The organism is Bathymodiolus thermophilus thioautotrophic gill symbiont (genome assembly GCF_003711265.1).
Classification (GTDB): domain Bacteria; phylum Pseudomonadota; class Gammaproteobacteria; order PS1; family Pseudothioglobaceae; genus Thiodubiliella.
The window spans coordinates 1,787,817-1,845,487 of sequence record NZ_CP024634.1; the positions used below are offsets into that span (position 1 = coordinate 1,787,817).

At 36.9% G+C, this 57,671-nt stretch carries 43 protein-coding genes, 2 tRNA genes and 1 pseudogene (2 of these 46 cut by a window edge); 16 read left to right on the plus strand and 30 right to left on the minus strand.

The features are described 5' to 3' along the window. A protein-coding gene (locus MS2017_RS06265; protein WP_084032287.1) for a methyltransferase family protein crosses the window boundary here: on the plus strand, positions 1 to 152 show its end. Its footprint begins 301 nt before the window's first position; 152 of the gene's 453 nt are visible here — the last part of the coding sequence; its start codon lies off the left edge, out of view; the stop codon is at positions 150 to 152. A gap of 201 nt (positions 153 to 353) precedes the next feature. Beyond that, positions 354 to 563 carry a hypothetical protein gene (locus MS2017_RS06270; RefSeq protein WP_241156911.1) on the plus strand — a complete coding sequence of 70 codons (210 nt, stop codon included), beginning with the start codon at positions 354 to 356 and terminating at the stop codon, positions 561 to 563. Between the two features lie 296 nt (positions 564 to 859). Here MS2017_RS06270 and MS2017_RS06275 read toward each other — a convergent pair whose 3' ends face one another. The 4 genes from MS2017_RS06275 to pyrF all read right to left on the minus strand — a co-directional run bounded on the left by MS2017_RS06275 (position 860) and on the right by pyrF (position 11,548). Then, a complete protein-coding gene (locus MS2017_RS06275) occupies positions 860 to 4,594 on the minus strand; it encodes a cadherin repeat domain-containing protein (protein ID WP_122951630.1) in 3,735 nt (1,244 codons plus the stop codon). A gap of 556 nt (positions 4,595 to 5,150) precedes the next feature. Then, a complete protein-coding gene (locus tag MS2017_RS06280; RefSeq protein WP_122951631.1) occupies positions 5,151 to 10,412 on the minus strand; it encodes a beta strand repeat-containing protein in 5,262 nt (1,753 codons plus the stop codon). A 330-nt stretch (positions 10,413 to 10,742) separates the two neighbouring features. Continuing rightward, positions 10,743 to 10,819: transfer RNA gene (locus MS2017_RS06285), tRNA-Val, on the minus strand. Positions 10,820 to 10,852: 33 nt separating this feature from the next. After that, entirely contained in the window at positions 10,853 to 11,548 is a 696-nt protein-coding gene (pyrF, locus tag MS2017_RS06290; protein ID WP_122951632.1) for an orotidine-5'-phosphate decarboxylase, read from the minus strand. Between the two features lie 79 nt (positions 11,549 to 11,627). Between pyrF and MS2017_RS06295 the strand changes: the two genes are divergently transcribed. The 7 genes from MS2017_RS06295 (at position 11,628) to MS2017_RS11910 (ending at position 16,245) form a co-directional block, all read left to right on the plus strand. Further along, a tRNA-Arg gene (locus MS2017_RS06295) sits at positions 11,628 to 11,704 on the plus strand. A gap of 15 nt (positions 11,705 to 11,719) precedes the next feature. Beyond that, entirely contained in the window at positions 11,720 to 12,112 is a 393-nt protein-coding gene (locus tag MS2017_RS06300; protein ID WP_122951633.1) for a GFA family protein, read from the plus strand. Continuing rightward, positions 12,113 to 13,210, plus strand: coding sequence for a chorismate synthase (aroC, locus tag MS2017_RS06305; RefSeq protein WP_122951634.1), 1,098 nt, complete (start codon positions 12,113 to 12,115; stop codon positions 13,208 to 13,210). Positions 13,211 to 13,233: 23 nt separating this feature from the next. Then, entirely contained in the window at positions 13,234 to 14,757 is a 1,524-nt protein-coding gene (locus tag MS2017_RS06310; RefSeq protein WP_122951635.1) for a SulP family inorganic anion transporter, read from the plus strand. A gap of 229 nt (positions 14,758 to 14,986) precedes the next feature. After that, positions 14,987 to 15,472, plus strand: a complete 486-nt coding sequence (locus tag MS2017_RS06315; protein WP_158009527.1) for an Hsp20/alpha crystallin family protein — start codon at positions 14,987 to 14,989, stop codon at positions 15,470 to 15,472. Positions 15,473 to 15,638: 166 nt separating this feature from the next. Further along, positions 15,639 to 15,776, plus strand: a complete 138-nt coding sequence (locus MS2017_RS11315; protein ID WP_164707638.1) for a hypothetical protein — start codon at positions 15,639 to 15,641, stop codon at positions 15,774 to 15,776. 223 nt (positions 15,777 to 15,999) lie between these two features. Continuing rightward, positions 16,000 to 16,245, plus strand: coding sequence for a transposase (locus MS2017_RS11910; RefSeq protein WP_122951636.1), 246 nt, complete (start codon positions 16,000 to 16,002; stop codon positions 16,243 to 16,245). Between the two features lie 147 nt (positions 16,246 to 16,392). On the opposite strand, the gene MS2017_RS06325 is transcribed toward MS2017_RS11910, so the two are convergent. Together MS2017_RS06325 and MS2017_RS06330 are read right to left on the minus strand one after the other, a co-directional pair. Next, entirely contained in the window at positions 16,393 to 18,087 is a 1,695-nt protein-coding gene (locus MS2017_RS06325; RefSeq protein WP_122951637.1) for an Lnb N-terminal periplasmic domain-containing protein, read from the minus strand. Positions 18,088 to 18,143: 56 nt separating this feature from the next. Next, positions 18,144 to 18,587 (minus strand): DUF3015 family protein, encoded by a 444-nt coding sequence (locus tag MS2017_RS06330; RefSeq protein ID WP_122951638.1) that lies wholly within the window; start codon positions 18,585 to 18,587, stop codon positions 18,144 to 18,146. Between the two features lie 410 nt (positions 18,588 to 18,997). On the opposite strand from MS2017_RS06330, the gene MS2017_RS11915 reads away from it, so the two are divergent. Continuing rightward, the gene (locus MS2017_RS11915; RefSeq protein ID WP_122951639.1) at positions 18,998 to 19,123 is read left to right on the plus strand and encodes a hypothetical protein; all 126 of its coding nucleotides are present in this window, start codon (positions 18,998 to 19,000) and stop codon (positions 19,121 to 19,123) included. Between the two features lie 172 nt (positions 19,124 to 19,295). Here MS2017_RS11915 and queE read toward each other — a convergent pair whose 3' ends face one another. Next, positions 19,296 to 19,937, minus strand: coding sequence for a 7-carboxy-7-deazaguanine synthase QueE (queE, locus tag MS2017_RS06340; protein WP_122951640.1), 642 nt, complete (start codon positions 19,935 to 19,937; stop codon positions 19,296 to 19,298). A gap of 11 nt (positions 19,938 to 19,948) precedes the next feature. Beyond that, positions 19,949 to 21,943: an excinuclease ABC subunit UvrB gene (gene uvrB, locus MS2017_RS06345; protein WP_122951641.1), complete on the minus strand. Its 1,995-nt coding sequence runs from the start codon at positions 21,941 to 21,943 to the stop codon at positions 19,949 to 19,951. 53 nt (positions 21,944 to 21,996) lie between these two features. Between uvrB and MS2017_RS06350 the strand changes: the two genes are divergently transcribed. Continuing rightward, entirely contained in the window at positions 21,997 to 23,169 is a 1,173-nt protein-coding gene (locus MS2017_RS06350; protein WP_122951642.1) for a pyridoxal phosphate-dependent aminotransferase, read from the plus strand. A 292-nt stretch (positions 23,170 to 23,461) separates the two neighbouring features. Here the strand turns inward: MS2017_RS06350 and MS2017_RS06355 are convergent, their stop codons facing one another. The 18 genes and pseudogenes from MS2017_RS06355 to MS2017_RS11850 form a co-directional block, all read right to left on the minus strand. Next, positions 23,462 to 24,151 (minus strand): dual OB domain-containing protein, encoded by a 690-nt coding sequence (locus MS2017_RS06355; protein ID WP_122951643.1) that lies wholly within the window; start codon positions 24,149 to 24,151, stop codon positions 23,462 to 23,464. 11 nt (positions 24,152 to 24,162) lie between these two features. Continuing rightward, positions 24,163 to 24,594: a DUF488 domain-containing protein gene (locus MS2017_RS06360; protein ID WP_122951644.1), complete on the minus strand. Its 432-nt coding sequence runs from the start codon at positions 24,592 to 24,594 to the stop codon at positions 24,163 to 24,165. Next, entirely contained in the window at positions 24,594 to 25,208 is a 615-nt protein-coding gene (locus MS2017_RS06365) for a DUF488 domain-containing protein (RefSeq protein ID WP_071563940.1), read from the minus strand. Before MS2017_RS06365 ends, MS2017_RS06360 begins: the two co-directional genes overlap by 1 nt. Before the next feature lie 357 nt (positions 25,209 to 25,565). Beyond that, on the minus strand, positions 25,566 to 26,570 hold the full coding sequence (locus MS2017_RS06370) for an IS5 family transposase (protein WP_122950936.1): 1,005 nt from the start codon (positions 26,568 to 26,570) through the stop codon (positions 25,566 to 25,568). Positions 26,571 to 26,666: 96 nt separating this feature from the next. Further along, on the minus strand, positions 26,667 to 26,810 hold the full coding sequence (locus tag MS2017_RS11320; RefSeq protein ID WP_164707641.1) for an HP1242/YdcH family protein: 144 nt from the start codon (positions 26,808 to 26,810) through the stop codon (positions 26,667 to 26,669). Between the two features lies 1 nt (position 26,811). Beyond that, positions 26,812 to 28,713: a polysaccharide biosynthesis protein gene (locus MS2017_RS06375; protein WP_122951646.1), complete on the minus strand. Its 1,902-nt coding sequence runs from the start codon at positions 28,711 to 28,713 to the stop codon at positions 26,812 to 26,814. Between the two features lie 162 nt (positions 28,714 to 28,875). Continuing rightward, complete coding sequence (locus tag MS2017_RS06380; protein ID WP_122951647.1) at positions 28,876 to 30,144, minus strand: type II toxin-antitoxin system HipA family toxin; 1,269 nt, start codon at positions 30,142 to 30,144, stop codon at positions 28,876 to 28,878. Continuing rightward, a complete protein-coding gene (locus MS2017_RS06385; RefSeq protein ID WP_071563687.1) occupies positions 30,141 to 30,458 on the minus strand; it encodes a helix-turn-helix domain-containing protein in 318 nt (105 codons plus the stop codon). The genes MS2017_RS06380 and MS2017_RS06385 overlap by 4 nt, the downstream gene beginning before the upstream one ends. A 143-nt stretch (positions 30,459 to 30,601) precedes the next feature. Next, the gene (locus MS2017_RS06390) at positions 30,602 to 31,327 is read right to left on the minus strand and encodes a sugar transferase (protein WP_122951648.1); all 726 of its coding nucleotides are present in this window, start codon (positions 31,325 to 31,327) and stop codon (positions 30,602 to 30,604) included. Positions 31,328 to 31,331: 4 nt separating this feature from the next. Next, complete coding sequence (locus MS2017_RS06395) at positions 31,332 to 32,252, minus strand: transketolase family protein (RefSeq protein ID WP_071563574.1); 921 nt, start codon at positions 32,250 to 32,252, stop codon at positions 31,332 to 31,334. Beyond that, positions 32,245 to 33,048: a transketolase gene (locus MS2017_RS06400; protein WP_237732679.1), complete on the minus strand. Its 804-nt coding sequence runs from the start codon at positions 33,046 to 33,048 to the stop codon at positions 32,245 to 32,247. The genes MS2017_RS06395 and MS2017_RS06400 overlap by 8 nt, the downstream gene beginning before the upstream one ends. Continuing rightward, entirely contained in the window at positions 33,041 to 34,147 is a 1,107-nt protein-coding gene (locus tag MS2017_RS06405) for a DegT/DnrJ/EryC1/StrS family aminotransferase (protein WP_122951649.1), read from the minus strand. The genes MS2017_RS06400 and MS2017_RS06405 overlap by 8 nt, the downstream gene beginning before the upstream one ends. Continuing rightward, positions 34,144 to 34,884 (minus strand): class I SAM-dependent methyltransferase, encoded by a 741-nt coding sequence (locus tag MS2017_RS06410; protein ID WP_122951650.1) that lies wholly within the window; start codon positions 34,882 to 34,884, stop codon positions 34,144 to 34,146. Before MS2017_RS06410 ends, MS2017_RS06405 begins: the two co-directional genes overlap by 4 nt. Before the next feature lie 10 nt (positions 34,885 to 34,894). Continuing rightward, positions 34,895 to 35,713: a glycosyltransferase gene (locus tag MS2017_RS06415; protein WP_122951651.1), complete on the minus strand. Its 819-nt coding sequence runs from the start codon at positions 35,711 to 35,713 to the stop codon at positions 34,895 to 34,897. A 697-nt stretch (positions 35,714 to 36,410) separates the two neighbouring features. Beyond that, positions 36,411 to 37,409, minus strand: coding sequence for a LicD family protein (locus MS2017_RS06420; protein ID WP_122951652.1), 999 nt, complete (start codon positions 37,407 to 37,409; stop codon positions 36,411 to 36,413). A 36-nt stretch (positions 37,410 to 37,445) separates the two neighbouring features. Next, positions 37,446 to 38,144, minus strand: coding sequence for an acylneuraminate cytidylyltransferase family protein (locus MS2017_RS06425; protein WP_122951653.1), 699 nt, complete (start codon positions 38,142 to 38,144; stop codon positions 37,446 to 37,448). Between the two features lie 67 nt (positions 38,145 to 38,211). Then, a complete protein-coding gene (locus tag MS2017_RS06430) occupies positions 38,212 to 39,447 on the minus strand; it encodes a lipopolysaccharide biosynthesis protein (protein ID WP_122951654.1) in 1,236 nt (411 codons plus the stop codon). 374 nt (positions 39,448 to 39,821) lie between these two features. Next, positions 39,822 to 40,007, minus strand: a pseudogene (locus tag MS2017_RS11850) (SDR family NAD(P)-dependent oxidoreductase); the annotation flags it as partial. Positions 40,008 to 40,527: 520 nt separating this feature from the next. Between MS2017_RS11850 and waaC the strand changes: the two are divergent. Further along, complete coding sequence (gene waaC / locus MS2017_RS06440) at positions 40,528 to 41,547, plus strand: lipopolysaccharide heptosyltransferase I (RefSeq protein WP_122951656.1); 1,020 nt, start codon at positions 40,528 to 40,530, stop codon at positions 41,545 to 41,547. Here the strand turns inward: waaC and gmhB are convergent. After that, positions 41,504 to 42,022 (minus strand): D-glycero-beta-D-manno-heptose 1,7-bisphosphate 7-phosphatase, encoded by a 519-nt coding sequence (gene gmhB / locus MS2017_RS06445; protein WP_122951657.1) that lies wholly within the window; start codon positions 42,020 to 42,022, stop codon positions 41,504 to 41,506. The genes waaC and gmhB overlap by 44 nt on opposite strands. A gap of 310 nt (positions 42,023 to 42,332) precedes the next feature. Between gmhB and MS2017_RS06450 the strand changes: the two genes are divergently transcribed. Genes MS2017_RS06450 through MS2017_RS06460 form a run of 3 tightly spaced genes read left to right on the plus strand, consistent with a single transcriptional unit; the run spans position 42,333 to position 44,763 of the window. After that, positions 42,333 to 43,064, plus strand: coding sequence for a lipopolysaccharide kinase InaA family protein (locus tag MS2017_RS06450; RefSeq protein ID WP_122951658.1), 732 nt, complete (start codon positions 42,333 to 42,335; stop codon positions 43,062 to 43,064). After that, positions 43,061 to 43,807: a glycosyltransferase family 2 protein gene (locus MS2017_RS06455; protein WP_122951659.1), complete on the plus strand. Its 747-nt coding sequence runs from the start codon at positions 43,061 to 43,063 to the stop codon at positions 43,805 to 43,807. Before MS2017_RS06450 ends, MS2017_RS06455 begins: the two co-directional genes overlap by 4 nt. After that, positions 43,804 to 44,763, plus strand: a complete 960-nt coding sequence (locus tag MS2017_RS06460) for a glycosyltransferase family 9 protein (RefSeq protein ID WP_071563244.1) — start codon at positions 43,804 to 43,806, stop codon at positions 44,761 to 44,763. The genes MS2017_RS06455 and MS2017_RS06460 overlap by 4 nt, the downstream gene beginning before the upstream one ends. A gap of 131 nt (positions 44,764 to 44,894) precedes the next feature. On the opposite strand, the gene MS2017_RS06465 is transcribed toward MS2017_RS06460, so the two are convergent. From MS2017_RS06465 to MS2017_RS06470, 3 genes are read right to left on the minus strand one after another with little or no spacing between them, the layout of a single operon-like run. Continuing rightward, on the minus strand, positions 44,895 to 46,769 hold the full coding sequence (locus tag MS2017_RS06465; RefSeq protein WP_122951660.1) for an LTA synthase family protein: 1,875 nt from the start codon (positions 46,767 to 46,769) through the stop codon (positions 44,895 to 44,897). Positions 46,770 to 46,782: 13 nt separating this feature from the next. Continuing rightward, positions 46,783 to 46,935, minus strand: coding sequence for a hypothetical protein (locus tag MS2017_RS11615; RefSeq protein ID WP_202752608.1), 153 nt, complete (start codon positions 46,933 to 46,935; stop codon positions 46,783 to 46,785). Positions 46,936 to 46,937: 2 nt separating this feature from the next. Further along, positions 46,938 to 48,200, minus strand: coding sequence for an O-antigen ligase family protein (locus MS2017_RS06470; RefSeq protein WP_122951661.1), 1,263 nt, complete (start codon positions 48,198 to 48,200; stop codon positions 46,938 to 46,940). A 797-nt stretch (positions 48,201 to 48,997) separates the two neighbouring features. On the opposite strand from MS2017_RS06470, the gene MS2017_RS06475 reads away from it, so the two are divergent. Then, positions 48,998 to 57,671 carry the 5' portion of a beta strand repeat-containing protein gene (locus MS2017_RS06475; RefSeq protein WP_122951662.1) on the plus strand. Its footprint extends 6,395 nt past the window's final position, so 8,674 of the gene's 15,069 nt are visible here — the first part of the coding sequence; its start codon is at positions 48,998 to 49,000; its stop codon lies off the right edge, out of view.

Genomic DNA, 57,671 nt, shown 5'->3' on the forward strand with positions numbered 1-57,671 from the left:
GCAACAACCATCTATTCTCACAACTTGCCCTTTTGGCATTAACCGTCATTTTGATACTAAAGTCCAATTTAGAAGAAAAATTCCTTACCCAGCGCTTTTCTAATTATCAAGATTACAGAAAGAAAACTGGTTACTTCGTTCCTTTTTTATAAGCCACTCCTTATCAAGCAAGGCTTTATTTTCTCGTTCCCAAGTTCTGCTTAGGGATGTATGCCTGAGTTTGAAGGCAAAGATACAATAAAAAAACAACTGCTAATATTTTCTTTAATAAAGTTAATATTGTTGCTTGGCAGTGTATGCAGGGTAGTAAATGATCTTTAAAAAAACAAAACATGAAGATAAAAATGCCTACCATGACTGAATGTATCATGAATGGAAACACAATAAGTATAAACAAAGCGCTAACATTAAGAGATCAGGCGGACAATAGAGGTGTAAATAGAGAGGATTATTTATGCACTAAATGCCGTCAACTGGTTCGTGCTCACAAAAGTGGTGGTTCTGTAGGTGCACATTTTGAACATCATAAACGAAATCCAGATTGCCCATTCTTTAAGTCGTAAACAAAATACAAAAAAAATAGGACAAATCTTTGATGCTGACTGGCTTTACACGCCAAGTTACTCTGTATGAAAACGCATACTTGAGTTTAGAAGCAAAGATATAACAATAAAAAGCAACTGCCAATATTGTTGCTTGGCGGTGTTATGCATTCCCAAGCAGAACTTGGGGGCAGAACGGGATTTAACTACTTTTGCAAGGTTTGTTTTTAATATCGTCATACAGGGATAAACTAAAGCACAAATAATAAGGGCCGCTAAAATAGCGACCCTTATTGTTTTTTTATAGGCTAAAAAAATTAACGAATAAATCGGCGTCTCCTTCTAATTAAATAATAAGTGCCTAATGTCATCAATAGGATAAAGCCCATATCAAATCTAGCAGGGGCATTAGGATTATAAACACAACCACCGCCACTACTGCTACTGCTATCATCGTTATTACCGCCATTGTCATCAATGACAATAGGCGTTGCTATTGAAACGGTACTTTCAACCACGCCGTTGGCCTGATCGCTATCGGTATCGTTTGCACCGCCGTCTTTGATGGTTAATTTAAGACAAGTTGCATTTGTGATCAATCCAGTTTGCCAAGTAGCGCTATCATCGGTACAAGCATTGCCTGTGCTTATTTTAGATTGCACATTGTTGCCATTAACCACAAAATTACTCCAACCACTTGTTAATGAATATTTACGCAACTCTGCATCCTTAGGGATTGCGGTAGTGAGTTCGATAGTTACTTGAGTGGAGTCGCCAACGGCGCTTAAGCCTTCAACTACATAGTCATAGATATCGCCAGTGGTCAATGTATCGTTGGCGTTATTAGTCAAATTATTGGCTACTAGATATTGCCTTATTTGATCAGGGGTTAATTGCCCGGAATCTTCACCCATGGTACCTAGCAATATTTTAGTGTCTGCTGAACTGGTGATGGTTTTACCCTCACCTGCTCGGATTTTATTACTTTCAGCATTGGTGTCTTTGTTGTCGGGAATGCCATCACTGTCATTGTCATTGTTCTCGCTGTTGATATTTCCAGCAATCAGTTTAAGTTTTAAAACTCTTTCTGATAAATGGTTGTTGGTCTCAGCCTTTAATTTAATTGTCAGAATACCGGTGTCTATGCTACTGGGGTCAAAAGAGAAAATTGTATCGTTACTTGTGTCAGCGATATCAGAACTACTCCAATTATAAGTTTCTGCTGTTACTAAGGCATTAATGGCAACTGTTCCACCGGCTTTACTAATTATCCGACCGTTATTTTCACCTTGGGTTACGATGAATTGATTAATCACTGGAACAATGTCAGACTCAATGGTGGTTTTGGTAATGGTAAAGTCTTTTGTAGGGGGAAAGGCGTTGTCGCTGACGGTAATAGTAATGGTGGCTGGGAATGTGATTGCAGTAGCATCAACTTTGATTTTTAGCTGATTGCCCATAATTTCAAAATTGGTGGCATCATCCACATAGTAGGTCAAACTGTTATCGTCTGTATCTGTATCAGTTGCAGACAAGGTGCCTACGATTGCACCAGCAGTTGCATTGGATGCGATGTTTTTCCTGGTTAGGTCAATATTAGTGGGAGCGACATCATTAATGTCATTAATGGTGATGGTGATTTTGGCGGTTTTATATTCTGCGCTACTATTGCTAATTTTGACTGTAAGGAGGTAGGATTTTTTAGTTTCATAGTCTAGACCTATCTTTGCTACTTGGATTTGCCCTGTGTTGTTGATTGTGAAGAAGCCATCACTATTACCAGCGTCAATGGTAAAGGTTGTTACTTCTCCTGTGGTTACCAGGGGAGTGCCGACTGCGACATTGACAGATGAGTTTTCTTTAACAGCTCGGCTTTGGTCAGCAATAGTTAAATCGCCTTTTATGACATTTTCCACAGTAATGGTAATAGCCTTCAAGGTGGTAGAAACTGTGTCGTTGACTTTTAACACAAGATCGTAGATGTTGTTACTGTCATTGTCACTTGGTGCCTCGTAGTCGGGAGCAGTTTTAAAGGTAACGATGTTGCCATTTAGATTAAAAAGTCCTGCGTCTGTGCCTGAGATTTCATAAGTCAAGGTTTGATCGTTAGGCTCATTGGTGGCAGTGATAGTGAGGGCGGTAAGGGCGCTACCTTCATCACGCACCACATTGGTATTGGTAATGTTAGCGGGGTTTAAGTTAGCGGCAGCAACATTAAGGGTGAACGCTGTAACGGCAGAAGTATTTATGCCATCGTTAGCCGTTATGTTAATGCTGTAATTAGATTTAGTGGAATAAGTAACATCTTGTGCCATTTTTAATTGATTGCCGTTAATGCTGAAACTAGATGCATCATCGCCACTGAGAGTGTAAGTCAATGTACCAACGGTATCTACATCGGTGGCAGAAAGCAAAGCAATTATAGTGCCGCTTTTTGTGCCGTTATTGATAATAGTAGCGCTTAGGACTATGTTGTTAGGGGCAGTGTCATTGACATCGGTAATGGCAATGGTGAATGCCTTGTCAAAAAATAAGTTACCGTCTGTGGCTCGCACTTTAATACTGTATGAGGTTTTGCTTTCATAATCTGCTACTGCGTTTAAAGACAGTGTTGCGCCAGTAATGCTGAAACTGGCATTATCACCAAAACCTGAAATTAATGAATAAGTCTCTGTGCCTAGTGCGTCATCAGTATTGGTTAGTGTACCGACGGTGGTAGTGTTTTCTATCACGGTAACACTGGAAAGTGCGATATCGGTAGGGGCTTCGTTGACATCGGAGAGGCTAAAGGTGATGGTTTGTTCGGTGTTTCTAGTGCCAGCGCTGGCTTTAACCTTGACGGTATAAGAATTAGTGTTATTTTCAAAACTAAGGTTAGTGGCGTTAAAACTTAGGATTTGGTTATGGGAGCCACTAAGACTGAATAAGCCACTGCTATCGTCTTCAATACTGAAAGTGGCAGCAATGTCATTAGCAGTTAAAGTGTAATTAGTGCTTACACCTTCGTCAGCAGTAAAAATGTTACTGGATGTAATAGAAAGATAAGATATCACAGGTAATCTGAGATACTCAAATTGCTCATGAATTCCATCCTTTACAACTATAATCACTTTGTATATTTTAGGATTTTCTGGATCGCCACTAGAAATAGCGTCTTCCGTGATGCTGAATTTACCGTCTTTGGTCATTGCAAAGCTCGCAAAATCATCATTACGACCGTTTCCCTCTATGCCGGTTATTATGTAGTATTCTAGTATTTCGCTATCTGGATCGTAGGCACTGGCTGTGGCAATTTGTGTATTGGCAAGCGTGCCAGCCATGATAGTGTAAGTGTTAAGCACAAGGTTTGTTGGAGGGGTGTCGTTATCATTAATAATGTCAATGATAAATTCTTTTGAAAAAGTATGTCCAGCGCCATCTGTTACTTTAACCACAATTTTTATGTTTTTACTCTCAGAAGTTTCATAATCAATAAGGCTAACAGCTCTCAACTCTGTCCCATAAATTAAAAATACACCTGCGTCTTCTGTTAAAGAATAATGAAAAGTATCATTCGCATCAGCATCAATTGCACCGAAGTTTCCCACTAAGAAATGGTCAATGTCATGTACAGATTTTTCGGGATCAATGGAAACAATCCAATAATCAGATTCTTTGACCTTATTATCCGAAATGGTGATGTCGGTAGGCGTTTCGTCATTGACATCAATAATGGTAATGGTAATGGTCTGCTCGGCATTTCTGGCGATGGTAGTGCCAGTACTGGCTTTAACTTTGACAACATAAGACTTAATACCCTTATCAAAGTCAGTTTCAACACCTCTGAAATTTAGGGTTGCATTGTTATTGCCACTGAGACTGAACAAGTGATTACTTTCAATAATACTGAAAGTAGCATTGGCATTATTGGCGGTTAGAGTGTGGTATATATTTGTAGCTTCGTTTACAACCAAGGTGCTGGCAGAGGTAATGACAAGGGCTGGAGTTGAGAAAGCTTGAGCACTAAGCATTAGTAAACAAGTACTAACGATAAATCGATTAAAAACAGTCACAAGGAACTCCTGGCTAAGAAAATAAAATATTTTTCGATCTTAAACTCTGCTTGAAAACGAGTGTAAAAACCACAGATAAAACGGCTAAGCGTTTGCTGAATAAAAGTAAGGGTTATTTGATTTAGTTCAGTCATAATATATTATGATGACTTTTACATAAATATGAACGATGAGAAAAATTCAACTTTTGCCCACTTGGTGATTTTTTAAAACTTGTTCCAGTAGAGAATAAACGGTTAAAAATTGTTCCTTACGGCTGGAATTTACTCGCCTAAAGAACTGCTGGATGTCGCTAGAAGAATTGTCAAATGGGTAAAAATGGGTTCTTGATGATTATTCATATTTATGATAGAAATCTTATTACAATACTCACTTCTACAAAAATTAACATTATCCATAAAAAATAAGGTTCATGGGGACTAAATGGCAAAGATAATACTAAAGCCTAAAAAGATTAGAGGTAAGCCCTTTTTTATTACCTTTTTTCCTTGTTTTTTGGGCTGCTTAATCCATTTAGCACTGACAATAAACTATATGAGACCTTTCGGTTAAAAGCTTAACGAATAAGTCGGCGTTTTCTTCTGAGCAAATAATAAGCGCCTAATACCATTAACAGAATAAAGCCCATATCAAATCTAGCGGGTGCATTGGGGTTGTAAACACAACCACCGCCACCACTGCCGCTATCTCCACTGCCACCAATGTCACTGGGAGTCGGAATTACTATTGAAACGGTACTTTCAACTACGCCATTAACTTGGCCTTTGTTATTAACTTGGTTGCCATCGGTGTCGTTTTCGCCACCGTCTTTAATGGTGAGTTTAAGGCAAGTTGCACCTGTGAATAATCCAATTTCCCATGGACTATTATCGGTGCAAGTTTCACTTGTTTTGGATTTGATTGTATTGTCATCATTAGTCACAAAACCAGACCAACCATTTACCAGCGAATATTTGTATAACTCTGCCGCCGCAGGGATTGCAGTGCTGAGTTCGATAATCACTTCAGCGAAAGTAGTAGCGCCCAAACCTTCAACTACATAGTCATAAATATCACCAATAGTTGATGCGTTGTTGGCGTTATTAGTCAAATTGTTGGCTGCCAGGTAACCCTTTACTTGGTCAAGGGTTAATTGTCCAGAATATTCGCCCATGACGCCTAGCAATATTTTAGCGTCTGTTATTGTACTAATAATGGCTTTACCCTCGCCTGCTTGGATTTTATTATTGGCGTTACTGGTGTCTTTGTCATCGGGAATACCGTCACCATCGCTGTCGTTACTGGTGATGCTTTCTGCAATCAATTTAAGTTTCAGGATTCTTTCTGAGTAGTTACTGCTGGCCTCTACTTTTAATTTGATTGCATGGGTGCCACTATTTATATTTGTGGGGTCAAAAACAAAAGTTGTGCTGTCGCTACTATTTTTATTAGTAAGGCTACTAGAGTCCCAAGTGTAAGATAATGCACTCACGACGGCTTGCACAGTAACATCACCGCCATTTTTACTAATGAGGCGACCATTGTTACCATCTTGAGTTACGATGAATTGTTTGATTATCGGTGTACTGTTGTCGACTACGGCAATGGTAAAGGCTTGTGGGGTGGAAGTGTTAGTACCGTCACTGGCGGTAATGTTGAGGTTGAGTGTGGCTACTGTGCTGGGTGTGGTTTTGACTTTTAGTTGGTTGCCAGTAATTTCAAAATTAGTATTGTTGACGACGCTATAGGTTAAATCTTTAGTGTCTATATCAGTGTCTATATCAGTTGCGGACAAGGTGCCTATGATTGTGCCAATGGGTGCATTGAGTGTGATGTTATTGTGAGTTAGGATGATGTTGGTGGGGGCGATGTCGTCAACATCGGTGATTTCGATGTTGATTTGGGCGGTTTTATCTTCGGCGTCGGCGTCTTCAATTTTGACTGTGAGAGTGTAACTTTGTTTGGTTTCGTAGTCTAAGCCTGTTTTTGCGACTTGGATTTGCCCTATATTGTCAATTTTAAAGAAGTTTTTGTCGTTGCCAGCAGTAATGCTGAAGGTTGTTATTGTACCTGTAGTAATGAGGGGGGCGCCGATGTTGGTGTCAGTGATTGCGCTTTCTTCAACACTTCGGGTTTGATCAGCGATGGCAAGGGTGTTTTCTAGTAGGTTGTTAATGGTGATAGTGATTTGGGCGGTTTCATCTTTAGCATCATCGCCTTCAATTTTTACTGTGAGGGTGTAGCTTTGTTTGGTTTCGTAATCCAAGTCTGTTCTTGCAACTTGGATTCTCCCTGTATTGTTGATTTTAAAGAAGCCGTCGTCATTACCAGTGCTAATGGTGAAAGCTGTTACTGTGCCTGTGGTGACTAAGGTGCCGATGTTGTCATCTATGGATGCATTTTCGTCGACAGATAGGGCTTGGTCGTTAATGGCAATGGTGTTTTCAAATATATTGTTAAGGGTAACGATGATGGTTTGAATAGCGTTATCTTCGCCTGTTTTGCTGGCAGTAATTTCCACTTCATAAGTGTTGTCATCGGCTCTGGCTTCAAAGTCGGTAGCGACAAAGGTGAGTGTTGCGCCATTTAGAGTGAATTTGGCTTTATCTGCACCGCCTATGATGTTAAAAGTTGCGCCTATTCTATTGGCGGTAAGGTTAATGATTTTGTCGGTTTCTTCGGTGGCAGTGGCAGTGGCTGATGAGGTAATGGCAAAGTCTTGATTTACGCTAAGGGTAAAGTTCATAGCAACAGAAGTGTTCACACCATCAGAAGCAGTAATGCTAATGCTGTAATTGGATTTGGTGGCAAAAACAACATTCTGTGCCATTTTTAATTGACTGCCATTAATGCTGAAACTGTTTGCGTCAGTACCGCCGAGGGTGTAAACCATAGTCTCGCCTGTGGTATCTGTGTCAGTGGCTGTGATGATGGCAATGGTAGTGCCAGTTGTTGTGCTGTCGGCGATAGTGGTGGCGCTGAGTTGAATGTTACTGGGGGCAATGTCGTTAGCATCGGTAATGGCGAAGTCAAAGGTTTTGCTAAGTGAATGATTATTACCATCGGTTACTTTAACTGTGATATTGAGGGTTTTGGTGCTTTCGTAGTCTACTGTTTTGGCGAGTTTTAGTTTGTTGCCATCGATGGCAAAATAAGCTGCACTGTTGTTTTCTAGGGTGTAGGTAAAGGTATCCCCTGTATCGGCATCGGTGGTAGAGAGAGTGCCTAATTCGGCACCAGTAGCAGTGTTTTCAGTGATATTACTAGAGCCAGCGAAGTCAATATTGCTGGGGGTTTCATCGTTGAGGTCGGTTACAGTAACTATTAGTGTTTGAGTGGTGTCATTTTCGCCTATTTTGCTAGCGGTGATTTCAACTTCATAAGTGTTGTCGGCTCTGGCTTCAAAGTCGGTGGCGGCAAAGGTGAGTGTTGTGCCATTTAGGGTAAATTTGGCTTTATCTGCACCGTCTGTAATGGCAAAACTTGTGCCTATTCTATTGGCAACAAGGTTAATGGTTTTATCGGTATTTTCAATGGCAGTAGCAGTGGCTGATGAGGTGATAGCAAAATCTTGTTTTACGCTAAGGGTAAAGTTCGCAGCAACAGAAGTGTTCACACCATCAGAAGCAGTAATGCTAATGCTGTAATTGGATTTGGTGGCAAAAACAACATTCTGTGCCATTTTTAATTGACTGCCATTAATGCTGAAACTGTTTGCGTCAGTACCGCCGAGGGTGTAAACGATAGTCTCGCCTGTGGTATCTGTGTCGGTGGCTGTAATGGTGGCAATGGTGGTGCCAGTTGTTGTGTTGTCGGCGATAATGGTGGTGCTGAGTTGAATGTTACTGGGGGCAATGTCGTTAGCATCGGTAATGGCGAAGTCAAAGGTTTTGCTAAATGAATGATTATTGCCATCGGTTACTTTAACTGTGATATTGAGGGTTTTGGTGCTTTCGTAGTCTACTGTTTTGGCGAGTTTTAGTTTATTGCCATCGATGGCAAAATAAGCCGCACTGTTGTTTTCTAGGGTGTAGGTAAAGGTATCCCCTGTATCAGCATCGGTGGTAGAGAGAGTGCCTAATTCGGCACCAGTGGCAGTGTCTTCAGTGATATTACTAGAGCCAACGAAGTCAATATTGCTGGGGGTTTCATCGTTGAGGTCGGTTACAGTAACTATTAGTGTTTGAGCGGCATTGGTTTCACCTGTTTTACTGGCAGTGATTTCAACTTCATAGGTGTTGTCATCAGCTCTGGCTTCAAAGTCGGTGGCTGTAAAGGTGAGTTGTGTGCCGTTAAGGGTGAATTTGGTTTGATCTGTGCCGCCTGTGATGGCGAAAGTTGTGTTACTTTTATTGCTAGTAAGCGTAATAACTTTGTCGGTGTTTTCAATTACGGTGGCAATGGCTGGCGAGGTAATAGCAAGTCCTTTAATAACATTCAAAGTAAAATTTCTTGTTACTCTGCCAATTCCATCCTCAACAGAAATAGAAAGTTTATATTGTGCTTGAGTGGCAAAATTAACGGTTTCTTTAATGCTTAATTTACCGTCTGTGCTTAGGGTGAATTTGTTGTTATCAGCGTCAGCGCCATCATTGTCATTAAGATCATAAAGGGTAAAGATATGCGTGCCAACTGTATCTACATCTACGGCAGAAAAATAAGCAACTTGCATACCAGCAGAGGTGTTATTGGCAATATCAGTGGTATTGATGAGGATATTTGAGGGGGAATTGTCATCCATATCTTTAATTTCAAGTTTAAAGCTTTGGATAAATTCATGATTACCATCGTTGACTTTAATACTAAAAGAGAGTGATTTGTCAATATTAGTTTCATAGTCAACATCTACCCCATTAAGTTCTAATTTTGTACCATCCTCTGAAATTTTAAAAGTGTTTTTTTCATTATCAATCAATGTGTAAGTAAAGGTGTTGTTAGTATCAACATCAGCGGTAGTTAATGTGGCAACTGTGCCGGAGGAGGCTTTGTCATATACTTTTCTTTTGTTATCTTCAATAATACCTGTGTATAGATAGATATCGCCTGTTAGAGAAATTTCGGTAGGGGCGTTGTCGTTTACATCAACTAGGTTGACGGTAATGATTTGTTCTGCGTTTTCTGCGTTTCCATTTCCTGTGGTGGCTTTGATTTTGACAGCGTAGGATTTTGTAACTTCATAATCGGTGGTGGTGCCGTTGAAGGTTAGGGTTGCGTTGTTGGTACCGCTGAGGCTGAAAAAGCCGCTGGTGTTTTCGATAATGCTGAAAGTAGCAGCGGTATCGCTAGCGATGAGGGTGTGAGTGGTATTTCCCACCCCTTCATTGATAGAAAGTGTGTTGGTGGAGGTAATAGCGAGTACTCCACAGTCTTCCCAGCAGAGGTTAAGGGTTCTTTGGGGCATGTCATCGCTTAGTGCACCATTGATGCTTGCACCAGCAACTGCACCACCATCATATGTTTGGAGGGTGAATCTCTTGCCACCGTGTTCTCTCATTTTTTTAAGAGTCCAATAATCAATTATCAAATCCCAAACTTTATGCGTAGCAGTGGTATACTCAAAATTTTCGAATTTCATAGTTGAAATAACAGCAGCGTCAACACCAGTTTGATCAAGAACACTCGTGATAAGTATATTATTATTTTCGTCAAAGTATACTGTATCGGAAATGTCTAAATAAGAGAGTGCATAACCATCAAATGTAACTCGTATGGTGTCCTGCGTGTCACTAATAATGTAGTTTGTATCCTTAGTGGCCTGGGTGAAGTCAATGGCTAGCGCTTGTATTGATAAGACTAATAGGCAAAATGGGGTGACAATAAAGCGATTAAATGTGTTCATAATAAATCCTAAGTTGATATTAATGGTTATATTTCTGTGTATTTCCAAATAATGGCGAATGAAGGTAATATACAGGTGCCAACTGTATCATTGAGGACGGTGATGTTGCTAGATTTTTCTGTTTATTGATATTTTTTCGTAATTTCAATAAGAGGTGAATTATCCCATAAAAACGCATGTTTGTGTTTTTTTTGCATATCTGACTTTAAATACAAAAAATATTTGGCTGGTTACAATAGATTTTTTTTACTGTCAATACTTGTGAGAATGGGGGTTAAATTGCCACTTACTTAGAAAAAAACCCCGTAAAAACGAGGCTTTTTTATAATTTGGTAGTCGCGAGTGAATTCGAATCACCGACCCCTACCATGTCAAGGTAGTGCTCTAACCAACTGAGCTACGCGACTATTGGAGAATGGGGAATTATACCGAAAAGCTTGTTAGAAACAAGTTTTAATAATATTTTGAATTTCACTGGCAGCTTGATAAGGATTGTTGGCATTTTTAATGGGGCGGCCGACAACAATATAATCCGATCCAGATTTAAATGCTGTTGCCACATCAACGACGCGTTTTTGGTCATCATCATTGGCTACGGGACGAATGCCGGGGGTTACGGCAATCAGTTTGTTGTCAACATATTCACGCAAAAATGGGACTTCCAAACCTGAGGACACGACGCCATCACATCCTGCCTCAAAGGCGCGTTTAGCACGAGAAATAACCAAATCTTGCACATCGCATTTAAAGCCTAAATCATCCAAATCTCCTCTGTCTAGGCTAGTGAGTGCAGTTACTGCTAGGATTTTAAGGTCGCCTTTGTTTTCGGCGGCTTTTTCCATTAGCGCTTGATTGCCGTGGATGGTGGCAAAAGTGGCGCCATATTGGCTTAGTCGTTTAATCGTTCTGCCGACTGTTTCTGGCACATCAAAAAACTTTAAATCAACAAATACTTTTTTGTCTTTGGCGATTAGCCAGTCCATTAGTTGAAAATATTGCCCTGTCATTAACATTTCCATGCCGATTTTATAAAAGGTAACACTATCGTCAAGTTGGTTAACCAAATCTTTGGCTTGCCCTACTTCTGGCACATCTAAGGCAAAAATTAACCGGTCTTCAATCTTAATATTTTTCATGATATTTTTCTTATCTAATAAAATGCTTAAATTATACTGTGAGACTTTTGTGTAAATATTGTAAAATACGGATAATTTTGTCCTTGTGGCTCAGCTGGATAGAGCAGCCGCCTCCTAAGCGGCAGGTCAGTGGTTCGAATCCACTCAAGGACGCCAATTAAAGGAGTTAGAATGCACCAAGGTGAATGTTTATGTGGGAAGGTTAAATTCCAAATTACGCAAAAAATTACAGATATCATTATGTGTCATTGTAGCGAATGTCGCCGTGTACAGGGCACGGCATTTGCCACGAATGGCAATGTGGAGAGTAAGAATTTTAAGTTTTTAAGTGGGGAAAATAATTTGACTGAATTTAGAGAGAATGACAATAAGAGTCGCTTTTTTTGTCAATCTTGCGGTTCGCCGATTATGGCACAACTTAAAAACAATCCAGATTACACAAGGATTAGATTAGGTTTGATTACCAATGAGATTGAAGAAGCAATTGAGAAGCATATTTTTGTTGATTCAAAAGCGAATTGGGATGTGATTTGTGATGACATTCCCCAACACAAGGAGTGGTAAATGAGTGGTAATAGTATCGGTAAATTATTCACAATGACCACTGCTGGCGAATCGCATGGGGAGGCATTGGTTGGTATTGTGGATGGTTGCCCTCCAGGAATGGCGCTAAATGAGGCGGATTTACAAGGCGATTTAGACCTAAGAAAACCCGGCACTTCTCGCCACACAACGCAACGCCGTGAAGCGGATTTGGTTAAAATTTTATCAGGCACTTTTGAGGGTAAAACCACAGGTACGCCGATTGCGCTCATTATCCAAAATACCGATCATCGCTCTAAAGACTATAGCAATATCGCCCATTCGTTTCGCCCAGGGCATGCGGATTACACTTATCAACAAAAATATGGTATTCGTGATTATCGTGGCGGTGGTCGCTCTAGTGCTAGAGAGACGGCGATGCGGGTTGCGTGTGGTGGCATTGCTAAGAAATATTTAAAACAAGCGTTCGGTATTGAAATTAAAGGCTATCTTGCGCAATTGGGTGCCATTAAAATCGAGACACTAGACTGGAAAGAGGTGCATAACAATCCTTTCTTTTGCCCTGATGCGAGCAAAGTATCGGAACTTGAAGACTACATGGATGCTTTGAGAAAATCAGGTGATTCTATTGGCGCACGCATCAATGTTGTTGCGACAAATATGCCTGTGGGATTGGGTGAGCCTATTTTTGATAGATTAGAGGCGGATGTAGCGCATTCAATGATGAGTATTAATGCGGTTAAAGGTGTGGAGATTGGTGCTGGGTTTGGTGTTGTTACTCAAAAAGGTACAGAACATCGTGATACCATTACTGCCCAAGGTTTTGAATCTAATAATGCAGGTGGTACACTGGGTGGTATTAGTTCTGGGCAGGATTTATTGGTATCCATTGCACTCAAGCCAACCTCAAGTTTACGGCTGCCAATTGACAGTATTGACAAAGATGGGGTGTCAATGGAAGTTATTACCAAAGGACGGCACGATCCCTGCGTGGGTATTCGTGCAACGCCAATTGCTGAGGCAATGTTGGCAATTACACTGATGGATCATGTGATGCGTCATCGTGCGCAAAATGCAGAGGTTGAGTCATCTACGCCTGTTGTACCTGCAAGCAAATAATCAAAAAAAAATAAGGAATAAAAATGCTTTTTTCACTTATCCACAAGCACCTCTCTGTTAATCCAAAAAATGATATTTTATCGGGCTTAACGGTCGCCTTGGCCTTAGTACCTGAGGCGGTTGCCTTTGCCCTGCTAGCTGGCGTCAGTCCTTTGGTCGGCTTATATGCTGCCTTTACCATTGGACTGGTAACTTCAATTGTAGGGGGTCGCCCCGGTATGATTTCCGGTGCGACAGGTGCAATTGCTGTGGTGATTGGCACGCTGGTGGCAATGCATGGTGTGGAGTATTTGTTTGCTGCGGTGATACTCACGGGTATTTTTCAAATCGCTTTTGGTTTGTTTAAACTGGGCAAATTTATTCGCCTTGTGCCACATCCTGTGTTTTTGGGCTTTGTTAATGGCATTGCCATGGTTATTTTTATCGGGCAAATCAAACAATTTAAAATTGATGGCGCGTGGATTACTGGTGAGCCACTGCTGACTATGCTAGGTATTATTGCTGCCACAATGGCAATTATTCAATTTTTACCAAGATTCACTAAGGCTGTTCCTGAAATTCTAGTTGCGGTTATTGCTGGCAGTTTGGCAGTCATTTGGCTAGGGCTTGATACTCGCACAGTGGGGGATATTGCCTCAATTAAAGGAGGGTTTCCTGCTTTTCATATTCCCGATGTAGCGTTTAATTGGCAAACGCTACAAATCATTTTTCCTTACGCATTAACCATGGCATTGGTTGGTTTGATTGAAAGCCTATTAACACTAAATTTAGTGGATGATTTGACACAAACCTCGGGGCAACCTAATCGGGAAAGCATTGGTCAAGGTGTTGCTAATGCTGTTACTGGCTTGTTTGGTGGTATGGGTGGTTGTGCAATGGTGGGGCAAAGTATCATTAATGTTAAATCGGGTGGTCGTGGTCGTTTATCGGGCATTATTGCTTCTGTTGCTTTGCTGTTGTTCATTCTTTATTTATCTGAATATATCGAAATGATTCCCGTTGCTGTGCTGATTGGCGTTATGTTTATGGTGGTGATTGGCACTTTTGAGTGGTGTACGCTACGCTTATTTGGGAAAATTCCTGCGTTGGATATTGTTACAGGTATTTCGGTGGCTGTCATTACGGTATTAACTGATAATTTGGCGTTGGCTGTTATTGTTGGTGTGATTTTGTCCGCCTTATCTTTTGCTTGGGAATCTGCCAGTAAAATTTATATTGAACAAAGTCAAAATGACAAAGGAGACAATGTCTATAAAGTCAGTGGCACTTTATTTTTTGCCTCAAAAGAACATTTTCAGGAGTTGTTCACCCCTCAAGCAGACACCGATGATGTCTATATTGATTTTGGCAACGCCAGAGCGCTTGACCACTCAGCCATTCAAGCCATTGATAAATTGGCCATGCGTTATAAACGAGTGGGCAAAACGCTACACTTGCAACATCTAAGTGCCGAATGTCGATTGTTGTTAAAAACCGCTAAAAATTTGGTGGAAGTTAATGTGTTGGAAGATCCTACTTATCATGTAGCGGATGACAAACTTGCTTAAAAAAAAGACTTGAATTTTTTTCAAACATTCATATAATATTTTCTGTATAGGTTTAATTATTTAATAAAGACCTTTGCATAAATATGAATGATTAGCAAAATTCATTTTTTGCCCATCTTAAACTTTGTCCTAGCAGAGTTAAGACTGGGTTTAAAAAATCATCAAGTGGGTAAAACGAAGATTCTTAATGATTATTTATGTAAAGGCCTTAACAACAGGAGATAAAATCATGAAAAAAACACTAGCAATAATAACACTATTGGCCTCAACAACCTTGAGTGCACACGACCCTTATCACTCTAATTTCTTTAACCACTCAATGTTAAACAAGAATTTTTGGTCTGATTTTCACCAGCAATTCCAACAATTTGACCATCAAATAAATAAACTACAGCACTCTGGTGGCAACATACAATCCAAGCAATATTTTGACAAAAACAACAACAATTATGTCGTCGAAATTAAAGCCTTAGGATTTAACAAAAGCGATGTAAATATTTCAAATACCCAAAACACGCTTACCATTAAAGGCTACAAAAAAACCTCAAACAAGAAAAATACCCACTCCGAAAGTAGTTTTTCCCATGTGTTAACCCTCCCCATGGATGGCGATACCAACAATATTGTTGCCGACCTGAAAAATGGCATACTAAAAGTATCCATCCCAAAACTCAAGCAGCCTAAGCCCCAATCAAGAAAAATCCACATTCAATAAAAAAGGATGTAATGCCATTTTCGAAAACAAACCAAACAATCTGGCGTTCACCCTCATCCCAAGTATTAGCAGTAAAAATACCCATGCTATCAATAAGTAGCACAGGTATTTTTACTGCTTAACACTTGGGTGATTGCACCATGCAATTCGAGACCTTTGCATAAGTATGAATAATCATCAAGAATCCATTTTCACCTACTTGGTAATTTTTTTAAACCCAGCCTTAGTCCTGCCAGGACAAGATTTAAGAAAATTACCAATTGGGAAAAAATTGAATTTTGCTAATCATCCATATTTTATATAAAGACCTCAATTCATTTTATTTTTGAAAAGTGCAACACTTCCATTTAAAAATCAGCCCTTTGTAATGGTCTAACTTTACCTGGACACATTTCAAAAACAATAGATGTGGCTATTGCTCACACTAATGCTAACTGCATCAAGCCCATTCAGGAGGCCGTGTGTGATAGAGGGTATGCGGGCGCAAAAGAAGTGTTAGGAGTAGAGATTATCTTACCTAAAAACCCCTGAAGCGAGACAATCGTTACCAGCGAGATAAAAAGCGTAAGTTGTGTAAAAGACGAGTGGTAATAGAGCCTATCATTGGACATCTTAAAGCAGATTTTAGATTGTCTAGGAATTTACTCAAAGGGAAAATTGGCGATGAGATTAATGTTTTAATGGCTGCTATGGCGTGGAATTTGAAAAAGTGGCTGGTTGCCACTGCTATTTTTTTTGTGAAAAGGGCGAAGATTTTGTGCATTATTGTCTGAAAATTGGTTTGGTTGATTAAGGGTGGTGGCGTTTGGATTTTTTTGGATTTTGACTTAGAGTTTTTAAGGGCTGACTAGGTAAATTAGACCATTACAGGTTTTGCTGGAGTATCGCATTTTCAGTTAGTATGTTGACGCTGTGCAGGTCTAAAAATAAAAACCAACTCCTAAACTTGAATTAATATTATTTTTTTCAAAAAAAATACTAATATTATTGTTTATTTGTTTTTGAATCTTGTATTTATAAAAGTGAGCGCCATTTTTAATATCAATTCCATATTTAAATAAACTTTTTCCAAAATAATTATTAATCAGATTAATGCTTATTTGCGGTGAAATTTCACTTTGAGAATGATTCAGTAACAACGAGTTAAATATGTATATTTCGTTATTATCATTTGTATAGACATTACCACCTATTCCAGCAATAGCTGTTGGTTTTATTCTATTATCAATACGACTCAGCCCAACTTGAGACTCCCAAGAGAATTTATATTCTGGAAAATTTGTAATATTTTTATTTAATTTTTTTACTTTTAATAAATCAAAACTATGAAAAAAAATATTATTATTATTTCTTACAAATTGTATTCTAGGGGTTATTAGTTCTGAATTTAATAAATTATGTTTACCCAGAAAACTGTTATTGAAAATGCTAAATTCACCGTATAGATTATTATCACTATCAAACGATAATTCTAATTTACTTAGTTTTGGGTATTTATGTGGAGCAGGGTTATTGCTTGTAGTGTTATTATATTTTTGAACTGGTTTTTTAAGTCGCGCCAATATAATTTTATATTTTTTGTTTAAAAATTCTATACTATTAGTATCTATGGCTTTATATTTATAGTACTCCAATAATGCATCTAGCGTTCTTGTGTTTGCTGTTTTTATTAAAAAATCGGAATTTTTTTTGATTATTTTTTTTGCCAATAACGCCTCTTGTGGTGTTAATTTTTTAAACCTATTAAACATATTTTTTTCAAAAGATGGTTTGTAATCTATGCGCTTTATTCTGTTATTTTGTGCGTATAATTGACTTGCAATCTCATTTGGGATGTACCAAGGTCTGTATTGTGGTAAATTCATATCCATAACTATATCTAAAATACTGGCTATTTGGTAGGCACAATTTTCTTTAAGGAAATAATAATCAAATTTCTTATTTTGGATACTCCAGATGTGCAGTTTAATTAAAGTTTTTTCATTATTATTTAAATTTAACTTATATTCCCAAATATCTCTTAATTCGTGTTTGGAATAAACCAAGTCTTTTTTATAAAAATAACCACTAGAAAAAACAGCACTATATCCGCCAAATAAGCCTTTTAATATATAACTTATTGTATTTTCATTTTTTGGAATTCTTGCTCCAAAGTTTAAAGTCAAGTCAAATAAACTGTCTTTACCACTATTTAATTTTAGCAAATTATGCCCAAAAACTGAAGCTGGATTAGAAAAATAACCACCAACTAGCAAAATACTAATTGATTTTGTCGGGTTGTCTAAACTCCATTTAGTTAGTTTTTTACAAAATTTTGGATAGACTTCATAATTTTTTAACTTAATTTGTTTACTTAGCCAAAAATATCTATCAGGAAATATGCATCTAGGATGTTTGTCAGCAAGAGATGTTGGTTTAAAATAGCCTTGTTTTAGCGCATTTATTTCAGATAGAATATCCGTATTGCCATTTTTATGCATAAAAAAATCTTTACTAACCACTAGACTTTTGTTATTCTGATAATGTAAAAGTTTGGAAAAGTTCTCAAAATCATCCCAATTTTGAGCAAAAGATTGGGACACCCAAAACAATAGGATAAATAAAAAATACCTCATATTTTTTATAGCAAAAAAAGGCGTAATAAATACGCCTTTTGTTTCTCTGCTACAATCTACATAATCGCACTATATAAATTGCTGGATTTTTGAATCGCTGTTTGATTAGAATAGTCACTGGCAGACATTAAAGAATGCACTGTGCCACGTAATTCTTTAACATCTTTGCCACTTAAATTAGATAAAGATTTTAAATAATCACCATTACCGTTAGCAACATTAGTGATGATTGCATCATAAGATTTATGAATAAATTCTGCTGCTTTGACTTTTGTGCTTGTACAAGTATCAGCGGAAGAGGCGTTAGAACTTAAAGCCGTTGACCCCCAATCCCAAGTCACATTACTAGTAATAGCGCCAATTGGGCTACTATTTGCAAAAAGCATACCACCAATCCCACATTCTTTATAAACCTGCTCTAAATTTCTCTCACTAGACGCTGCAAAAACTGTGCTTACTAGCACTGCACTTAATAAAGTACCTATGACTATTTTTTTCATGATGAATCCAACTATTTATTTTAAACAAATTTATTATACTCTAAAATAGAGTCATTGAATTAATTTTTCACCTAAGAAGCCATTTTTTTATAACTACTGTACAGCAAAAAAACCAAACATAGAAAATGCAAACTGAGTACCATACTTTCTCTTTGTCTAAAATAAACCAAAAGGTTATTTCAGTTACCAGATTAGATGATTTTGGCAGAAAAACAGTCTATGATATCTTTTGAATTCACATTAGTAAGTGTGGCACTCAATTGGTCGGTCAAAGGGCGTATTAACCACTCTTTAATCCGACAAGAAAAAGAATTGAAACATGAAAATACACATAATTAACCTGCAAGCAAAGGCACCATATTTACCTATTGAACAAACAAGGATATGGTTAAACTCTTATCGCCAAATCAATGGGCAGAAGTAAGTCAACTATTTCTAGAGAATTATCTCGTAATACTGGCAAAAAAAAGGTTATCGCTACAAGCAAGCCGATAGACTCGCTTGTAAAAGACACTAAAAGAATACAAACATATTAAATTGACTCAAGTAACTTCTTTCTATAAATTTACATCTACCCTATCAAATCCACTCCCATCAATCCATTTAAAAATTATACCACCACTTAATTAATCATCACTCAAAGAAAAACGACGCCACCCCCTTTGATTTCTTTTATTTTTGAAAATGGTATCAATAAAGTTCGGTCTTTTATTTACCTTGTTGGTCGCCCCACAGTATTTTGTGTAATTGTAGTTGCAAGCGCACATTCAATTGCCGTTCTAAAATCCAGTCTGCCAATTGTGTTGGTGTGACAATACCAAAGGTGGGAGAGAACAATACGCCTGCTGGTGTTGGATATTTGTTGAGAATATTGACACTCCAGTCAAAATCAGATTTTGAGCCAATGACAAACTTGAGCTGGTCTTTGGCTTGGAGTTTTTCAATGTTTTTATATCGATTTTTATCTGCCTCGCCTGAATCTGGGGTTTTAACATCCATTACAATTGAAACGCGCGGATTAACCTCTGTAATGTCAATACTGCCACTGGTTTCTAGCGAAATTTGATAATTTTCTTTGACCAATCTATCTAGCAAAATATGGCAGTTAATCTGCGCCAATGGTTCGCCGCCTGTTACACAAACGAGCTTTGTTTGGTAGGATTTAATCTTGGCAATAATGTCATCAATGCGTAACAGGTTATTGCCTTTAAATGCGTATTCAGTATCACAATAAGTACATCGTAATGGGCAGCCTGTCAAGCGCACAAATACTGTTGGCAAGCCTACCTCGCGTGCTTCGCCTTGTAATGAATAAAATATTTCGTTAATATTAAGTTCGCTATTGTTCATAAAATTTCCTGTTACAAATTGCCTTTAAACTGTGAATTTTTAAGTTGTTTGATTTGATTGCGCACTTCTGCTGCTTGTTCAAATTTTAATTCTTCTGCAAAGCCATACATTTGTTTTTCAAGCGACTTAAGTTCTTTTGCAAGTTGCACGGGTGATAAGTTCACCATAGGTTGTGCATCATATTCACCCTCAGATTCCTCTACTTTGGCATCGGTGTCTAAAATGTCAACAATCGGTTTTACAACACTTCTGGGGGTGATGTTGTTAGCCTCATTGTGCGCTTGTTGTTTGTCGCGTCGGCGTTGTGTTTCATCCATGGCTTTTTTCATTGATTTGGTGATTCTATCAGCATATAAAATCACATGGCCATTAATATTTCTAGCCGCCCTACCCATGGTTTGAATGAGTGAGCGTTCAGAGCGCAAAAACCCTTCTTTATCTGCATCTAAAATTGCCACCAAAGAAACCTCAGGTATGTCTAAACCTTCTCTCAGTAAATTAATACCCACCAATACATCAAACACGCCTAAACGCAAATCACGAATAATTTCCACTCGTTCAACCGTGTCAATATCAGAGTGCAAATATCGAACTTTAACACTATGTTCATTCAAATAATCACTCAATTGCTCAGACATCCGCTTGGTTAAAGTCGTTACTAACACTCGCTCGCCAACTGCAACCCGTTTGTGTATTTCACTCAATAAATCATCAACTTGTGTATCTACCTTACGCACTTCAATCTCAGGATCTAGTAGCCCTGTTGGTCTAACCAACTGCTGCACAATGGCACTAGAAACATCTAATTCGTACTGTGCGGGCGTGGCAGATACCAAAATACATTGATGAATTTTATCTTCAAATTCAGTAAATTTTAATGGGCGATTGTCCAGTGCCGAAGGCAGTCTAAAGCCGAAATCAACCAAGGTGGTTTTGCGTGCCCTATCGCCGTTATACATGCCGCCAATCTGGCTTGCAGTTACATGCGATTCATCCAAAATCACCAACGCATTTTCAGGCAGATAATCCAACAAAGTAGGAGGCGGCTGCCCTTCTCCCCTATTTGACAAATAACGAGAATAATTTTCAATGCCGTTACAATATCCCAGCTCACTCATCATCTCAATATCCATATGCACTCGTTGCGTTAAGCGCTGCTCTTCTACCAATTTATTTTGCGACAATAACACCTTGCGCCGTACTTTGAGCTCATCTTTAATATCGTCCAGCATATTCAAAATCTTGGATTTAGGGGTTACATAATGTGTTTGCGGGTAAACCGTTACTCTTTGCAGTAACTTTAATTTTTCGCCTGTTAGTGGATCAAACCAATAAATTGCCTCAATTTCATTATCAAACATCTCAAGTCGCAAAGCCTGCTCTTCCGAATCCGCAGGAAACACATCAATTACTTCGCCTTTCACTCTAAAATGCCCACGCGTCAAACTCACATCATTACGCGTGTATTGCATTTGCGACAAACGCGACAAAATCTCTCGCTGATCAATCACCTCACCAACACTCAAATGCAACAACATTTGCATATAACTGTCTGGGTCGCCCAAACCATAAATTGCCGAAACACTGGCAATAATAATCACATCATCCCGCTCCAACAAAGCCTTGGTTGCAGAAAGGCGCATTTGTTCAATCTGCTCATTAATCGATGAATCTTTCTCAATATAAGTATCACTCGCTGGCACATACGCCTCAGGCTGATAGTAATCATAATAAGACACAAAATATTCCACCGCATTGTTCGGAAAAAATGCTTTCATCTCGCTATACAACTGCGCTGCTAGCGTTTTATTCGGTGCCATAATCAGGCTCGCTCGCTTGGTCTGTTTAATAACATTTGCCAAGGTAAAAGTCTTACCTGAGCCAGTAACGCCCAATAGCGTTTGGAATTTTTCCCCTGCATTCACCCCTTTAACCAACGCCTTAATAGCGTTTGGCTGGTCTCCTGCTGGAGAAAATTGCGATTTTAATTGAAATTTCCTACCCACTGCTTGTATTTTTGATTATCATAGGCGCTCAATTTTAAACACTTTAAACCACTATGAACATTCTTTCTTGCAGAGTTGGCAAAGTTAAACCTTCAGCCACATTAGCTATCACCGCCAAAGCCAATGAACTTAAGGCTCAAGGCATTCAGATCGTACCAATGGGCTCAGGTGAACCAGATTTTGATACCCCAAAAAATATTCAAGAAGCAGCCATTAACGCCATCAAAAGTGGGCAAACTCGTTACACAGCAGTTGACGGCATACCTGAATTGAAAAATGCCATTATCAACAAATTCAAACAAAAAAACAACTTGAATTACACGACAACCGAAGTTATGGTGTCAGCAGGTGGCAAACAAGTATTCTACAACCTGTGCCAAGCCGTACTTGACACAGGTGATGAAGTCATTATTCCATCACCATATTGGGTTAGTTACCCCGATATGGTGATTTTGGCAAACGCCACACCTGTTATTGTAAAAACAGGATTAGAACAAGATTTTAAAATCACACCCGAGCAATTGGAAGCCAACATTACCGACAAAACCAAATTATTTGTCATTAATAGCCCCTCCAATCCAACAGGTACCGTCTATTCCAAAGCAGAATTACAAGCCTTAGCAACCGTATTAAAAAAACACCCTCAAGTGTTAATCATCACCGATGACATTTACGAACATGTCCGCTGGGATGGCGGTGATTTCGTCAATATCATTATGGCTGACAAGACTTTAAAAGACCGTAGCATCATCCTCAACGGCGTTTCCAAAGCCTACGCCATGACTGGCTGGCGCATTGGTTATAGTGCAGGTCCAGAAGTGATTATCAAAGCCATGAAAAAAATCCAAGGACAATCCACCTCAAACCCCTGCTCCATCGCCCAAGCCGCCGCATTAGAAGCAATTAGTGGCGACCAAAGCACCATCAAAACCATGGTATCCGCCTTTGAAGAACGCCACGAATTTATCGTCAACGCCCTCAACGCCATTGACGGCATAGAATGCCCAAAGTCCCAAGGCGCCTTCTACTCATTCCCACGCATTGAAGGCCTTATCAAACGCCTAGGCTTAAAAGACGACATTGAATTCTCCACCTATTGCTTAGAAAAACTCAACATCGCCCTAGTCCCCGGATCTGCCTTCGGTGCACCGGGCTACATTCGCTTTTCATTCGCTACCAGTATAGATAATATTAAAATTGCTGTTGAGAAACTAAGTAAAATTTAAATTTTTCTTAGTTTCAACAAGGTTATCAACATAAGGCCTCAGAAATTTCAGACAATAATTTAATTTTTCTTATTTCAAACCCGATTAAATCAAGAAAGGACAAAAGTTTTTTAAATTGAACTATGTAAGAAATTTTAAAAAGTTGTCAGAGATTTGGGTAATGTAGTAAGTTTTCATATTTAGAATTATATTATATTTTCCTTTCTTTTTTTTGATATAGAGGTGGCCTTTGTTTAGTTTTTATTATATGGCAATAAAAAGATGGAAGTTAGGTAGTGAAATATTAGAAATATTAATTATATTTCCTAAGGTTGCGATCAAAATCTGGAAAAGTGTAGATTCCATTTATTTGAAGCCAAAACCCACCTTTATACTCTCTTCCTAATCCAACTCTTAAGAAAACAGTTGCTTGTCTTCTTATGAAATTATTTATAATATCTGGAAAATTTAAATCATTAAAATGCTCCATTGCATAATTATAAAACCCTAAATCCGTAATTGATAAAAATGAAAATCTTTTTCCATCGTTATCCAATAAATGTAATCTAATTTTTCCTTCTTTAAATCCATCTTTTACAATTTCAATCTTATTAGTATTGATTTTAATTGTAATAATTGACTTGGAAGGAGCGTATTCTTTTGGAATAACTTTTCCTTGCTCAGGAAAATCATAATTAAAACCTGTGCTAATACTATTTACTATATCATTTTCAAGTAATTTTTCAAACTCATTAGAATTGAATATTTTTACTTTCTTCAATCTTTTGTAACTATAATCTTCAACATGAGGTTTATTTAAATTTGGTTTTTTTGTAAAGTCACCGTCAATAACAGTGCCTGGTAAAATATCATGCTTTTCACATTTAGACAATTTAATATATGGCTGGGGTCTTACACATTCGCCTGTTTCTTGGTTTATTCCTGCAATACATACTTTTTCTAGGTTATTGAATCTTGTTAAATCTGTAATTATTATTTCCATTTACTTTTTCCTTATAAGTGTTTTATAGTTATATTATTAAAATATTTTGCTAGATATTCTGATAATAATCTTCTATGACATTGTTCAGCAGTAGGCTCACTACATAATAACACTATGCTATCTAAGTCATCAATAGATATATCATTTAAAACATTTCTATCTATTAATAATTTGTTATAAACTTTGATGTACCCTTCCCAACTTATAGTTTTGTCTTTATATCCATTTAATAACTCTTTAGATGGGGCTAGTTCAAGTTTATATTCATATTCAATATTGTGTAATTTTAAAAAATATGGCAAATGTTTTGCATTTGCAAAACCTGCAAGTTGAGATTTATTATTTAATCTAATATCAATCAATTTCTTTACTTTATTTTCTGTTAATAATTTAAAAAACTGTTCTGCACTTTTTTGAGAAAAACCAATTGTAAATACATTCATTAATCGTCACCTTCTTTTGTTATTGAGTTATAGGCAATATCTTTGTTTCTTAATTTATAAGCTAGTTTCATTTGTAAATCTTCTGTTATATCTGAATTAAATAAATCCACCTTTGGAAGTTTTTTATTATATTTTTTTAGAAGTTGTTGTTCTAATATTTTTTGAGAAACCACCTTGTCTGGATAGATATGATTTACCTCTATTGAATTTTTTGTTAAAAATTCAGATACAAGTCCAAACCTATGGCAATCAAAAGCTTCTTTTTCAGAACACATTAAAGATATATTGTATCCTTTTGTGATGCCTTTATCTAATCTTGTAATGCCATCTTGAAAAGATTTTGTTTCTTGTACTTTTTTAAAATCCACTTTACCATCGTCAAATAATAAACTTTTATCTTCGTATCTTGCACCCAATAAATCACCCATAAAGATATAGTATATTTTATTTTTTTTAAAATAACGCTTCAATGCTTCCCTATTATATTGAGAGGCAAACTTGCTATAAGGCGTACTCCGCACATCAACAATAGTATTTATGCTGTTTTTTTTCAATAATGAAATAAAATCCTCTATTTCATATATTGAGTGACCTACGGTATGAAGTTGTTTCAAAAAATTTCCTTTCTTTAAATAGTTTATTTATTTTATCCAAAATAAAATATTTTGCAATTAAATGATTGTCCTGTCATCTGCTATTATTTGTTTTCATAAGCGCTTAGTTTTTTATAATCATATTCAGTGAACTTGGCTTGGCAAAATCCAACGACCCATTTGTGGATTTCTTGATGAAGACCCCTGCATAGCACCCTAAAACCAACCATCAAAACCCAAAACCCTCAATTTTTGACTTTTCAAAGTCAAAAAACATATAAAACCCAGCTTTCATTAAAAAAATCATCAATATCAACTATAAATCGCTCATTTTTTACTCTTTTTTGTACTGTTTCCACAAAAAAGACACAATAATCCCTAGGTTGTATTTAATCCCTTGTTAATATAAACATTCGCCGCTCTAACTAGATTATAAGCAATAGCTTTAAGATTAACTTCGCTGGCAACTTTCTCTAAACCAATATAACGACTTCTTGCCAAACCATAAGTGCGTTTGAGCGTACCAAAGGTGCGTTCAACCACAAACCTTCTTTTGCTGATTGCTTTATTGCGTAATTTATTCCAATGACTCATTTGCTTGCCTTTGGGTTTTTTGCGCATAATACCATCTCTTAACTTTTGTGCTTTAAGTGCTTCACTATTAGCTTGAGAGGCTGCTCCTTTGTCGTATAAAACTCTTACGCCTTTTTGATTGCCTGCCTGTTTAACATTTTCTTCAAAATGAGTCATTTCACTATCATTAGCAGGGTGCGTAGTGGCTTTGTTAATTAATCCATTGGCATCAGTTGTTACTACTGATGAATATCCATAAGTGTATTTTCCCGCCTTAAATGTCCATCTTGCATCTTTATCATCTGAATATTGAATTGGGTTACTATCAATCTCATAAACCTCACCAGTTTTGTGTGTTGTAATAATCTTCTTAGTGCGTCTAGCACTTTGAATTAAGGTTGCATCCATGGCAACATGTTTGCCATTAGAGAGTTTGAGTTGATTATTCTCAAGCATAAGATTGATGCTACTCAAAAGTCTATCAAATAGATTTTGTTTGATTAGTTTGGTTCTAAATCTGCCAATGGTTGTAGCATCAGGTTTGTTGCCACTTAGGCTAAAGTTGCAAAAGTTAATAAAGACTAAATCTCTACTAAGACTATCAGCCAACTTCTCATCAGAGAGATTGTGCCATGTGCCTATTAATAGCGCTTTAAACAGACTAACAGCAGAATAGTCAACTTTAATATGAGACAGATCTTTGGCTATAACTTCCCAATCGATAACTTTGTTAATGATGTCTAGTTGGGAGTTTGGTATGTTGATAAAACTATCAGCAAAGGTTTGTTCTTGAGTGGTTTTAACTCGCATTTTTTTGTAAGTATCTGATAATTATAGTATTTTATCATAAATGCTAATGTTTGCATAAGGTTTTGAGGGTTGATTTGTGATTTTTTGTTGGGTTTTTTAGTTTAATGCAGGGGTCTTTGGGTCTTTTTGGTTGACCTTAACGACGGTTTCGATTTTTCTATTAAGATTATTATAACCCACTATGATGTTTGCAAATTCAAGGTCGTTTTGTTTTAAACTGCTAATTGTAGTTAATTTCATTTTATTTTTGTTGTTTGAGCGAGGCTTGCTCAAATAGCAAATCAGTAATCCCACATTGTGGCTTAAACTCAGGAACAAGTTTAATGAGCAGTTCTCTTAGTGCAACTTGGTTGTTGTCATCAATGGCACTTTCAAGAGCCAAAAGGATAGAGTGGAGTTCGTTCCATTCTATCAGCCTTTCTTCTGCACGCATAATTAATGGGTGCAAAGTGTCGCTGACATTGTCGCCAATAAGTAATTCTTCAAACAGTTTTTCGCCGGGGCGTAGTCCGGTATAGTGGATTTCAATATCGCCGGTTGGATTGGCGTCGTCTTTGACTTCTAAACCACTCAGGTGAATCATTTTTCTGGCAAGTTCATCGATGCGAACGGGTTTGCCCATATCCAGCACAAATACATCGCCACCTTGTCCCATTGCACCTGCTTGAATGACCAATTCAACCGATTCTGGAATGGTCATAAAATAGCGAATAATGTTTTTATCGGTTACCGTAATGGGGCCGTGTTGTTTGATTTGCTGAGTGAATAAGGGAATGACTGAGCCGCTAGAACCAAGCACATTGCCAAAGCGCACCATGGTAAAAATGGTGGCTTGTTGTGTTGTTGATAGGGCTTGTAAGATTAATTCAGCCACACGCTTAGTTGCTCCCATGGTGTTGGTTGGGCGTACGGCTTTATCGGTGGAAATTAGCACAAAAGTATCAACGCCTGCGTTAATCGCTGCTTGTGCGCAATTAAGCGTGCCGAGCACATTGTTATTCACGCCTTCGGTGTTGTTGAACTCTACCATTGGCACATGTTTGTAAGCTGCTGCATGGTAAATAGTGTTAACACCAAAGTGCTTTAACACTTGTGTAACTCGCTTGCCATTATTGACACTGCCAAGTATGGGGTAAATATCAATGGCAGTTCTTGCAAGTTCTTTTTCAATGCTATAAAGTGCCAATTCACTCATTTCAAACAATATTAATGCCTTAGGTTGTAAGTGGATAATTTGGCGACACAGTTCTGAACCGATTGATCCGCCTGCGCCTGTTACCATAACCACTCTATTGACAATATTTTTGCCTAGCAAGTCTTGATTTGGCTTTACTACGCCACGCCCGAGTAAATCCACAACACTGATTTTGCGCAAATCTGCAATACTGACTTTCCCTTGTGCCAATTCTGCAACGCCAGGTAAAACACGCACTACAACTGAATAGGCTTCCAGCTTATTGATAATGGCTAAGCGCTTGGTGCGGGAAATTGAGGGAATAGCAATCAATACTTCGCTGACTTTAAAACGCTCAATCAACTTAGGAATGTCTCCTATTGCATGAATGCGCAATCCTCTAATTTGAGAATTTTGCAACTCCAATGAATCGTCAATAAAACCAACGGGCTTATATTCCACAGTATGCTCAAGTGCCGAAGACAATTGCACCCCCGCATTACCAGCACCATAAATCAAAACGCACTTTTGATTACTGTCTGTGAAAATTGACAACTTGAAATTATTGCTCAACAACATACGAATAGCAACACGCGAACCGCCCACCATGACCAAAGATAAAACCCAGTTAATCAAAATAACCGAACGAGGAATACCCTCTACTGCCGCCATAAAACCTACGATCCCCCACAGCAATGCATACAAAGACACCGCTTGTGCAATACTGCGCACATCCTTAAAACTCATATAACGAATAACACTGCGGTACAAGCCAAAGCGAATAAAAATCGGCACAGCAATCACCGGTGCACCGAATATTACCCAAAGCAAATCACTTTCTGGAAAATACCAATAGCCCAGTCGTATGGAAAACGAGGCAAGTAATATTGATATCAATAAGACGGAATCATGCAACAACATAAACAGTTGCTTGTTAAAACGGGATAGATTAGCAGTAGTGCCAATCATTTATTTAAGGTCTGTATGCAAAGATTCGGCAATACCGATAATGTGTTCGCTAAAGATTTCTTGCATTTTTTACCCTTAATTAAATACTAAATATTAAATAATGCCCGTTATTTAATGCCATTTATCACACCTTGTCAAGTTAATCCCAATCTTACCCGATGTTCATTTTTGCTCATTCTGCACTAATTCTTGACCAATGGCAAGCCTTTGCTTATCGCTCACACCATACTTACTGGCAAGATTGTCCCAATTTGACAAAGCCGCCTTAACCTTATCAATAATTTTAATTGGACTGTTAATACGAAATGCCTGAGCTACGGTAAGTAAATCCGCCCGCTTAATCTCACTAATAGCCGCCTTGCCATTAATCAACATTTGGTGTTGATGCGTCCACTTATCTGGCAAAGGATTATGAGCATGAGTCACATCAAAAGCAGGAGCAAGCGACCAAATGCCGTCAGTATTCATCAAAAAAGCAAAGTTTTTGGTGTGGTCATCACAATTATTGGCCAAAACATTAAACACCATGCGTATATAAATTTGTGCAATCTCATTCTTGCCTAGATTCAGCATTTGCGCTGTGCGTAACAACAGCGTGTAATCAGTTACATACGGTTGGTTAAAATCCTGATGTGCCAATGCACAAAAAGATTGCATGTGAATTTTTTGATTATTCACACGGTCAAACCGCTTGGTCATAAAATGCGCCCGACCACCCTCTTCAAGCAACCTAGACTCACTCATCTCAATCCCCGCTTCTAACGCCATTAAATAATAAACAAACTCTATGCGCCCATAACCCTCATCCCCACCCAATTCTTGATCCTGCCCCACACCATCAAATTTAAGCAACCAATGTTCATAATTCTGTGGCAAATCAAACTGGCCAGCGATCATATCATTATTTTGACGATTCCATCCCACAACCGCCTTAGGGCGTGCACCACCCGCTGATGAACCAATGCGTATAAGTTCATTGTTTATTTGTGAAAATTGCCCCTGAATAGCCTTTCTAGCACTTTCGACCAAATCACTCATTGCCAACGGATAACAATTGTCCTCTGGCTGCACCTGAGCTGGCTCAAACTCCAACGCCCCCATACCTCGCCCACCCATATAAAGCAAACGGTCTAATGTGGTTACTTGCGCCTTAGCAATACCCTGACTCGCCATATACTGATCAACCAAAGCATTGCCAAATTTATCAGGCAAAGAATCCGCAATCAAACCCGGTAACCCCTGAAAAGTCTCCTTATTAAGATTAAAGTCATACACAGACCGATTAACCTGCATATAAATAGGAGAAGGAGAAATACCCGCTGGAACACCATCCGCATATTCAAACAAGTAAAAACCCGGACGACTAGGATTCTCAATAATCGCCCCAAGCTGATACCCCCACAACATAACATTAACCATGCTACCACTCATTTTCGTACCCTCTGTCTACTGGTTTTTTTAGCCTGCATTCGCGACACCTGCATTGGAGAAATCACAACCTCCTTCGGCACCAAATGATCAAAATTAGACAACAACCCCATCACCCGCAAAATAGCTATCAACGGCAACAAAGATATTTCCCCTTTCTGCTCAAACCGCGCCACCGTACTACGAGAAATACCTGCACGCTGCGCCAACTCACTCTGCGACATTTGATGAGCAGGATCATTCAACCTAAGATTGCGGATTCTTGTGGCAATCTCAGCCACAATTTCCTGATCAGTTTTAAAATTATTGACATTCATATTGGTATTATAGTATCAAAAATGAGTCATTAAGTGCTTAATTTAAAGATAATGACTTGAATATGAGTCATTTTTTAAGTTTTACTTGTTGATTATTGTTAAAAAAGAATGTGCATACTTATCACTAGCATTCAAGCCCATATTTACCTTTTACTAACAATCTCGTCAGAACCAGGTGGTGGAAAGGGGTGCAATTCACTTTCTCTTTTTGAAACGGCAATAATATTGGCATCAACATTCATTTTGGTTAATTGTGTTACAACCCAATTAAGCGCCTTTGGTTTTGAAATAATGGCAATCACTGTCCAAAAAATCAATTGCAAATCTAGCAATAACGAGCGATTCTCAATATAAATTAACCCCAACCTACTCTTCCAAGGTCTAATTAACTGATTATAAGATAAATCTGGATCACTTTTACCCTCCAAAATATCACCTTCATCTGAAAAAACAATGGATGAGAAGTCGGTAATACCAGGTCTAACTAAGAGCAATTTTTTCTCAATAAATGTATATGAATCAGTCTCATTTTTAACATTCGGCCTAGGTCCAACCAAACTCATATCCCCTATCAAAACATTCCATAGTTGAGTTATTTCATCTAACTTATATTTTCTAATTTTATGCCCAATCGGAGTAATTCTATTGTCATCTGCACTGGTTGAATCAACGCCAGAATTGTCTGCATTGCTTATCATAGAGCGTAATTTAATCATCTTAAAAATGGCGTTATTTCTACCCATCCTTGGTGCCATATAAAAAGGTGATTTCCTGTCTTGTTGATAGACTAAATATATGAAAACAACTAAAATAGGCGACAACAACACCAATCCAGTAAAAGATAACACGATATCAAGAAGTCGCTTCATGCTCTCAATTTTTAATACTCAATAAATCCAACACTTTTTTAACAATAGCATTTTGATTTATTCCATAATATGCTTTTAAATAGTCTTGAGAACCGACAATTGAAGAGTACCTATCATCCAACCCAATGCGCAAGAATACTTTTGGCATAATGCTATTATCCATACATACTTCTGCTATCGCCCCACCTAACCCTCCATCAATATTATGCTCTTCAATAGTAACAATGCCACCTGTCTCATTTGCTGAGGTAATAATAACTTCTTTATCAATAGGCTTAACGGTGTGCATATTGACTACACTAGCATTAACGCCTTGTTTTTGTAGCAACTCAGATGCTTGAATCACATCACTTAATATGCCACCTGTAGTGAATAGAGTTATGTCTTTACCTTCTTTGTATCTAATAGACTGCCCAAGTGCAAATTTAATCTCAATATTCGTAGCAGTTGTTTTGTCTAATCTCAAATAACCAACACCGCTATTATTAATGAGCGCCTCTATTGCTTCACCTGCTTCCCACGCTGTACCAGGAGCAACAACACTCATTGCAGGCAATGCTCTGAGAATGGCAATATCTTCAGTAGTGTGATGTGACATACCTAAAGAGCCGTAACTAAATCCACCGCCTGATGCAACAATGGTAATATTCAAGCCATGATAACAAGCATCATTACGGATTTGCTCTAGGCATCTCAGAGTCGGAAAATTGCCAATTGAGTAAGTAATGACTTTTTTGCCTTCCAATGCCAAGCCTGCAGCTAAACCAGTCATATTCTGTTCTGCAACACCCACATTAAAATATTGCCCAGGAAACTTGGATTCAAACGCTTCAAAAACACCAAAGCCTAAATCAGCCGTCAATAAAACAATGTCTTTATCCTTTGTCGCTAACTGTGTCAGTTTATCCAAAAAGGCATCACGCATTGTCATTCTCTAGTTCATTGACAGCTGCTTCGTATTCTTCGCCTTGAGGACTACGATAATGCCACAAAACTTGATTCTCCATAAATGAGACGCCTTTGCCTTTAATGGTATTTGCCACAATACATAGTGGCTTATTCTCAACCTTAGAATAACACGCATTAATTAACTGCTCATGGTCATGCCCATCAATATCAATTACATTCCAACCAAAAGCCCGCCATTTATCCACAAAAGGCTCTAATGCCAATGTATCTTCCGTTGAGTGAATACTTTGCAATTTGTTGCGGTCAATAATTACCACTAAATTACCCAACCTATGATGTGGGGCAAATAAAGCCGCCTCCCAATTCGACCCTTCATCACATTCGCCATCACTCATCAATACATAAATTGTGTGTTTATTTTGGTTAATTTTCGCAGCAAGCGCCATACCTGTGGCAACAGGTAAACCATGCCCTAAAGAACCTGTAGAAAATTCCACACCTGCAATGCCCTTATGCGAGACATGTCCAGATAAATTAGAGCCGTTCTGATAATGTGTTTTTAATTTTTCTATTGGCATAAAGCCACTTTCAGCGAGTGCTGCGTATACACCAGCTCCAGCATGCCCTTTACTTAGAATAAACCTATCTCTATCCTGCCATTTTGGATTATCAGCCTTGTAATTTAACACCGTTCCATACAAAACTGCCAAAATATCAGCAATAGAAAGTATCGATCCAATATGCGAACTTCCACCAGAATTGGTCATATCAATAGCATGTCGCCTAATGTTATGAGCAAGCGCTTTAGTCATTATAAAAACCTTTGATGCATTGACAAACATAATCAACTTCATCATCTGTAATTGACATATTTAGCGGCAATAACAAACTTGTGCGCATAATATTTTCAGTAAATGGTAGTGACTGGGTAAATCCTAAATCCCTAAATTCGTGCACTGCTTGACCGCCCCATTGGATTAAAGTGCCAACGCCCTTGCTAGATAAATATTCTTTTAACTCATTACGCTTTAATGCTTCAATTTCATAATTTTGGAATATGTCAAAACAATCTGGATTATTGCCTATTGAAGGTGGCAAAACAACACTAACCAAATTTCTTAAACTTTCACTATACAAATTAGCAATCGCTCTTCTACGCTGAATAATCACCTCATAGTCATCAAAAAAATAATTCAGTATCGCTGCTTGTAAATTATCCAATCGACTATTATAACCCCAGACAGATACATTGCCATCTTCGCCACGACCATGGTCACGCATTAACTTGATTTTGTTATAAATATCTTTATCATTGGTAAGCACTGCACCGCCATCACCAAAACAACCCAACACTTTTGCTGGATAAAAACTAATGCAACCACCCAAACCAAATGAACCTGCCGACTTACCTTTGTGTTTCGCACCTAATGCTTGCGCTGAATCTTCATAAACTTGTAAATTATGTTGATTGGCAATTTTCAAAATTGCATCCATATTTGCTACACGGCCATTGAGTTGCGTTGGCATAATTGCTTTTGTTTTAGGTGTAATTGCCGCCTCGATTGAAGTTATATCCATCAAGTGATCCGCTCCAGCCTCAACTGGCACAGGTCTTGCACCTGTGAATTTAATAGCCGATGCGGTTGCCACCATCGTGTGTGAACAAAATATCACTTCATCACCAACGCCTATACCGCCAGCCTTTAACAATAACTGCATGGCATCTGTTGCATTAGCCACACCCAGCGCATATTTAATACCTGTGTATTTTGCCAACTTATTTTCAAATTGAATTAAGTCATCCTGCATAATAAACGCACCACGACTTGAAACCATCCGAAATATATCGGTCAATTCTTTGCTATGTTGTGCAAATAAATCAGGGTAATTAAAAAAAGGGATGCTTTTCATTTCTTTTTTGCCATTAATACAAATTTAAACGCTGATCTTTTAATAAAAAACATCTTGTCAACAATATCTGAAATTTTAGTTGATATCTTCTCACCAAAAGCTCTAATCATCAAAGGTGTTAAAAATGAAATTGAACCAAAAAATCTAGTTTCTATTTTACCAAACTTTTGTTCGTATTTGCTCAATAATTTTAAATCAGGTGTTCTTTCTATCACGCTCAAACTGCGCTCACCCTTTAAATAATGGACATAACGATTTAAACGATAGATAGGGTTATTATTCAGAGAATCAATAGCAATAAAAACACCTTTAATTTTTAACACTCTATAAATCTCATGAAGCACCATATCATTATCTCCATAACTCAAACTGCCAGCACTAACCACCATATCAAATGATTGATCTAAAAATGGTAATTTTTCCATGTCCGCCACTTTTGTGATTAATTTATCTGTATTAAATCGCTTTTCTATCACGCCTAATGAATGCTCTGAAATATCAGTAGCACAAACTTTTGCACCAGTAGCTAATAAAAATTCAGTATTTTCACCCATTCCAGCACCAATTTCTAAAACAAAACTCTTGTCGTTAATATGCATAGCAATTATCGACTCATAAAAATCATAAGGTTTTTTTAGGGGTAAAGTCAAATTATTCACACTAGAATAATTGCCAGCATCCAAAGCATTTTGTGCTTCACTGTTGTAACGATTTTTCTCTATATTCTTATCGCTCATAAATCAAAACCTATAATTTTCTAATCATCTTGAAAACCATTTTCAACAGTGTTTTAGGCAGTAGTCGTATGGTAAAGCCAACAACCACATTTCTAAACAATTCATACAAATTAAGAAAGTCCATTTCATAAAACTCTTTTTGTGTGGTCGCCTCAAGTATTGCATTATTTAAACCGCCTCTTCGCCCCACTTGCCCATTACCCGTTCTCATGCTTACTAACGGCTCTTGTATATTATAAAATTTTGCATCTTCTAATATCAATTTTACAAATAAATTATAGTCTTCGCTCGTCCTTTTATGTTTTGCGTAATTCCCAACATTCAACACTGCTTTTCTCTTATACATTGCCGAAGGATGATTAACTGGATTTCTGCTTTTGGCAAATCTTACAATTGCACTATGCTGTTCTGGCACTTTCCTATATGAAATTATCTTAGTTTCATCACTTTCAAACTCGCCCACCCAAGCCCCACAAACATCGATATCTTTAGTTTCAAAAATCATTAATTGTTTTTTAAATCTATCTGGTAGAGAGATGTCATCTGTATCCATCACTGCAATTAATTCATTGGTGCATTTTTCCACACCAATCTTTTTAGCACCACCAATGCCGATATTTCTTGCAAGAGAGATGACTTTAAAAATACCACCCAATTCTTCTTTCCATTTCCCAATACTTTGATAAAGTTCATCAGTCAATACACCATCTTCTACCAGAACTATCTCATTAGGTTTAATGGATTGTTCACTCCACACACTCCGCATCGCTCTATCAAAATGCCGTGGGTTTTCTTTGTAGTAAATTGATATTAATACTGAAAATTTCATAACATTGCTTCTAAAAATAAAAAAATATTACCAGCCGCTCACTTTATAGCGATCCAAATTCATTTTTCTGTCACCCTATTTTTATTTAATAAATTACCAAAACAATTCTCTGAACCCCGCCTTACTCTTTCATTGTCAAAAAGTGCATTGTTAAATTTATCATCTTCCGCCAATACGCCTCTACATCTTTAATATCCAAGATATTTGTCAAGCTAATTAATAAAAAATCTCCATTGTTTCTTTGGGTGTTAATATTGATTTTTATCACCTTCAAATAAGAAAGGAGTTTTCTGAAATTCATCAAAATAAAAGGGTGTATTTTGTATTTCAATAAATACCATTATATTTTCTTCAATGGAATCATAAATACCAACATCCAAAACATAATATTTATTAACCAATTTCATTATCAAGAGTGAGCATTACCAATTTACCTAGCACCTGCAATAAATTCAACTCACCTTATATGTTTGAATTTTATATAAGTACAAATTGTTTTTTGCAAAAAATAATTCCTTTAGGGTTGGCACTATACTCTATTTTAGCAAATCTCCATTAAAAATTACTACACTAGATGGTAATCTCAAAATAAGCCCATGCAACCTCTCATTCTGCACTACTCTATTTAAAATTCTTTAGAATTCTGCGGATTGTCCTTTTGGTAAATTGGCGTTAATACTGAAAAATTCCACATATTTTATATTAACTTAACATACTTTAATGCAGAGTTTTTAAGTTTTTTTATGGCTACATCAAACCCTTTTAATCTTTTAAAAACACCAACTTTTCTAGCTATTGAAGCTAAAAACCTACGAATAGAAAAATGATAGAAAGATTGGGAATCGTTCGTTAAAGAATTAGTCGTAACCTCCATTGCAAATTGAATAGAGTTACAAAAAAATAGCTCGTCTAAACGCTTGGGAGTTTGCTGCGATTTTGGTGGCAACTTCATATAATCGCCGTACAAAGTTTTTAAATACTTATCGGTATTATTAGGAGCAAAAAATTCTACACCTTCAAAAAAATATTTTTTTAATGGAAATATATCAACATAAGATAAATAGGTGTTAAAATTATGGTAATAGTCTAACGACTCCATTCTGACGAGACCTTTTAAATCTCTGTTATTACAATCAGAAAAGTATTCAAAATGAACATATTGAGTAAACTTTTCTTTTTCTTTAAGTGCACTCTTTAAGGTTTTTTTGATATATTTTTTATCAACTTTTACACCGTGCATGGCAATATCCCCACTATGGAAATACTCGCTAATACCCATAACCTCTTTATCTTTTTGTTTGTTAATTTTATTAATGAATCTAGCGGGAGATATATGGATATGACCAGCATACAATTTCCCGTCATTACGCAACATTATCTTAGTAGTGGCCAACTTTTCGAACAACCCTCTTGGAATATCGTTATGCTCATGAAACAAAAATATATTTGCACTAACCGTTGATTCTATATCTAGCATAGAAATTAATCGCAAGTATTCGTCTGCTGGAACGCAAATACCGCAATTACTATTCCAAGGAACAAAACCTTTGTGTCGGACAGCACCTAACAGCGTACTTGCATCCAGCCAATACTCTATATTATTATCTTTGCAAATTCTATCAACAATTTGCAAAAGTCTTAACATTTCTGCTTGCAAGTCTTTTAGTGTTGCTAATTTTAAATAATCACTTTTCATATCTTCTAGTTAGTAATAAAGTCTCAAGAGCATAACTTAAGTTTTAGAAAAACCATGTAGCTTATCCATGTAACTTTGTAACTGCTCAGCAATTTCGAATTCTTCAGGGGTATTAATATCATAAGCAACCATTTCATCTAGTACGAAAGAACGGGGCTTATTTCCATAAAAATAACTATTGGATTTAAAATTATCTAATTCTTGAATAAAAATTGCACCATTTTGATAATAGTATGAATCGCATTCCGATGCAAATGGATGTTTTTCAGCATATGGATTGAAATTTATCGGAAAAAAATGTTTATTCCACATGTGACTTTGAATTTCTGTTAACGATACCAGCGAATCATAATCTTCTGCTACATTAAAGGCCTCTATAGCTTGATCATAATGTTCTTCATACACAAATGGGTTTGTAACATGAGCCCATACAGCTATATCAGTGTCAACCCTATTTACAAAATCTTTTATCATAAGATTTGCTGAAGCCTGACTTTCATTGCACGCTTTAGCATCACGCTTAATGGGAAGAGCGCCAAAATCTTCTGCTACTTTCAAAATTTCATCACTATCTGACCCAACATAGACTCTATCAATAAATTTTGACTTTTGCAACTGCAAGATTTTGCGCTCTAATAATGTATATTGCCCCAAATGTCTTATATTTTTATTTTCAACACGTCTGCTAAAAGCCTTAACTGGTAACAAGGCGGATACAACTTTATTATCTATCATGTCTTTTTTTACTCCTCTAAATTTAAAACCCTTGAAACCACACTCAGTGTTATTTTATCAGTTTTTTTTAAACGCCACGCCAAGTCTTAGTTAAATCATAAACAACAAACAGAATTCTAACAAGACATATCAAACCTAACACCAACTCAATATTTGACAGAATACTTGTTGTATTTACGACAGCATATAGCACCAATAAGAGTATTAATTGCGTGATTTGAGCCCACATGCGATAAGAAAAATTATCACGAATAATAGCGATATCCTCCACACTGTAAAACACAAAATTAAACAATTCCATTACGGCAATAATTTGCACAAACACAATGGCAACACGCCACTGTTCGCCTAAAACTAATGGCACAAGCCAATCAGCCAATGTTATTAGCAGTCCATAGCCAAAAATAACAAAAAAGAAAGTGGATTTAATTATTTTTCTTGGTAAAGATATATTGCTATTATCAACCTCATGTATTTTGCGATATTGATGACGAGCAACTTGACCAACTGCTTGACCAAAAGCACCTGTTGGCACACCCACAACCCTCTCAGCCATTGCAAATACACCGGCAGCAGACATGCCACCTACAGCAGACATAATCAATGTAGGTATGCGTGAACTCAAGGAAGATGCCAAATTGATTGTTAATAAAATAGGTATTTTCTGCATTTGATTAAATACGGTGGCAAACGATACTTTAAGTTTTTTTAAAGTTATCGTTTGCACAATATCAGTATAAAATAAGAAAACTAAAAATGATAAGAATTGCCCAATCATTTGCCCCAAAATAAGTCCAATTGACAATGAATCTCCGCCTATAAAAATAGCATACCCAAGCGAAATAGAGATCATACTTATAGCATTTACTGTAGCCACTATGCCATGTCCTGAAAAATTGCCTAAATAAGTAGCGTAGTATCTTAGTGTTTGTGTGCCACCTACAAACAACACCGTAATGCCAATTAAAATGGGCAAATAATGCAACTCCTTTGAAAAGAAAGAATTTAAAAAATTAGATAAAAAAAACATTGTAATTAGGGCAATTAAAAAACTAAAAATTAACACGATTATCAAAATACCTATGGTTAATGTTACGGCCTCATCCTTACTTTTCATGGTAATAATTAAAAACTCCACTTTGCCCGTAGAAAAGACAACCAAAATCCATGTAATAACACTAAAAACAGCAAAAACACCGAATTCCTCTGGAGAGTAATATCGTGTGATAAAAGGCAGCGAAACTAACAGTATTAATTGTGCAATGAATTGTCCACTGGCAATGCGCAATATATTGGCTAACATAAGCAATCAGTCAATTTAATTATCAACGCTTGTTCTAACGATTTAAAAGCATTTTTGAGTAGCCACAGATATAGCATATTGCCTTTCATTATTTTTCGCTCAATAAGAATCATTTTTATTTTTCTTGGCTTTCAAATCGCCAGGCATTAGCACACATATCATCAATCTTTAATTGTGCAACCCAGTCTAATTTGTCTTAGACTTTTTGAACATCGGTGTAACATAAAACAATATCGCCCGCTCTTCTTACTACAATTACAAAACTGATTTTTTTTACCGCTCGTTCTCTCAAAGGCCTTTGCTATTTCAAGCACACTGTAACTCTTTCCTGTACCTAAATTAACCGTCAGAACTTCGCCTTTTATTTGCTTAAAAACATCTGCCTCATAAACTTGTATTTCTTTACCAGTGATTTTCTTTATTTTGCCAATAACTGCTTTAGATGAATTGGAGTAATTATCAAGAGCGATCACTCGATATCCTTTTTCAAGTAATTCTACGCAAGTATGCGAGCCAATATAACCTGCCCCACCTGTTACTAAAATTGTTTTATTTTTCATCATTTTCTAAAGACCTTTGAATAAATATAAATGATTAGCAAGATTCAATTTTTGCTAAATTTAGGAATTTCTTAAACCATATTCCAGTGAGACTAAGGCTGAACTAAAATGTCTTTCCAACAGGTGAAAAATGGATTCTTTAAGGTTATTTACATTCATACAAGTGCCTCTATTTTTTCAGAAAACTTATGAAGATTTTTTTTAAAAATGTTTTTCAAATTTCACCTCTCTTTACCAAAGTCAAATAAATATAATTTTGTCGCTATTATAAAGGGAGACCTTTGCATAAATATAAATAATCATCAAGAATCCACTTTTCACCCACTTGGTAATTTTCTTAAACCCAGCATTAGCTCTACTAGAACGAGGTTTAAGAAAATTACCAAGTGGATAAAAATTGAATTTTACTAATCATCCATATTTATGCAAAGGTCTCAGGATAATTTAGCATTGACACTTCTACATAAATATATTCAAAATATCACCAACACAAACCAAGCATTATCAATAAAATACACTAATGAGAATTGCTATCGTTAAACTTTCCGCTTTAGGTGATATTGTTCACGCTATGATTGTGTTGCAATTTATTAAGCGACATTTACCTAGTTCGACTATAGATTGGGTGGTCGAAGAAGGGTTTAGTTCTCTATTGATGAACAACCTTGATATTAATGAAATCCATACAGTTGGCATTAAAAGGGCAAAAAAAGACAAATCTTTTAAGGTGCTATTTCAGACTTTAAGTGCACTTAGAAAGCTTAAAAAGTATGACATTGTTATTGATATGCAAGGGTTGGTAAAATCAGCTATTGTTGCCAAAATTATTCCATCAGATAAAACTTTTGGCTTTGACAAGGGTGCTTTGCGTGAGGCTTTTGCAGCGTTTTTTTATTCTGATACTTGCCATATAAAATATTCTGAAAATGTGATTAAGCGTAATGCATTTCTCATTTCTAGCGCCTTAGCGGTACCTATTTCACATGATAATATTTTAAACAAACAGCCATTTTTACATTTTAACAATAAGGTTGAGTCTTGCTTTTTGCAAAATAGCAAGGCTAATATTGCTTTTTTGCCGGGCGCTTCATTCATATCCAAGATTTATCCAGCAGAAAAATTTGGGCAATTAGCCCAGGCATTAGATGCCAATATTACAATCTTGTGGGGGGATAAAAAAGAAAGGTTGATGGCTGAAAAAATACAAAATATTGCCCCAAAAGTAGCCCTTATTAACAAGGTGTCACTGGATGAATTAAAGGCAATCATTGGGCAAATGGATATGGTGATTGGTGGCGATACAGGTCCAGTGCATATGGCATGGGCACTTAATATCCCTTCTATCACGCTGTTTGGCTCAACACCCAGTTATCGAAATACTTATCTGACGAATATTAACCATGTGATTGCTTCAAACTCACTGGTCAACCCAAATAAAATTGATAAAAATGATTTTTCAATTCAAGATATTAAGGTTACTGAAATTGCATTAAAAGTTAAAGAATTATTGGCGCAACCTGCTCAATTGAATCGAGAATGAATTGAGCATTTGAATCTTTTTCATTAATGTTATGCCCACTTCTAACTAAAACTGTATTCTTTATCCCTGCTGCTTTTGCCGCAGTAATGTCATTTTCTTTGTCGCCAATCATCCAAGAATTAAGCATATCAATAGGATATTTTTTCTGTGCATCCATAAACATACCTGCCTTAGGTTTTCGGCAATGACATCCGTCTTCTGGTGCATGTGGACAATAAAATACATCCAAAATATCAACTTTGTTTTGCTTAAATTCATTCACCATCCAAGTATTAAGTTTATTAAAATTATCTTCATTATAATATCCTCTAGCAATACCCGATTGATTGGTAATAACAATGATTTTAAAGCCTAATTTTTGAAACATTTGGCAAGCGGAAAACACACCATCAATAAACACAAAATCTTCAATTTTATGCAAATAACCAACCTCTTGGTTAATCACACCATCACGGTCAAGGAAAATAGTTTTCATATTTACGCCCTATAATATAAGTATAATATTTTGATGATTATTTTACATAGAGACCTTTGTGTAAAAACAAAATTCACCAATCAAGAAATTGGTGGCATTAAGGGCACCTACAGAAACCCCAGTGCAATTTAGGGGAGTTAGAAAATAGTGCATTTCTTAGCCAAAAATGAGGAGAATAGCCCGCTATTCGATGAATTTTTGGATGAAAAAGTGCTGTTTTATACTTTTCATAAATTGCATTGGGTTTTTTAGAGGTGCTCTTAAGTAATGCTTGACAACCAAATACCGATAAAGGCTATTTTCTACAAATATGATTAAACAACAACTAATTCACTCTGATTACCAACCCTTGGCTAATGAAATAGAGCGTTATTTCGCACAAAGTAGCACTATATTGCAAGATGACAGAAACACAATTAAAGAAGTTGTGTTTAACAATGAAACGCTTGTGGTTAAATCGTATAAAAGACTTGGTTGGTTCCGTGGGCTTATTTATACTTATTGGAAAAAATCCAAAGCATGGCGAGCATACGAATATGGCTTAAAGATTGCTAAATTTACACCTAAAGTTGTCGCTAGAATTGAAAATTTTGAGCCGTTGCTTGGTAAAAGTTATTTAATTTGTCAAAAATTTGAAGCTGATTTTGATATTAGAATCCCTTTGTTGGATGGGAATTTTAATGATAGAATACAAATTTTTAAACAATTTTCAAACTTTGTTTACCAACTTCATCAAAATAATATCATGCATAATGATTTGTCCCCTGGTAATATTTTGATCAAAAAAAATCAACAAGATTATGAATTTAAAATCATTGATATTAATAGGCTAAATTTTAAAACTTTAAACTCAAAAGACAGGGCTAAAAACTTTAATAAATTATGGGCTAATAACGATGACTTGGCGTTAATATTACAAACCTACGCCAAACTTTCAGGAGTAAAAGTTGATTATTTTGTCAGCCTAGGATTAGGTTACAACCAACAAAATAAAATAGCAAAAGTACGCAAACGAAAAATCAAACGGGCACTAGGTTTATGATAAAAAATATTTCAGTCGTCATCATTGTTAAAAATGGTGAGAAGAGCATTAAATCAACCCTTGATGCACTTTTTAAATTTTCTAATGTGGTGGTTTATGACAATGGATCAGTGGACAATACTTTAAACATAGTAAGCACTTACAACAATGTTGATCTCGTTCAAGGGGATTTTTTAGGATTTGGAACGACCAAAAACAAAGCGGCCACTTATGCCAAACACGACTGGGTTTTGTCACTGGATGCAGATGAGGTTATTAGTGAAGATTTTTTAATTGGCTTGGAAAGTTTACAATTAAACCAAGCATCTGTTTATCAAATTTTTAGAAAAAATTTTTACCAGAAAAAACACATTAAGCATTGCTGGAATAACGATAAAATCGTACGATTATATCATCGAAAACAAACTGGCTTTAACGACAAAAAAGTACATGAAAGCATATTAATTAATCAATTGAATACTGAATTACTCGCTGGATTTGTCAATCATTATCCATATAGAAATATCAGTGACTTTATTAAAAAATTAGACATTTACTCCAGTGAATTTGCACTTGATAATATAGGTAAAAAATCCTCATCTCCTATCAGAGCAATACTCAATGGCGGTTTTTCGTTCTTCAAAACCTATATATTAAAACGAGGTTTTTTAGATGGATACGCAGGCTTAGTCATCGCCTTTTCACATATGGCAACCAATTTTTACAAGTATATTAAACTTTATGAGCTTAATCAGAAAAAATGAATATTCTCATTACTCGTCACGATAAGATTGGTGATTTTATTACCACGCTGCCTTTAATCTTTGCTATTAAAAATCATTATCCTAAGGCTAAAGTTTTTACCTTGGTATCAAGCGTTAATTTTGAATTGGCTCAACAAATTGATTACATTGATGGCGTTATTCTATATGATAAAAATCATTTTTGGCAAACGAAAAAGTCCATAAAAAATGCAAATATTGAAGTGAGTATTAGTGCATTTATTGACACTCAATTAGGTTGCCTTTTATTTTTAAACCGTATTAAAACACGCATTGCGCCAGCAACAAAACTGGCTCAAATTTTTTTCAATAAAACCCTCAAACAAAGACGAAGTCGAGTTGAAAAAACTGAAGTGTTGTATAATTTAGAGTTGGCAAAAATATTAGATAAAAATATTGAGCTAAACTTCAAGCCACCATTGCTAACACTTATTAGGAATGCTCAGTTTAGAAATCAACACCAATTAAACGATAAAAAAATTGTACTTTTACACCCTGGTTATGGTGGCAGTAGCGAGGGTAATTTAACATTAGAGGATTATATTAAGCTATCCGATGCCGTTAGAAGTCAAGGTAACACACAAGTGGTATGGACATTTGGACCCGATGATTTGAATACAAAAAACCAATGCCAAACACTGATTTCCCAAGAAGATTTAATTTATCAGCCACCTACCCTTCTTGATTTTTGCTATCTTATTGAAGACAGCGAATTATTAATTAGCACCTCAACAGGCCCAATGCACTTAGCAGGTATGCTCAATATTAAAACCATTAGTTTTTTTGGTGATAATTTATTTGCCAGTCCAAAGCGTTGGGCAACAATTAGCAAAAAAAATAAACAACATAATATTGTATTAAATAAAAAATTGAAAATTGAAAATATTGTAGAAATTATAAAGACCCTATTGGGCAATCATACTATTTTCAAGGAGTAGCGATATGAGTCACCCAACCCTGAAAAAATTCAAATCCCATCTTTGGACAACTCATACTATTTAAGACTCCTGCACAAGACATAGAATAAGAATAAGCGCCAAGATTATTTAGTTTATTTTTGAAAATAGTATTATCTATTGGACAGCATTCTATAAGCAAGATTTAAGTAATATTGCTTGTCTTTTGCGCTTAGATTTCTTGTCGGCATATCGTCATGATTCAAATGGGATATTTTTTTATAAATCATATCAATCAAAATTTTCTTATCCATATCCACATACCCAAAACTGGATGGCATACTACCCCTATGAGTTTTTGTGTATAACGGAATCGGAGAGAAGGCCTTATCTGATAACAAAGAACGCCCATAAGCATTACACACATCAGTAACACCCAGTAAATCAAATATTGTGGGCAAAATATCGAAATGACTACTTATATCAACCGACTTAGGCTTTATCTTTGGATGGGAAATTACCAGCGGTGTTAAAATTTGTTCTGCAATAATCGCATTAGAATGAACCTTATAGCCAAATTCTCCAAACGATTGTCCGTGATCGCCACACAATACAACAACTGTGTCTTCCAAGAGCCCATTATTTGATAGTTTTTCAAAAATATTTTCCACCCACTCGGCACCCTCCTCTACGGCATTTAAATAACGACCATAAGAACCACTAGAAAATCGATTATATTTTTTGGTATTCGAAACTTGATAATTCACATGTGTTTGCGCATTTAAAATATGCATAAAAAACGGCGAACTTTGATCACGATGTTCTAAAAACCAATCCAAACCTTGCTGAGTAATCACTTGATCACTTCCACCCCAATGATTGCTTGTAGGTTGTGATTTGATTGCCCCAATAAATTTATTGTCCAAAATATTTTTAAAGCCTGATGTGCTCAATAATTGCTTCATTCCAAATGAGTCAATGTTTTGAGATGTTAAAAACCAAGTGTCATAACGACTAAGCTTTGTTAAACTTGCATACGGGTTTTTTCGACTTCCTTGATACCAATGAAATAAGGCGTTATCGGTATTTGCTGATATGCAATAATGATTCTTTGACACAATACCCTGTTTTGCCAATTTATCAAATATAGAAAACCGTGCTGGACCATTATAATAGTCAATATATTTCTTACCTAAAGATTCTACGGAAATTATCAATACATTAGCATCTTTACACAAACCAAATGACGAACTACTGTGCGTATCATTAATAGGCACATCTAACAACAACTTATCTGAAGGCTTAAATGTAACACTATCATCAATTGCCATAGAGTTTGCACCAATAATATGTTCAAAACTATTAGAATTTTGAAAAAATTCTGTATATTGATATTTTAATTTTAACACAAACCCCAATATTGGCAAAGTTACAGCAATATAGACACCATAAAGATACGAAATTTCAATGAAAAAATCAATGAAAAAATAAAGAGGATATAGTAACACCACGCCTAACAAAACCACACTAATTTTATACCGAGATTTTGCAATAATAAACAAAGATTGCGCCAAAAACCCAGTAGTTGCCCATATTATATTTTGATCAAATAGCAATGAAACTATAAACCACAACCAAGTCACCAATAACGCACTAATTCGATTAAATATAATTAAATTAATTTGCGTTTTCCCTTGTGCAATAAATATTTTTCTATCAACAAAAAATTCTTTGATTGAACTGGGCTCTAACTCTATTGAATAAAGACGAAACAATAACGCATCCACAAACAAAGCAAAAGCACCAGCTGTTGTTATGGCAAATACCAAACCTTTGACAACTAAATTATCAGCAGCAACTGCATAAGCCAATAAAATACTCAATAAAAATAAAAATACCCAATCTGAAAAAGTCAAAAACCGTGCAATGTGGACACCATAATATTTAAAAGTTTTGTTGGCTAAACACAACAAAAGCAAATTAAAATAAATTAACAATAAAGCGCCCATCATCCCTAAAACGGCTTCAAAATTAGTAAAAAGTGACATTTTAAATAATCGCTTAAAGAAAGTTTTTAAAGACTAAAAAACCTTTGTCGATAAAATTCAACCTTTGCCAAGTTGATAAATTTTTTAAACCTTGCCCCAATAGAACCAAGATCAAATTGAAGAAATTGCCAAATAGATAAGAAGTGGACTCTTGAAGATTGTTCATATTTACACAAAAGTCTCATTAGACTCAATCTTTGCATTGTTTACACTAAATGCCATCAATGACAACATAAAAAACATATAAACACCATTAGGCGCTGAACGCACAATCCAAGTTTCAGTTAGCCCAAATACCATACTTGATAAAATAATCCAAATACCAGCCAAACCAACCCATAATTTTTTCGGATTGTCTTTTATAACTTGGAAAAAGAATCTAAGTGGCAATAAAAATACACTCGCCATTAAAGCCAAAAATCCGACAATGCCGAACAATGCCAACCATTCAAAAAAGATATTGTGAGCACTTCCGTAATCATCGCCAATAACATTGTATTGAGGATATGCCTTAGTAAAGCGCCTAAGTTCCAGTCTAAAATCGCCGCTACCTGAGCCAAAAAATGGATATTTCTTAACCGTATTAATGGCGGCTTTCCAAAAAATAAATCGTTCGCTAGCAGTGCCAACTTGTTGTTTTTTGTTGTCATTTTCATTTTCAACAAATTGACTGGTGCTGCTAATTGCGGTATTAAATCTATCAATTGTTTGACCGGGAAAAGCGTTAACAGTAATGCCAATTGTCAAAACAATGCTGGTGCAAATTGCCATTATTTTAAAGCGTATTTTTTTTTGCGTGACCAGTAAATATAAAAGCATTAAAAACAATAATGGCAACGCCACCCAAGAACCTTTTGCTCCAACAATCAAACTTGCGCTTAGTGCAGATAACCCAGACAAGGCAAGTAATATTTTGTCGGTTTTTTTAAAACTGGCTAGTAATGATAACAATATATTGACTCCAACAATAAGCATAGAAAAATCGCCATACATAATTGAATGGTATGCACCTGTTGAGCCACTGTTGAGTAATAAATAAATAAGTAGCGTAAATCCTGATAGCGTTGTTCCAATATAAAACGCTTTTAACATTGGTTGCTGATAATATCTAAAAAGAAAGAAAACAGGTGCCGAAAGTAAAAAGTAACTGAATTTTCCTAACTTTTTAAACCCATTGTAAACATCATCAGAGTTAATCATACCCAGTAAATAAATAAAAAATACCACAATAAAACCAATTAAAACCGTTTTTTCTTGTGTGGACAAGGTTGGCACGAGTCTTTTAATATAAATAGTACCTAATATAAATAATAACAAATATATGGTTGATACGGCACTACCCACAATGGCCATTAATATTGGAAATAAAAACACCAAAGCCAAAGCCGATGTCTTGAATTTTTGGGCAAATATGTTGGTCAATAAGTGCATAAAGAGGGTTTGTTATTTGTAGATAAAGATATGCAATGTTATAGTAAGTGAAATAAAATTACAATCTTAAAAAAATTTCAGCACAATATATTGAGACCCCCATATTAGGCATGGATGTTGAATAAAGGACAAATTTTTACTCGGTTGTCATTTTTACAAAGCCTGAGACCTTTGCATAAATATGAATAATTAGAAAAATTCAATTTTTACCTACTTGGTAATTTTCTTAAACCATGTCCTAGCAGGACTATGACTGGGTTTAAAAAATTACCAAGTAGATGAAAAGTGGATACTTGATAATTATTCATATTTATGCAAAGGTCTCAGCCTATTTCTAACAGAAATAAAATGAGATTTATAAAAATTTACAACTGAGTAAAAATTGGCCTTTGGTTAATATTTATGCCCACTACAGGTCTCATTAAACGCATAAATAGCAATTCTCAAACCCAGCCTTATCTTGCCAAGAAAAATTTAAAGAGTTTGCTAGTCACCCATATTTATGCAAGTTGAATCCTTGGTTCGTATATAATTGCACCAAGAGTAATAAGTCAAGACTACATACAAAAGTAAGTTTAAAAATATAGAAAATGTGAATAGCATTAACTTTTTTTTGCTATAGTGCTTATAAAAAAATCTTTAACCGCATCTGATGATTCCATCAACACTGAGATGCTAGAGAATGGCACCACATCCTCTATCTTTAAAACAAACACCGATGTATTTGTAAAATTTCTACCGAAGATACATGAGTATCGTAAGTTTAAAAAACATACATAATAATACGAGGGGTAATAATGCAAGTAAAAACTCAAAAACAAATCGAAAAATTACAAATCGAAACAAAAAATATCGCTAGCACACTCAACAAAGAGGTTATTATTGTTGTTAAAGGCGTTCAACATGTTCAAGTTCAAGTAGGCACAGCCTACCAATTAAGCTTCAAAGATTTCGACACTAAAAAAACAAATCTAATTGCCAAAAAAATCGGCGATGATTTAGAGGTAACATTGGAAGACGATGTTATTATTTTTGACAACTATTTTAATATTTGCGCTCCTGATTTATCTTGTCTAGTTTCACTACCTACCGAAAGTGGTGAACTTTATCACATTGTTCCCAATGTATTCTTTAACTTAGAAGATGGCACTCAAGTTGTGTATTTTTATGGTGAACAATCTACTATAGTAGGGGCAGGTGGCCAAAGTTTCTACGATATAGTCACTTCAAATATAGGCGCAGGTGTAACTGTATTATTAGGCACAATCGCTATTATTGCTAGTAGTGGTGATAATGATAGTGATAATATTAAAACCACCATTACAGGAACCGTCTCAGTAGGTAAATACATCAGTGGTGGTGCAAACAACCCAGTTGAAGTGCATAAAGCTGATGGCACATTAATAGGCTCTAGTGCGCTTAGTGAAAATGGTCAATACACAGTTACCCTAACAGGTGACAATGCCAACTACACGGGGGCTGTTTATATAAAATTAACAAAATCTGGCATATACCATGCAGACGAACTCAAAGGTCGTGAAGTGTTGGACAGTGATTTATTTGCTATCGCTTATATTCATTCAGGTGAAAATATAGTTGATATTAGCGTTCGCTCCTCTATAGCCGCTAAAATTCTTGGCGTAGATGAAACCACCACAACCATCGCATTAAGTAAAGCAGATATCGACAAATGGAACGAAAAAGTCAATGCCTCATTTGACCTATCAGGCAGTGCAATTGACACAGATGTTGATACAATCAACAGCCTAGGCGATGAAAGTGATGTGCAAGCACAACACGCAGGTCAAGTAGCTGCCGCACTTTCTGGCATGAGAAATACCCCTGCTACCAACACATTCGAAAAAGTAATTGAAAAAATGGCTGATGTCATTGCCAGCACTGGCGCTTTAAACAAAACCGCCTTTGATGCACTGATTATTGGCGCTATTGCCGTTAAGGCAAAAGCAGAAGCAGATAAAATTATTACTGAAGCTGATGTTGATAACGCAGAAAAAGCATTAAAAACTGCCCAAGATGCAGTTGATGCTGCTGGTGATAACGCTACAAGTGCACAAAAACAAACGCTTGATGCTGCGCAAAAAGCATACGATCAGGCTGTTGCGAAAAATCTAGAGGCTCAAAATTTTATTAAAATGGCAATTGAAACTATTGATCATTTTAATGGTTTGCAAATAGCCGTCTCAGACATCACGATTACAAGCGATACAGGTGCTGCTGATTTCATCACAAATGATAACACTTTAGTGATTGGTGCTACTCTGGATGATGCGCTACCTGGTAGTAAAAAACTTTGGGGCTCTATTGACGGGGGCAAAACTTGGACAGATATTAGTGTTGCAAACACAAATGTTGTTTGGAGCAATAACAATAAAACGGTTGCATGGACTCAAACCCTTACAAAAGACACAAGCAGTTCCATCCAATTTATTATTACCAAAACAATAACCGCCACCACTGCCACTGTTGCAGAAATTATGGCTGATAAAGACGGCGGTATTGCTAGTCACGACTATACCTACGATAGCACCGCCCCTACTGAGGCAACGATTGCCATCAAATCAGATAAAAACAATCTCGTTGGCGCAGGTAAAATTGCTCATCTTGATGTGGCTTATGACAACATGGCGGCGGGTGATGTCATTCAATTGCAAAAAGGTGGTGATAATAAAACTGATCTAGGCTCTATTTATACAGTAACTTCCCTTGATGTTGAAAATGGCAAAGCAACCATTGCCATTCAGCAAACTGATTTAAGCGTTTCTTCAGCAAACAACATTTTAGTTTCAGTTAAAAGCATTACCGACCTTGCTGGCAATGTCAATAATACCGCTAGTGCCAATCAAGTATTTGAAGTGGATGTTGTTGCACCAGTGATCACTGCTTTCAGTGCAGTATCTGGTGCTTACAAAGAAGGAGCAGAAATTAGCCTTACTGCCACTGTTAGTAAATCTATCAAAGCAGGGACTAAAATAACAATAACCTTGGACACAGGTGCCATTGTTGAATTGACGGCTACCGTAGAAGGCACAACCTTAACAGGTACTTATACAGTTGAGGCATCTCAAAATAGCAACAATCTTAGTGTTAGAAGCTTTACCATTGACGATTCTATGCCACCAACAGATACCGCTGGTAACGCCATAATATCTACTACAATTATCCATAATATTACTGCAGGCGTTATCATTGACAACACTGCCCCAGTTTTTACCAGTGGCGCAGAAGGCATAGGTGTTGTTAATCAAGATATTGCCGTTTATGATGCCAAGGTTAGCAATGGCGATAATACTGTTGAATATACAATTGATAATGACAAATTTAACATCGACAAAGACACAGGCGTTGTAACTTATAAGGCAACTCCCACTGAAATCACAACAGAGGCAGATAGCATTACTATTACTGCAACCGATGCCGCTGGCAATAGCACGCAGCACAGTGTTTCTATTACCATAGCGAATAAACCAGTAATCACTATAACAAGTGACAAACCTGATGGCACTAATGGTGCATTCACACTAACCTTTTCATTTACTGAAGCAGTTAATGGATTTGAACTTACTAACATTGACTTTGGCGATGCAGACGCAAACCTTATCAAAGGCACACTGACACCAACTACTGCAAACAAAGTCTTTACTTTAACTGTAACACCAAAGGATGCACTAGAAAACAGCAATATTGCCGTTAATATTGCGGCTGGCGTAGTAACGAGTCAAGCCTCAAAACAGTCAAATATTGCTGCATTTGAATTTATCCAAAAATTTGATGAAATATCACCTGAAGTCAGCATTACCTCAAGTGCATTAACCAACGATACCACACCAGAAATTAGCGGTACTGCTGAAATGGGTACCACAATAAAAGTTACTGTGGCTGGCGCAACTTACACTACCACTGCGGCTACTGATGGTAATTGGTCTATTGATACAGATGCAACACCTAATTCTGGTACTTTGGCACTTACTGCTGATAATGCAGTAACCGTAATCGCAACTGATGCCGCAGGTAATACAACCGAAGTTACGCACACATTAAAAATTGACACTACTGCACCCAGTTTAACAACGCAAGCCAATGCCACACTAAGCAGTAAATCAGATCTAACGATTAGTTTTAATGAAAATATTAAAACCCAAGGTGGTAATGTTGAAATTTGGAATGCTAATGGCAAAGTTGAAACGATTACCATTAACAATAGCAATATTAACGGCAATATATTAACCGTTCATCCGATAAATGATTTGCCCGAAGGATCTTTCTATCTGACAATAGCAAGCGGAGTAATCACTGATATGGCAGGCAATAATGCCGCAGCCATCACCAAAAACAGCAATCAATGGGCGTTTGAAGTCAAAGCACTCTCTACCTCTATCAATTTAACAGGTACAAGTGACACTGATGCCTATATCAATGCTAGTGAAAAATCTAATGCCGTCTTGTCAGGCGAATTGATAAGCGACAATGCTACTATTGATGAAATCAGGTTTTATACAGTGGCTGAAAATGGTGCATTAATGCTAGCGTTAAATCTCACTATTGACAATGTTACAATTGACAGCAATAGGCGCTGGTCACAAAGTTTGAGCGATATGAATTTTGTAGATGGTACAATTTATAAAGTTGAAATTCACCTGAGGGATGGCGATACTAAAGTCAAACAATATAGTAACGCCGTTACTTTTGACACTTCTCCAGCAACACTTACTATTAACGCCGTTAGCACTGATGACAAAATCAATCTTAGCGATAAAAATGCCAGCATTGTTATTTCTGGCACCTCGGATGCCATTGGGCAAACTGTTACCGTCTCTTGGGACAATGGCACAGAAAAAACTGTAGTAGTTGACGACAATGGCGATTGGTCTCTTACTTATACAGCCAACGAAATACCCGCTGATAATGCCACCAGTAAAATTACCGCCAGAGTTAGCGATGTTGCTGGCAATCCAGAAACTTTAATAGAGCATTCAATTATTATTGACACCGTTGCAACTGCAAAACCAGTGATTGGCTTTGCAACAGGAGAAGATAAATATATTAATGCGACTGAAACCAGTGTTAATTTAGAAATTTCATCTACAGAAATGGTTGCTGGCGATACCATTCAACTTAAAAAGGATGGTGTTAACTTTAATGCTGCCCACACTGTAACAACTATTGAAGTTAATGCGGGTAAGGCAACCATCAATATTGCCAAATCAGACTTAGGCTCAAATGACAACACAGTAGCGATTACTGCTGTTATTACCGATGTTACAGGTAATACAAGTGCGATCAGTGATGTGCAAAATATTGTCCTAGACGCCATCAATCCAACCTTAACGGATGTGATGCTAGTGGGTGATGCCAACAAAACTGCTGCCGAAGCCATGGCCAATGTTCTTAGTTTTACTGCTGAGACAGACAGCACTGTAGAAGTTGTGTTCACAGGCACAAATGGCACAATAACCAGAGACATTGCTTCTGCTTCAGGTACTGCAGAATCCATTGCCTTGGTTGCGAATGATTTAACCACTTTAGGCGAAGGTGCAATAAGTGTTCAAACTACTGTAACTGATAAAGCAGGCAATACGACAATAAGCAACGCAGGTAACTTTGTTCTTGATACACAAGGGCCAACTGCGCCAGAAAACTTGAACTTAGCTACTGAAGATGACACAGGAAATAATAATCACGATAATCTTACCAAGAAAACAAGTGGTTTAATCATTTCTGGAACAACAGAAGTGAATGCCACAATAGAATTATTTAATGGCTCAACCTCATTAGGTACAGCAACAGCTGACAATAATGGGCACTTTTCCCATGCTATAGATTTATCTACTAATTCAACACACAATATTACTGCAAGAGCAACTGATGTAGCGGGCAATATCAGCGACATCTCCTCTAATTTAGCCATTACAATAGACACTGTTGGGTCTTCTGCAACTTTAAACACCACGGTTACAACTAAAAATACAGGTAATATATCCGTTCAAAGTTCTGAAACTGGCACGGCATATTTGGTTCACAGTTCAATAACAGTTGATGCAAACACTACTCAAGCTAACCTTGACACCTTTGCATTGGCAGACAAGGTAAACAAAGTTACTATTGCAACTGTTGATACTGCAACTGATTTAGCAGCAACTGGTTTAGTTGATGGTGAATATAAGGTTTATACGGTTGATATTGCAGGCAATATTTCAACTGCTTCTGCGGGTGCAGTGACAATTGACACGACAAATCCAAGTGCGCCAACAGGTTTAAGTTTGGCTGATAGTGGTAACACAGGAAGTAACGATGATAATATTACTAGCCAAACCAGTGCTTTAACCCTTTCTGGAACTGCAGAAGCAAATGCCACAGTAGAACTATTTAATGGTGCAACTTCATTAGGAACTGTGACGGCTGATAATAGTGGTAACTTCTCTAAAAATGTGGATTTAAGTGCTGACACAACGCACAATATTACCGCAAAAGCAACGGATACGGCAGGTAATACCAGTGATGCTTCTGCTGTTTTGGCTATTACGGTTGATACGGTTGCTCCTACAATGACTACAAACACCACAGGACAAATAGCATCTAGTAGTGATCTGGTTGCTACATTTAGTGAGGCCATTGCCAAAGGTACAGGTGATATTGTCATTAAAGAAAGTGGTGGCACTGTGTTTGAAACACTCAGTATTCTTGGAAATAATATTACCATTGGTGGTGTAGACAACCGTACTTTAACTATTAATCCAAGTGCTGATTTAGAGTCTAATAAGTCTTACTATATAGAGATTGCTGCTGGTGTGTTAACCGATGTTGCGGGAAATGATTTTGCAGGTATTAGTAATGCTACTGACTGGACTTTCAGTGCGGCGAGTTTAAGTACGACAGTTGTTTGGTCTGGCACTGATGTTGATGCTACTGATAGTTATATTAATGCTAACGAATTGGCGGCTGCTACCATTACAGGTAAGATTACAAATCAAAGTAATGCTAGTGATGTGTCTATTACAGAGATTAAGTTTATTTCAGGCAATGGGGGCGCACAACATATTGTTGGCGATGCTTTAAAGAATGCAATAAGCATAGACACTGATGGTAATTGGACATTGGTTAATGATGCTAGTTGGACTTCTGCATTGGATAGTGACAAAGCATATATCGTGCAAGTTACTTTATCAGGTACTTTGTTAGGCAATGCCATGAGTGGCTTAGGTCAAACCTCAAGCGTAACCATTGACAATACAATAACAGCGACACTAGCAGGTACACATACGGTTGCTATTAGCAATGATACAGGTATATTGGACAATGACCGTATTACTAATGACAGCGCAGTTAAGGTTAGTTTAACCTTAGCCAGTGCATTTACCTTGGCAAATGATGAAACACTACAAGTCAGTGCTGATGGTACAAATTGGGTAGCAACCACCAACACCGATACTAACACCGCATGGGCAACTGCAGATGATGCTGTTACTTTGGTAACAGGAACAAATACTTTAACTGCTCGGGTGATCGATACGGCTGGCAATGTTACGGTTCTTGCCTTAAGTGATAATGATTACACCTTAGACACCGTTGGATCTTCTGCAACTTTAAACACCACGGTTACAACTAAAAATACAGGTAATATATCTGTTCAAAGTTCTGAAATTGGCACGGCATATTTGGTTCACAGTTCAATAACAGTTGATGCAAATACTACTCAAGCTAACCTTGACGCCTTTGCATTGGCAGACAAGGTAAACAAAGTTACTATTGCAACTGTTGATACTGCAACTGATTTAGCGGCAACTGGTTTAGTTGATGGTGAATACAAGGTTTATACGGTTGATATTGCAGGCAATATTTCAACTGCTTCAACGGGTACAGTGACAATTGACACGACAAATCCAAGTGTGCCAACAGGTTTGAGTTTGGCTGATAGTAGCAATACAGGAAGTAACAATGATAATATTACTAGCCAAACCAGTGCTTTAACCCTTTCTGGAACTGCAGAAGCAAATGCCACAGTAGAATTATTTAATGGTGCAACTTCATTAGGAACTGTGACGGCTGATAATAGTGGTAACTTCTCTAAAGATATAGATTTAATCGCTGATACAACGCATAATATTACTGCAAAAGCAACGGATACGGCAGGTAATACCAGTGATGCTTCTGCTGTTTTGGCTATTACGGTTGATACGGTTGCTCCTACAATGACTACAAACACCACAGGGCAAATAGCATCTAGTAGCGATCTGGTTGCCATATTTAGTGAGGCCATTGCCAAAGGTACAGGTGATATTGTCATTAAAGAAAGTGGCGATGGCACTGTGTTTGAAACCCTCAGTATTCTTGGGAATAATATTACCATTGGTGGTGCAGACAACCGAACTTTAACTATTAATCCAAGTGCTGATTTAGAGCCTAATAAGTCTTACTATATAGAGATTGCTGCTGGTGTGTTAACCGATGTTGCGGGAAATGATTTTGCAGGTATTAGTAATGCTACTGACTGGACTTTCAGTGCGGCGAGTTTAAGTACGACAGTTGTTTGGTCTGGTACTGATGTTGATGCTACTGATAGTTATATTAATGCTAATGAATTGGTGGCGGCTACTATCACAGGCAAGATTACAAATCAAAGTAATGCTAGCAATGTGTCTATTGCAGAGATTAAGTTTATTTCAGGTAATGGAGGTACGCAACATATTGTTAGTGATGCTTTAAAGAATGCAATAAGTATAGATACTGATGGCAATTGGACATTGGTTAATGATGCTAGTTGGACTTCTGCATTGGATGGCGATAAGGCATATATCGTGCAAGTTACCTTATCAGGCACTTTGTCAGGCAATGCCATGAATGGCTTAGGGCAAACCTCAAGCGTAACTATTGACAATACAATAACAGCGACACTAGCAGGTACACATACGGTTACTATTAGTAATGATGCAGGTATATTGGACAATGACCGCATTACTAATGACAGTGTGGTCAAAGTTAGTTTAACTTTGGCCAGTGCATTTACCTTGGCAAATGATGAAACACTACAAGTCAGTGCTGATGGTACAAATTGGGTAGCAACCACCAACACCGATACCAACACTAATACCGCATGGGCAACTGCAGATGATGCTGTTACTTTGGTAACAGGAGCAAATACTTTAACTGCTCGGGTGATTGATACGGCTGGCAATGTTACGGTTCTTGCCTTAAGTGATAATGATTACACCTTAGACACCGTTGGATCTTCTGCAACTTTAAACACCACGGTTACAACTAAAAATACAGGTAATATATCTGTTCAAAGTTCTGAAACTGGCACGGCATATTTGGTTCACAGTTCAATAACAGTTGATGCAAACACTACTCAAGCTAACCTTGACGCCTTTGCATTGGCAGACAAGGTAAACAAAGTTACTATTGCAACTGTTGATACTGCAACTGATTTAGCGGCAACTGGTTTAGTTGATGGTG

Bases quoted from the DNA above. Each gene is read 5' to 3' on its own strand.
- MS2017_RS06270 (WP_241156911.1), top strand. From the start codon at position 354: ATGACTGAATGTATCATGAATGGAAACACAATAAGTATAAACAAAGCG.
- MS2017_RS06280 (WP_122951631.1), bottom strand. From the start codon at position 10,412: ATGAACACATTTAATCGCTTTATTGTCACCCCATTTTGCCTATTAGTC.
- pyrF (WP_122951632.1), bottom strand. From the start codon at position 11,548: ATGAAAAATATTAAGATTGAAGACCGGTTAATTTTTGCCTTAGATGTG.
- MS2017_RS06300 (WP_122951633.1), top strand. From the start codon at position 11,720: ATGCACCAAGGTGAATGTTTATGTGGGAAGGTTAAATTCCAAATTACG.
- aroC (WP_122951634.1), top strand. From the start codon at position 12,113: ATGAGTGGTAATAGTATCGGTAAATTATTCACAATGACCACTGCTGGC.
- MS2017_RS06310 (WP_122951635.1), top strand. From the start codon at position 13,234: ATGCTTTTTTCACTTATCCACAAGCACCTCTCTGTTAATCCAAAAAAT.
- MS2017_RS06315 (WP_158009527.1), top strand. From the start codon at position 14,987: ATGAAAAAAACACTAGCAATAATAACACTATTGGCCTCAACAACCTTG.
- MS2017_RS11315 (WP_164707638.1), top strand. From the start codon at position 15,639: ATGAATAATCATCAAGAATCCATTTTCACCTACTTGGTAATTTTTTTA.
- MS2017_RS06325 (WP_122951637.1), bottom strand. From the start codon at position 18,087: ATGAGGTATTTTTTATTTATCCTATTGTTTTGGGTGTCCCAATCTTTT.
- MS2017_RS06330 (WP_122951638.1), bottom strand. From the start codon at position 18,587: ATGAAAAAAATAGTCATAGGTACTTTATTAAGTGCAGTGCTAGTAAGC.
- MS2017_RS11915 (WP_122951639.1), top strand. From the start codon at position 18,998: ATGGGCAGAAGTAAGTCAACTATTTCTAGAGAATTATCTCGTAATACT.
- queE (WP_122951640.1), bottom strand. From the start codon at position 19,937: ATGAACAATAGCGAACTTAATATTAACGAAATATTTTATTCATTACAA.
- MS2017_RS06350 (WP_122951642.1), top strand. From the start codon at position 21,997: ATGAACATTCTTTCTTGCAGAGTTGGCAAAGTTAAACCTTCAGCCACA.
- MS2017_RS06355 (WP_122951643.1), bottom strand. From the start codon at position 24,151: ATGGAAATAATAATTACAGATTTAACAAGATTCAATAACCTAGAAAAA.
- MS2017_RS06360 (WP_122951644.1), bottom strand. From the start codon at position 24,594: ATGAATGTATTTACAATTGGTTTTTCTCAAAAAAGTGCAGAACAGTTT.
- MS2017_RS06370 (WP_122950936.1), bottom strand. From the start codon at position 26,570: ATGCGAGTTAAAACCACTCAAGAACAAACCTTTGCTGATAGTTTTATC.
- MS2017_RS11320 (WP_164707641.1), bottom strand. From the start codon at position 26,810: ATGAAATTAACTACAATTAGCAGTTTAAAACAAAACGACCTTGAATTT.
- MS2017_RS06375 (WP_122951646.1), bottom strand. From the start codon at position 28,713: ATGATTGGCACTACTGCTAATCTATCCCGTTTTAACAAGCAACTGTTT.
- MS2017_RS06380 (WP_122951647.1), bottom strand. From the start codon at position 30,144: ATGAGTGGTAGCATGGTTAATGTTATGTTGTGGGGGTATCAGCTTGGG.
- MS2017_RS06385 (WP_071563687.1), bottom strand. From the start codon at position 30,458: ATGAATGTCAATAATTTTAAAACTGATCAGGAAATTGTGGCTGAGATT.
- MS2017_RS06390 (WP_122951648.1), bottom strand. From the start codon at position 31,327: ATGAAGCGACTTCTTGATATCGTGTTATCTTTTACTGGATTGGTGTTG.
- MS2017_RS06395 (WP_071563574.1), bottom strand. From the start codon at position 32,252: ATGCGTGATGCCTTTTTGGATAAACTGACACAGTTAGCGACAAAGGAT.
- MS2017_RS06400 (WP_237732679.1), bottom strand. From the start codon at position 33,048: ATGACTAAAGCGCTTGCTCATAACATTAGGCGACATGCTATTGATATG.
- MS2017_RS06405 (WP_122951649.1), bottom strand. From the start codon at position 34,147: ATGAAAAGCATCCCTTTTTTTAATTACCCTGATTTATTTGCACAACAT.
- MS2017_RS06410 (WP_122951650.1), bottom strand. From the start codon at position 34,884: ATGAGCGATAAGAATATAGAGAAAAATCGTTACAACAGTGAAGCACAA.
- MS2017_RS06415 (WP_122951651.1), bottom strand. From the start codon at position 35,713: ATGAAATTTTCAGTATTAATATCAATTTACTACAAAGAAAACCCACGG.
- MS2017_RS06420 (WP_122951652.1), bottom strand. From the start codon at position 37,409: ATGAAAAGTGATTATTTAAAATTAGCAACACTAAAAGACTTGCAAGCA.
- MS2017_RS06425 (WP_122951653.1), bottom strand. From the start codon at position 38,144: ATGATAGATAATAAAGTTGTATCCGCCTTGTTACCAGTTAAGGCTTTT.
- MS2017_RS06430 (WP_122951654.1), bottom strand. From the start codon at position 39,447: ATGTTAGCCAATATATTGCGCATTGCCAGTGGACAATTCATTGCACAA.
- waaC (WP_122951656.1), top strand. From the start codon at position 40,528: ATGAGAATTGCTATCGTTAAACTTTCCGCTTTAGGTGATATTGTTCAC.
- gmhB (WP_122951657.1), bottom strand. From the start codon at position 42,022: ATGAAAACTATTTTCCTTGACCGTGATGGTGTGATTAACCAAGAGGTT.
- MS2017_RS06450 (WP_122951658.1), top strand. From the start codon at position 42,333: ATGATTAAACAACAACTAATTCACTCTGATTACCAACCCTTGGCTAAT.
- MS2017_RS06455 (WP_122951659.1), top strand. From the start codon at position 43,061: ATGATAAAAAATATTTCAGTCGTCATCATTGTTAAAAATGGTGAGAAG.
- MS2017_RS06460 (WP_071563244.1), top strand. From the start codon at position 43,804: ATGAATATTCTCATTACTCGTCACGATAAGATTGGTGATTTTATTACC.
- MS2017_RS06465 (WP_122951660.1), bottom strand. From the start codon at position 46,769: ATGTCACTTTTTACTAATTTTGAAGCCGTTTTAGGGATGATGGGCGCT.
- MS2017_RS11615 (WP_202752608.1), bottom strand. From the start codon at position 46,935: ATGAACAATCTTCAAGAGTCCACTTCTTATCTATTTGGCAATTTCTTC.
- MS2017_RS06470 (WP_122951661.1), bottom strand. From the start codon at position 48,200: ATGCACTTATTGACCAACATATTTGCCCAAAAATTCAAGACATCGGCT.